The 57,671-nt window shown below is 65.5% G+C and carries 51 protein-coding genes and 1 tRNA gene (2 of these 52 running past the window's edge); 16 read left to right on the forward strand and 36 right to left on the reverse strand.

Going from position 1 to position 57,671, the window contains the following annotated elements; translation table 11 throughout:
• On the forward strand, positions 1–18 hold the final stretch of the coding sequence (locus tag JDV75_RS00820; RefSeq protein WP_198737365.1) for a maltotransferase domain-containing protein. Its footprint begins 2,016 nt before the window's first position; only the last 18 of its 2,034 coding nucleotides appear in the window; its start codon lies off the left edge, out of view; the stop codon is at positions 16–18.
• Between the two features lie 102 nt (positions 19–120).
• On the forward strand, positions 121–2,322 hold the full coding sequence (gene glgB, locus JDV75_RS00825; protein WP_198737366.1) for a 1,4-alpha-glucan branching protein GlgB: 2,202 nt from the start codon (positions 121–123) through the stop codon (positions 2,320–2,322).
• Between the two features lie 91 nt (positions 2,323–2,413).
• On the opposite strand, the gene JDV75_RS00830 is transcribed toward glgB, so the two are convergent.
• The gene (locus tag JDV75_RS00830) at positions 2,414–3,343 is read right to left on the reverse strand and encodes a tetratricopeptide repeat protein (RefSeq protein ID WP_198737367.1); all 930 of its coding nucleotides are present in this window, start codon (positions 3,341–3,343) and stop codon (positions 2,414–2,416) included.
• Positions 3,340–3,666, reverse strand: a complete 327-nt coding sequence (locus JDV75_RS00835; protein ID WP_198737368.1) for a thiamine-binding protein — start codon at positions 3,664–3,666, stop codon at positions 3,340–3,342. The genes JDV75_RS00830 and JDV75_RS00835 overlap by 4 nt, the downstream gene beginning before the upstream one ends.
• A 79-nt stretch (positions 3,667–3,745) precedes the next feature.
• On the opposite strand from JDV75_RS00835, the gene mce reads away from it, so the two are divergent.
• Positions 3,746–4,198 (forward strand): methylmalonyl-CoA epimerase, encoded by a 453-nt coding sequence (gene mce / locus JDV75_RS00840; RefSeq protein ID WP_198737369.1) that lies wholly within the window; start codon positions 3,746–3,748, stop codon positions 4,196–4,198.
• Here the strand turns inward: mce and JDV75_RS11845 are convergent.
• From JDV75_RS11845 to rho, 17 genes are all read right to left on the reverse strand, one after another.
• The gene (locus JDV75_RS11845; protein WP_232958044.1) at positions 4,195–4,506 is read right to left on the reverse strand and encodes a hypothetical protein; all 312 of its coding nucleotides are present in this window, start codon (positions 4,504–4,506) and stop codon (positions 4,195–4,197) included. The two genes, mce and JDV75_RS11845, sit on opposite strands and share 4 nt — an antisense overlap.
• Positions 4,506–5,201 (reverse strand): endonuclease NucS, encoded by a 696-nt coding sequence (nucS, locus tag JDV75_RS00845; protein WP_198737370.1) that lies wholly within the window; start codon positions 5,199–5,201, stop codon positions 4,506–4,508. The genes JDV75_RS11845 and nucS overlap by 1 nt, the downstream gene beginning before the upstream one ends.
• A gap of 51 nt (positions 5,202–5,252) precedes the next feature.
• Complete coding sequence (locus JDV75_RS00850; RefSeq protein WP_248096968.1) at positions 5,253–5,687, reverse strand: DUF2550 domain-containing protein; 435 nt, start codon at positions 5,685–5,687, stop codon at positions 5,253–5,255.
• A 308-nt stretch (positions 5,688–5,995) separates the two neighbouring features.
• On the reverse strand, positions 5,996–6,367 hold the full coding sequence (locus JDV75_RS00855) for a F0F1 ATP synthase subunit epsilon (protein WP_198737371.1): 372 nt from the start codon (positions 6,365–6,367) through the stop codon (positions 5,996–5,998).
• 13 nt (positions 6,368–6,380) lie between these two features.
• The gene (gene atpD / locus JDV75_RS00860) at positions 6,381–7,826 is read right to left on the reverse strand and encodes a F0F1 ATP synthase subunit beta (RefSeq protein WP_198735648.1); all 1,446 of its coding nucleotides are present in this window, start codon (positions 7,824–7,826) and stop codon (positions 6,381–6,383) included.
• Positions 7,827–7,829: 3 nt separating this feature from the next.
• Positions 7,830–8,810: a F0F1 ATP synthase subunit gamma gene (locus tag JDV75_RS00865; RefSeq protein ID WP_198737372.1), complete on the reverse strand. Its 981-nt coding sequence runs from the start codon at positions 8,808–8,810 to the stop codon at positions 7,830–7,832.
• A 52-nt stretch (positions 8,811–8,862) separates the two neighbouring features.
• The gene (gene atpA, locus JDV75_RS00870) at positions 8,863–10,506 is read right to left on the reverse strand and encodes a F0F1 ATP synthase subunit alpha (protein WP_198737650.1); all 1,644 of its coding nucleotides are present in this window, start codon (positions 10,504–10,506) and stop codon (positions 8,863–8,865) included.
• A gap of 69 nt (positions 10,507–10,575) precedes the next feature.
• A complete protein-coding gene (locus tag JDV75_RS00875; protein WP_198737373.1) occupies positions 10,576–11,394 on the reverse strand; it encodes a F0F1 ATP synthase subunit delta in 819 nt (272 codons plus the stop codon).
• A 5-nt stretch (positions 11,395–11,399) separates the two neighbouring features.
• Complete coding sequence (locus JDV75_RS00880; protein ID WP_198735645.1) at positions 11,400–11,978, reverse strand: F0F1 ATP synthase subunit B; 579 nt, start codon at positions 11,976–11,978, stop codon at positions 11,400–11,402.
• 49 nt (positions 11,979–12,027) lie between these two features.
• The gene (locus JDV75_RS00885; RefSeq protein ID WP_198737374.1) at positions 12,028–12,267 is read right to left on the reverse strand and encodes an ATP synthase F0 subunit C; all 240 of its coding nucleotides are present in this window, start codon (positions 12,265–12,267) and stop codon (positions 12,028–12,030) included.
• Positions 12,268–12,438: 171 nt separating this feature from the next.
• Positions 12,439–13,251 (reverse strand): F0F1 ATP synthase subunit A, encoded by an 813-nt coding sequence (gene atpB, locus JDV75_RS00890; protein ID WP_198737651.1) that lies wholly within the window; start codon positions 13,249–13,251, stop codon positions 12,439–12,441.
• Positions 13,252–13,750: 499 nt separating this feature from the next.
• Positions 13,751–14,182, reverse strand: coding sequence for a hypothetical protein (locus JDV75_RS00895; RefSeq protein WP_198737375.1), 432 nt, complete (start codon positions 14,180–14,182; stop codon positions 13,751–13,753).
• 10 nt (positions 14,183–14,192) lie between these two features.
• On the reverse strand, positions 14,193–15,368 hold the full coding sequence (locus tag JDV75_RS00900; RefSeq protein ID WP_198737376.1) for a glycosyltransferase family 4 protein: 1,176 nt from the start codon (positions 15,366–15,368) through the stop codon (positions 14,193–14,195).
• Between the two features lies 1 nt (position 15,369).
• A complete protein-coding gene (locus JDV75_RS00905) occupies positions 15,370–16,020 on the reverse strand; it encodes an L-threonylcarbamoyladenylate synthase (RefSeq protein ID WP_198737377.1) in 651 nt (216 codons plus the stop codon).
• A 33-nt stretch (positions 16,021–16,053) separates the two neighbouring features.
• Positions 16,054–16,896: a peptide chain release factor N(5)-glutamine methyltransferase gene (prmC, locus tag JDV75_RS00910; protein ID WP_336244265.1), complete on the reverse strand. Its 843-nt coding sequence runs from the start codon at positions 16,894–16,896 to the stop codon at positions 16,054–16,056.
• Positions 16,897–16,919: 23 nt separating this feature from the next.
• Positions 16,920–17,993 carry a peptide chain release factor 1 gene (gene prfA / locus JDV75_RS00915; protein WP_198737378.1) on the reverse strand — a complete coding sequence of 358 codons (1,074 nt, stop codon included), beginning with the start codon at positions 17,991–17,993 and terminating at the stop codon, positions 16,920–16,922.
• 1 nt (position 17,994) lies between these two features.
• Complete coding sequence (rho, locus tag JDV75_RS00920) at positions 17,995–20,016, reverse strand: transcription termination factor Rho (RefSeq protein WP_198737379.1); 2,022 nt, start codon at positions 20,014–20,016, stop codon at positions 17,995–17,997.
• 525 nt (positions 20,017–20,541) lie between these two features.
• On the opposite strand from rho, the gene JDV75_RS00925 reads away from it, so the two are divergent.
• The 3 genes from JDV75_RS00925 (at position 20,542) to JDV75_RS00935 (ending at position 24,033) form a co-directional block, all read left to right on the forward strand.
• Positions 20,542–22,257: a long-chain fatty-acid--CoA ligase gene (locus tag JDV75_RS00925; protein ID WP_198737380.1), complete on the forward strand. Its 1,716-nt coding sequence runs from the start codon at positions 20,542–20,544 to the stop codon at positions 22,255–22,257.
• A gap of 123 nt (positions 22,258–22,380) precedes the next feature.
• Positions 22,381–22,674, forward strand: a complete 294-nt coding sequence (locus tag JDV75_RS00930; protein WP_198737381.1) for a DUF2249 domain-containing protein — start codon at positions 22,381–22,383, stop codon at positions 22,672–22,674.
• 231 nt (positions 22,675–22,905) lie between these two features.
• Positions 22,906–24,033, forward strand: a complete 1,128-nt coding sequence (locus JDV75_RS00935) for an ABC transporter ATP-binding protein (protein WP_198737382.1) — start codon at positions 22,906–22,908, stop codon at positions 24,031–24,033.
• A gap of 81 nt (positions 24,034–24,114) precedes the next feature.
• Here the strand turns inward: JDV75_RS00935 and thrB are convergent, their stop codons facing one another.
• From thrB to JDV75_RS00950, 3 genes are read right to left on the reverse strand one after another with little or no spacing between them, the layout of a single operon-like run.
• On the reverse strand, positions 24,115–25,038 hold the full coding sequence (gene thrB, locus JDV75_RS00940; protein ID WP_198737383.1) for a homoserine kinase: 924 nt from the start codon (positions 25,036–25,038) through the stop codon (positions 24,115–24,117).
• Positions 25,039–25,043: 5 nt separating this feature from the next.
• The gene (thrC, locus tag JDV75_RS00945; protein ID WP_198737384.1) at positions 25,044–26,126 is read right to left on the reverse strand and encodes a threonine synthase; all 1,083 of its coding nucleotides are present in this window, start codon (positions 26,124–26,126) and stop codon (positions 25,044–25,046) included.
• 4 nt (positions 26,127–26,130) lie between these two features.
• Entirely contained in the window at positions 26,131–27,468 is a 1,338-nt protein-coding gene (locus JDV75_RS00950) for a homoserine dehydrogenase (protein WP_198737385.1), read from the reverse strand.
• 639 nt (positions 27,469–28,107) lie between these two features.
• Between JDV75_RS00950 and JDV75_RS00955 the strand changes: the two genes are divergently transcribed.
• Together JDV75_RS00955 and JDV75_RS00960 are read left to right on the forward strand one after the other, a co-directional pair.
• The gene (locus tag JDV75_RS00955; protein WP_198737386.1) at positions 28,108–28,422 is read left to right on the forward strand and encodes a hypothetical protein; all 315 of its coding nucleotides are present in this window, start codon (positions 28,108–28,110) and stop codon (positions 28,420–28,422) included.
• Positions 28,423–28,746: 324 nt separating this feature from the next.
• A complete protein-coding gene (locus JDV75_RS00960; protein WP_198737387.1) occupies positions 28,747–29,193 on the forward strand; it encodes a hypothetical protein in 447 nt (148 codons plus the stop codon).
• A gap of 361 nt (positions 29,194–29,554) precedes the next feature.
• On the opposite strand, the gene JDV75_RS00965 is transcribed toward JDV75_RS00960, so the two are convergent.
• The 3 genes from JDV75_RS00965 to argS all read right to left on the reverse strand — a co-directional run bounded on the left by JDV75_RS00965 (position 29,555) and on the right by argS (position 33,387).
• Complete coding sequence (locus tag JDV75_RS00965) at positions 29,555–30,082, reverse strand: DUF4190 domain-containing protein (protein ID WP_198737388.1); 528 nt, start codon at positions 30,080–30,082, stop codon at positions 29,555–29,557.
• Between the two features lie 173 nt (positions 30,083–30,255).
• A complete protein-coding gene (gene lysA / locus JDV75_RS00970; protein ID WP_198737389.1) occupies positions 30,256–31,734 on the reverse strand; it encodes a diaminopimelate decarboxylase in 1,479 nt (492 codons plus the stop codon).
• The gene (argS, locus tag JDV75_RS00975) at positions 31,735–33,387 is read right to left on the reverse strand and encodes an arginine--tRNA ligase (RefSeq protein WP_198737390.1); all 1,653 of its coding nucleotides are present in this window, start codon (positions 33,385–33,387) and stop codon (positions 31,735–31,737) included.
• A gap of 773 nt (positions 33,388–34,160) precedes the next feature.
• On the opposite strand from argS, the gene JDV75_RS00980 reads away from it, so the two are divergent.
• The 5 genes from JDV75_RS00980 (at position 34,161) to JDV75_RS01000 (ending at position 39,782) form a co-directional block, all read left to right on the forward strand.
• Complete coding sequence (locus JDV75_RS00980) at positions 34,161–35,849, forward strand: L-lactate permease (protein ID WP_198737391.1); 1,689 nt, start codon at positions 34,161–34,163, stop codon at positions 35,847–35,849.
• 470 nt (positions 35,850–36,319) lie between these two features.
• On the forward strand, positions 36,320–37,105 hold the full coding sequence (locus JDV75_RS00985) for a (Fe-S)-binding protein (protein WP_198737392.1): 786 nt from the start codon (positions 36,320–36,322) through the stop codon (positions 37,103–37,105).
• Positions 37,102–38,658: an LUD domain-containing protein gene (locus JDV75_RS00990; RefSeq protein ID WP_198737393.1), complete on the forward strand. Its 1,557-nt coding sequence runs from the start codon at positions 37,102–37,104 to the stop codon at positions 38,656–38,658. Before JDV75_RS00985 ends, JDV75_RS00990 begins: the two co-directional genes overlap by 4 nt.
• Positions 38,658–39,329 (forward strand): LutC/YkgG family protein, encoded by a 672-nt coding sequence (locus tag JDV75_RS00995; protein ID WP_198737394.1) that lies wholly within the window; start codon positions 38,658–38,660, stop codon positions 39,327–39,329. Before JDV75_RS00990 ends, JDV75_RS00995 begins: the two co-directional genes overlap by 1 nt.
• 377 nt (positions 39,330–39,706) lie before the next feature.
• A tRNA-Arg gene (locus JDV75_RS01000) sits at positions 39,707–39,782 on the forward strand.
• Positions 39,783–39,927: 145 nt separating this feature from the next.
• Here the strand turns inward: JDV75_RS01000 and JDV75_RS01005 are convergent.
• The 6 genes from JDV75_RS01005 to JDV75_RS01030 form a co-directional block, all read right to left on the reverse strand.
• Entirely contained in the window at positions 39,928–40,170 is a 243-nt protein-coding gene (locus JDV75_RS01005) for a PspC domain-containing protein (protein ID WP_198737395.1), read from the reverse strand.
• Positions 40,171–40,357: 187 nt separating this feature from the next.
• The gene (locus JDV75_RS01010; RefSeq protein WP_198737396.1) at positions 40,358–40,891 is read right to left on the reverse strand and encodes a MarR family winged helix-turn-helix transcriptional regulator; all 534 of its coding nucleotides are present in this window, start codon (positions 40,889–40,891) and stop codon (positions 40,358–40,360) included.
• Between the two features lie 213 nt (positions 40,892–41,104).
• Complete coding sequence (locus tag JDV75_RS01015) at positions 41,105–43,735, reverse strand: AAA family ATPase (RefSeq protein ID WP_198737397.1); 2,631 nt, start codon at positions 43,733–43,735, stop codon at positions 41,105–41,107.
• A 1-nt stretch (position 43,736) separates the two neighbouring features.
• The gene (locus tag JDV75_RS01020) at positions 43,737–44,912 is read right to left on the reverse strand and encodes a metallophosphoesterase family protein (RefSeq protein ID WP_198737398.1); all 1,176 of its coding nucleotides are present in this window, start codon (positions 44,910–44,912) and stop codon (positions 43,737–43,739) included.
• A complete protein-coding gene (locus JDV75_RS01025) occupies positions 44,909–45,751 on the reverse strand; it encodes an SWIM zinc finger family protein (RefSeq protein WP_198737399.1) in 843 nt (280 codons plus the stop codon). Before JDV75_RS01025 ends, JDV75_RS01020 begins: the two co-directional genes overlap by 4 nt.
• A complete protein-coding gene (locus JDV75_RS01030; protein WP_232958045.1) occupies positions 45,748–49,098 on the reverse strand; it encodes a DEAD/DEAH box helicase in 3,351 nt (1,116 codons plus the stop codon). Before JDV75_RS01030 ends, JDV75_RS01025 begins: the two co-directional genes overlap by 4 nt.
• 428 nt (positions 49,099–49,526) lie before the next feature.
• On the opposite strand from JDV75_RS01030, the gene putP reads away from it, so the two are divergent.
• From putP to JDV75_RS01045, 3 genes are all read left to right on the forward strand, one after another.
• Complete coding sequence (gene putP, locus JDV75_RS01035; protein ID WP_198737400.1) at positions 49,527–51,104, forward strand: sodium/proline symporter PutP; 1,578 nt, start codon at positions 49,527–49,529, stop codon at positions 51,102–51,104.
• Between the two features lie 114 nt (positions 51,105–51,218).
• Positions 51,219–51,920 (forward strand): HNH endonuclease family protein, encoded by a 702-nt coding sequence (locus tag JDV75_RS01040; protein WP_198737401.1) that lies wholly within the window; start codon positions 51,219–51,221, stop codon positions 51,918–51,920.
• Positions 51,921–52,012: 92 nt separating this feature from the next.
• Positions 52,013–52,513: a DUF2269 domain-containing protein gene (locus tag JDV75_RS01045; protein ID WP_198737654.1), complete on the forward strand. Its 501-nt coding sequence runs from the start codon at positions 52,013–52,015 to the stop codon at positions 52,511–52,513.
• A gap of 129 nt (positions 52,514–52,642) precedes the next feature.
• Here the strand turns inward: JDV75_RS01045 and JDV75_RS01050 are convergent, their stop codons facing one another.
• The 5 genes from JDV75_RS01050 to JDV75_RS01070 form a co-directional block, all read right to left on the reverse strand.
• Complete coding sequence (locus JDV75_RS01050; RefSeq protein ID WP_198737402.1) at positions 52,643–53,137, reverse strand: hypothetical protein; 495 nt, start codon at positions 53,135–53,137, stop codon at positions 52,643–52,645.
• Positions 53,138–53,395: 258 nt separating this feature from the next.
• Complete coding sequence (locus JDV75_RS01055; RefSeq protein ID WP_198737403.1) at positions 53,396–54,223, reverse strand: hypothetical protein; 828 nt, start codon at positions 54,221–54,223, stop codon at positions 53,396–53,398.
• Complete coding sequence (locus JDV75_RS01060; RefSeq protein ID WP_198737404.1) at positions 54,210–55,241, reverse strand: hypothetical protein; 1,032 nt, start codon at positions 55,239–55,241, stop codon at positions 54,210–54,212. Before JDV75_RS01060 ends, JDV75_RS01055 begins: the two co-directional genes overlap by 14 nt.
• Positions 55,242–55,297: 56 nt before the next feature.
• Entirely contained in the window at positions 55,298–55,636 is a 339-nt protein-coding gene (locus JDV75_RS01065; RefSeq protein ID WP_198737405.1) for a hypothetical protein, read from the reverse strand.
• A 272-nt stretch (positions 55,637–55,908) separates the two neighbouring features.
• Positions 55,909–57,671, reverse strand: partial view of a DEAD/DEAH box helicase gene (locus tag JDV75_RS01070; RefSeq protein WP_198737406.1) — the 3' portion only. 583 nt of this gene lie beyond the right edge of the window; the window shows 1,763 of its 2,346 coding nt (coding positions 584–2,346); its start codon lies off the right edge, out of view; it ends in the stop codon at positions 55,909–55,911.

Genomic DNA, 57,671 nt, shown 5'->3' on the forward strand with positions numbered 1-57,671 from the left:
GACCGCTACCGGGCCTAGTATCCCGCCCCGGGGTCCGCGTACCCTGCAGCAGCAGCCGCCGCCCCGGGCGTCGACACGTCAGCCCCGCGCCACAGTCAACCCACCTTTAAGGACACCGCCATGAACTCCCCGAACGTTCCCGAACGACTCCTCATCGCCGACGGCGACTGGCAGCTGCTCTCGACCTGCCGCCACCACGACCCCCACGGCGTTTACGGCTGGCACCACACCGAGTCCGGCTCCGTGGTCCGGACCCGCCAGATCGGAGCTGAACGGGTCCAGCTGCACGTGGAGGGGCGCGAACCCGTCGACATGCAGCCCATCGGCGACGACGTCTACGTCGCCGCCCTCCCGGACACCAACTCGGTCGCCTACGAGCTGATCATCACCTGGTCGGGCGGTGCCACGGTGACCCGTGCCGACGGCTACTGTTTCCTCCCGACACTCGGGGAGACCGACATCCACCTGATCAACGAGGGACGTCACGAACGTCTCTGGGAGGTGCTCGGCGCCCGGGTCCGCCGCTATGACACCGTTCTCGGCACCGTCATCGGCACCTCCTTCGCGGTGTGGGCACCCAACGCGGCGGGCGTCGCCGTCATCGGCGACTTCAACGGCTGGAACCCGTCCCAGACGCCGATGCGCGCCCTCGGATCCTCCGGCGTGTGGGAGGTGTTCGTTCCCGGCGTGTACGCCGGCGAGGTGTACAAGTTCGCGATCCACACGCACGACGGCACCCGCCTCGACAAGGCGGATCCGATGGCACGGCTGACCGAGGCACCGCCCGCCACGGGTTCCATCGTGGCCGAATCGGACTATCGGTGGCGCGACTCGGGGTGGCTCGAGCAGCGCGACTCGACCGACTGGGACGCGTCCCCCATGAGCATCTACGAGGTGCACCTCGGTTCCTGGAAGTACGGCCTGAGCTACGCAGAACTTGCGGATGAACTGGTCGACTACGTCGTCGACATGGGCTACACGCACGTCGAGTTCATGCCGGTCGCAGAGCATCCCTTCGGAGGCTCCTGGGGCTACCAGGTCACCGGCTACTACGCACCCTCCTCAAGGTGGGGTACCGCGGACGAGTTCCGGGCACTGGTCGACGCCTTCCACGCCCGCGGCATCGGTGTCCTCGTCGACTGGGTTCCGGCGCACTTCCCCAAGGATGAGTGGGCTCTCGCCCGGTTCGACGGCTCAGCTCTCTACGAGCACCCTGACTGGCGGCGCGGCGAGCAGCTCGACTGGGGCACCTGCGTCTTCGACTTCGGCCGCCCGGAGGTCCGCAACTTCCTGGTGGCCAATGCACTCTACTGGCTGGAGGAATTCCACATCGACGGCCTGCGGGTCGACGCCGTCGCCTCGATGCTGTACCTCGACTACTCCCGCAAGGAGGGCGAGTGGCTGCCGAACATCCACGGTGGCCGCGAGCACCTGGAGGCGGTGCAGTTCCTCCAGGAGATGAACGCTACCGTGCACAGGCACCACCCGGGTGCACTGACCATCGCCGAGGAGTCCACGTCCTGGCCGGGTGTGACCGCACCGACCACCGAGGGCGGACTCGGGTTCTCCATGAAATGGAACATGGGGTGGATGAACGACACCCTGCGCTACTTCGGTGAGGACCCGATCAACCGCAGCTGGCACCACAACGAGATCACGTTCTCCCTGGTGTACGCGTTCTCCGAGAAGTTCATCCTGCCGATCAGCCACGACGAGGTCGTCCACGGCAAGGGCTCTCTGTGGGAGCGGATGCCCGGTGATTCCTGGAACAAGGCCGCCGGTGCGCGGACGCTACTCGCCTACATGTGGGCGCACCCGGGCAAGCAGCTGCTGTTCCAGGGCCTCGAGTGGGCGCAGACCTCCGAGTGGTCGGAGAGCCGCTCCCTCGACTGGGGCAACCTCTTCGGCTGGGAGGGCGAGTACCACACCGGCGTCCGCGACCTGGTGCGGGACATGAACCACCGCTACGTCGATGAACCGGCCCTCTACACCCGGGACTTCACCGGCGACGGGTTCGACTGGGTGAAGGCCGACGACGCGGAGAACAACATCCTCGCGTTCCTCCGCCACGGCGCCGGCGGCGAGGAACTGCTCTGCGTCAGCAACCTCGGCGGCACCAGTCAGCTGTCCTACACCTTCGGGCTGCCGGTCGGCGGTGACTGGGAGCTCGTGCTCAACACCGACTCGGCGGACTACGCCGGTGCCGGCAACGACCTCAGCGCGGTCGTCCACGCCGACGACTACGGCTGGGACGGCAAGCCACACTCGGTGACTCTGCATGTGCCGGCGATGTCGACCCAGTGGTACCGCCTCCGCGGCTGATCAACCGGCTCCACCACATGACCCGGTGCCCCGTGCAGTCCCCTGATGACAGGGGTCGCACGGGGCACCGGGTCATTGACTGATCGATCGTTCAGAACAGGGCACTGGCCATCCGGCCCCGGGCCGCGATGACCCGGGGATCATCGGTGGCGAACAGCGCGAAGAGTTCCAGCAGCCGCTCCTTGACCGCGGCTTTGCGGTCGCCCGTGTTCGAGGCGAGCAAGGTGATGAGCCGATCGAAGGCGGGTTCCGGATCGCCCGCGGCGATGGTCGCGTCCGCGGCCGCGAAGGCCTTGTCGATGTCGGAGGGGTCCGCGTCGGCCTCAGCGACGGCGTCCACCGCGGGATCCGCCCCGGACAGGCGCTTGAGCAGACGGGCGTTGTCGCGCGCCAGTTTCGCGTCCGTGTTCGCGGGTTCCTTCGCCAGGATGTCGTCGTAGACGGCGATGGCCGCGTCGAAATCACCCTGTGCCATGGCGTCCTCCGCCGGAGCGAAGCGCGGGTCCCCCGGATCCTCATCGTCGGCGGATTCCCCGGTGCCGCTCTGCTGCGGGAGCCCCTGGAGCTTCCCGGCACAGGCCCCGACCACGGCGGCGGTCCACTCCTGCAGTGCGGACTGCGGCTGGCCGCCCTGGAAATCCGCGAGCGGGCGCCCACCGGCGATGGCGATGACGGTCGGCAGCGCCGTCGCACCGAAGATCTGTGCCAGTTCAGGCGCGGCCTGTGCGTCGATGTACCCGAACAGCCAGTCGTGGCCGGCGGCCGCCGCGAGATCCGTCAGGTCGGTGCGCAGCTGCCGGGAGGATTCGACCTCATCCGAGCCGATGAGCAGGACGACCGGGACCTGCATCGATCGCTCGATGACCTCGATCTCGATGTTCGACCGGGTGACGGTGAAGGAGGTGGGTACCCCTCCCCCGGTGTCCCCTCCCCGGGACTGCGCCTGGGAGCGGGCCTCCGCCCGGGCCTTGATCTCGCCCAGATCCACGGCTCCGGCGGTGAAACGTTCGGGAGTGGTCATAGTCCGTTCTCCTTTTGCTCGGCTGCGGCCAGGCGCCGGTTCACGGCGTCGACCTTGGCGGTCAGCTGACCAGTGTAGCCCGGTCGGATGTCGGCCTTGAGAACCAGCCCGACCCGCGGAGAGACAGCGACGACGGCCTCGGTGGCGCGCTTGACCACGTCCATGACCTCGTCCCATTCACCCTCGATGAGGGTGAACATGGCGTTGGTCTCGTTGGGCAGGCCGGAGGCGCGGACGACCCGGACGGCTTCGGCGACGGCGTCGGCCATCTCCGCCTTACTGCCGGGCGTTTCGGTGGGGGCAACTGAGAATGCGACGATCATGGATCCAGGCTACCGAAGTGCTCCCGGTATCCGTCCGAACAAGGCCCGGGCGGCCCGTGACGGGAGTAAAATCGCGGGCATGAACAATCCCATCGATATTCCCCATGAGTACGTCACCTGCCTCGATCACGTCGGCATCGCGGTCCCTGACCTGGATGCGGCTCTCGAGTTCTACCGGAGCGCCTTCGGCTGGGTGAACCTCCACCAGGAGACGAACGAGGAGCAGGGGGTCGTCGAGGCTATGGTCGGTCCCGCAGACCACGCACCGACCGCCGGTGTCATCCAGCTCCTCGCACCGCTGAATGAGTCCTCCACCATCGCGAAGTTCCTGGAGAAGAAGGGGCCGGGACTGCAGCAGATGTGCCTGCGCACCAGCAACATGGACGCGCTGTGTGAGCACCTCCGCGGCAGCGGCGTCCGGCTCCTCTACCCGGAGCCGAAGCGCGGTACCGGTGGCGCGAGGATCAACTTCGTCCACCCGAAGGATGCCGGTGGTGTCCTCCTCGAGCTCACCGAGCCCGCGGCCGACTAACGGCGCTCCCAGCAGTGCCGGTGCCAGTGCCGCCGGTCATCGGCGCCGCGCCCGAAATTCCGCGGCCACGCGACAATGTGTGCGACTCCCGGCGGTATGTTCTGGTTGCACCCGGGACAGACGTAGAATTTGCTCGCCCTGCTCGATCCGATCCTCCGCACGAGATGCGGCGCCCCACCGGTGTACGACGGCCCGGGCATCTCCTGGGTGCCGTAATAGACCGCACCGTCCCTCGGCAGTGACCTGGGTGCCTGCGGGTTGGAGCGCCCCGCTCGGTGCCCTCGCCTCGAATGGTTGCGCCGGGGCATCAGAAGAGCCGTAGCTCAGCCGACTCGGTGCCACGCAGTGCCTGGTAGTCGAGAACCACGCACCGGATGCCGCGGTCCTCGGCGAGGGTACGGGCCTGTGGTTTGATCTGTTGCGCGGCGAAAACTCCGCGAACCGGTGCGAGGAGCTCGTCCCTGTTGAGCAAGTCCAGGTACCGGGTCAACTGCTCGACACCGTCGATCTCGCCGCGACGCTTGATCTCCACCGCCACAGCCTCGCCGGCGGCGTCCCGGCAGAGGATGTCGACGGGTCCGATGGCCGTGGGGTACTCACGGCGGACGAGGGTGTACCCGTCACCGAGGGTTGTGATCTGTTCGGCGAGAAGCTCCTGGAGGTGGGCCTCCACGCCGTCCTTGATCAGGCCGGGGTCCTGTCCCAGCTCGTGGGTGACGTCGGAGTGGATCTCCTCGATGGTGATCCGGAGCTGTTCCCCCTTGGAGTTCTCCACGATCCAGAGCGTGCGCCCGGCGTCGTCCTCGTCGACATCGACCGCCACGGATTCCTCGCGAAGGGTGCAGGGTGGGGTCATCCAGTTCAACGGCTTATAGGCGCGGTCATCGGCGTGGACCGACACCGAGCCGTCGGCCTTGACGAGGAGCAGTCTGTCGGCGGACGGGAGGTGTGCCTCCAGCCGTCCTATGTAGTCGACGGCACAACGGGCTATGACGAGTCGCATTCCACGTAGTTTAGCGTGCCCGGTCCGACCGACGGACGCGACCCGCACCGGTCACCGGTCGAGCGGTCGAAACCGACGCTCCTGTCGGGCGCTGGGCGCGGATTCTATCCAGGACGTCAGCGCCGTCTCACCGTGCCCGTCGAGGGCCAGTTCGTAGCGTCCACCATCCACCGTCAGCTCGACGATGCGTACGCTGGCGGGCATGAAGGCTCTCTCACCTGCGGCCGGGTCACGGCGCCCGGTGACCTCCGCCCCGGTACGGGGGAAACGGATGTCCGCTGCGGGGGAGACGGAACGGAGCTTGTAGAACTCCAGCCCGGAGCCCGAGTAGCGGAGTGCGCCGTGACGCCATCCGTGGACACCGCTCGCCGGGAGTTTCCGGAGAAGAATCCCGGCCCCGGTCGCACGCACCCGCAGAAAACGCCATCCCACGAGTACCATCAGGACACACAGTGACGTGGACAGCCCGTACCAGAAAAACTCCACCGATCACTCCCTCATCATTCAAGGTGCGGCGGCACATCCCCGGAATACCAGCGACGCTGACACCTGGTGCACCGCTTTTCTGTGATCCTACCCCTGGCACGTCTGATCAACGAACTTTTCCCCACGGGGGTCCCCACCGCAAGAAAACAGCTGTTCACCGGGGATAAAACCACACTCCGGGCGGGGCCGCGGAGACCGGGTGGGTGATACGGCCACAAACACCTGGACGAAAAATGGCCTGTTCCGGGGAACCGTTTTCTGGTTCCCCGGAACAGGCCATCGTTGATTGACGGCAGCGCGAAGACCGGCTAGCCCTCCTGACTCCGTCGGACGGCCCGCAGACCGGCTTCAGCGCGTGCCCTGGAGTCGTGGTCGTCCTCGTTGAGGGCGATCTCCGCGGCGGCGGTGTCGACCTCGGACGCCCATTCGGCGTAGTCCGCGAGGATGGTGACCTTGTCCTTGGACACGGAGATGAACCCACCCTGGACGGCCGCGACGAGACGATCGCCCTCGGCCGGGCGGATGGTCACGACACCGTTCTCGATCAGTTGACCGAGCATCGGCTCGTGACCGGCGAGTACGCCGATCTCACCCTCGGTGGTCTGGGCCGTGACGATCGTGGCGTTGCCGGACCACAGTTTCCGTTCCACGGCGACCAGTTCAGCGGCGATTTCAGCCATGAGACCCGCCCTTCTACTTTTCGTTCATCTTCTGGTACGCGGCCTCGACGTCGTCCAGTCCACCCAGGCCGTTGAATGCCTGCTCCGGGTAGTGGTCGAAGTCGCCCCGGCAGATGCGTTCGAAGGCCACGATGGTGTCCTCCAGCGGCACGTAGGAGCCGGGGATGCCGGTGAACTTCTCCGCGACGAAGAAGTTCTGGCCGAGGAAGCGCTCCAAGCGACGGGCACGCTGGACGGTGATCTTGTCCTCCTCGGACAGCTCGTCCATACCGAGGATGGCGATGATGTCCTGGAGTTCCTTGTTCTTCTGCAGGATGTTGATCACACGCTGCGCGACGTTGTAGTGCCGCTCACCCACGATGCCGGGCTCGAGGATCCGCGACGTTGAGGTCAGCGGGTTCACGGCCGGGTAGATGCCCTTCGAGGCGATCGAGCGGTCAAGCTCGGTGGTTGCGTCGAGGTGGGCGAAGGTGGTCGCCGGAGCCGGGTCGGTGTAGTCGTCGGCGGGCACGTAGACGGCCTGCAGAGACGTGATCGAGCGTCCCTTCGTCGAGGTGATGCGCTCCTGGAGCACACCCATCTCGTCAGCCAGGGTGGGCTGGTAACCCACGGCGGAGGGCATACGACCCAGCAGGGTCGAGACCTCGGAGCCGGCCTGGGTGAAACGGAAGATGTTGTCGATGAACAGCAGCACGTCCTGGTGCTGGACGTCGCGGAAGTACTCCGCCATCGTCAGACCGGACAGCGCGACGCGCATACGGACTCCCGGCGGCTCGTCCATCTGGCCGAACACCAGCGCGGTGTCCTGGAGAACCCCCATTTCCTCCATCTCGAGGAAGAGGTCGGTGCCCTCACGGGTACGCTCACCGACGCCCGCGAACACGGACGTACCGGAGAACTCACGCGCGATACGGGTGATCATCTCCTGGATGAGAACGGTCTTGCCGACGCCGGCGCCGCCGAACAGGCCGATCTTTCCGCCCTTGACGTACGGGGTCAGCAGGTCGATGACCTTGATGCCGGTCTCGAGGATCTCGGTCTTGCCCTCGAGCTGGTCGAAGGGCGGCGGGTCACGGTGGATGCCCCACTGCTCGCCGTCACGGCCGAGGCCGGGCTCGTCGAGGCAGTCGCCGAGGGCGTTGAAGACGTGGCCCTTGACGACGTCACCGACGGGAACGGAGATCGGGCGGCCGAGGTCGGTGACCTCCTGGCCGCGGACGAGTCCGTCGGTCGGCGCCATCGAGATGGTACGCAGGAGGTTGTCACCCAGGTACTGGGCGACCTCGAGCGTGATGGTCTTGGCGACTGCCTCGAGCTTGATCTCGACAGTCAGTGCGTTGTACAGGGCCGGAAGCTCGCCGCGCGGGAATTCCACGTCGACGACCGGACCGATGACGCGCACGACACGGCCGGCGGTGGACGCCTGCTGTGTGTTCTGCTCTTGGAGAGCTGTAGTCATAATCTAGTCACTTTCTCCGCTTTCGGCGAGCGCTCCCGCGCCACCGACGATCTCTGTGATTTCCTGGGTGATCTGTGCCTGACGGGCCTGGTTGGCCACGCGCGAGAGGTCCTTGACCAGCTCGTTGGCGTTGTCGGTCGCAGACTTCATGGCGGTACGTCGGGACGCGGACTCGCTGGCCGCGGCTTCGAGGAGCATGGCGTAGAGGCCGCGTGAGACGTACTGCGGAAGCAGTGCGTCGAGCAGTTCCTCTGCGCTGGGTTCGAAGTCGTAGTCCGCCTCGATCTCATTGGAGGACGAGGCGAGCATGTCTTCCCCGGTGTCGATGTGATCGAGCTCGATGATCGGCTCGATCGGGAGGAGCTGGTGCGCCCGCGCGTTCTGGGTCAGCATGGACTCGAACTCGGTGTACACGACGTGCAGCTGGTCGAAGCCCTGGATGGGCTCACCCTCCGCCGTCGACAGCCCCTCACGCCACTTCGCGGTACCGGAGGAACCTGCGACGAAACCGTCGATCAGGTGCCTGCGCATACCGTGGGTCTCCTTGTATCCCGGATCCTGCGAGAATCCGGTCCACGCTCCGGCGATGTCCTCGCCACGGAAACGGTAGTAGCTCAGGCCCTTGTTGCCGGAGACGTACAGGACAACTTCGTAGCCCTTGTCCTCCAGCATGCCACGGAGCTCCGCGGCCTTCTTGAAGACGTTGTAGTTGTAGCCGCCGCACATGCCACGGTCACTGGTCACCACGAGAATAGCGGCCCGACGTCCGTTCTCGCGCTCACGGAGCATCGCGTGGTCGAGTTCGGTGGCGGACGCGAGGCGTTCGATCACACTGTGGATCTCCTCGGCGTACGGCATCGAAGCCTCGACCCGCTGCTGGGCCTTCGTGATTCGCGAGGTGGCGATGAGCTCCTGGGCCTTGGTGATCTTCTTGGTCGAGTTCACCGACTTGATGCGGGAACGGAGTTCACGAAGATTGGCCATGGTCTATCGCCTCCCTTCTTTTCCTTGGACGGTCATGGTGCGTGTCACGACCCTACTTCTTGGCTGACTTGCGGGAGACGGTGATCTTGTTCTTCTTCAGATCGCCCTCTGCCAACGCCTCGACCTCGGGTTCGTTGATGACCGGGGTACCGTCCGTGGTCTGGAAGGTGCGCTTGAAGTCCTCGGTCGCGGAGACCAGGGTCTCCTTGGACTCGTCGGAGAACGCTGCTCCGCCGGCGATCTGGTCGTAGACCTCGCTGGCGTTGCCGTGCAGGTACTCGTGGAGCTCAGTCTCGAAGCGGCGGACGTCCTCGACGGGAACGTTGTCGAGGTGGCCCTCGCCTGCGAGCCAGATGGAGACCATCTGGTCCTCGACGGCCATCGGGTTGTTCTCGGACTGCTTGAGCAGCTCGACGAGACGCTGACCGCGTTCCAGCTGGCGCTTGGACGCCGGATCCAGGTCGGACGCGAAGGCCGCGAAGGCCTCCAGGTCACGGTAGGAGGCGAGGTCCAGACGCAGCGAACCGGACACCTTCTTCATGCCCTTGGTCTGTGCGGCGCCACCGACACGGGAAACGGAGACACCGACGTTGATGGCCGGGCGGACACCCTGGTTGAACAGGTCCGACTCGAGGAACACCTGACCGTCGGTGATGGAGATGACGTTGGTCGGGATGAAGGCCGAGACGTCGTTGGCCTTGGTCTCGATGATCGGCAGTGCCGTCATCGAGCCTGCGCCCATGTCGTCGGACAGCTTCGCGGCACGCTCCAGCAGACGGGAGTGCAGGTAGAAGACGTCACCCGGGTAGGCCTCGCGGCCCGGCGGGCGGCGCAGCAGCAGGGAGATGGCACGGTATGCCTCGGCCTGCTTCGTCAGGTCGTCGTAGATGACCAGGACGTGCTTGTTGTTGTACATCCAGTGCTGCCCCAGGGCGGCACCGGCGAAGGGAGCGAGCCACTTGAAGCCCGCGGAGTCGGAGGCCGGAGCGGCGACGATCGTCGTGTACTCCAGAGCGCCGTGCTCCTCGAGGGTCTTCCGGATTCCGGCGATCGTGGAACCCTTCTGGCCGATGGCGACGTAGATGCAGCGAACCTGCTTCTTCTCGTCGCCGGACTCCCAGTTCGCCTTCTGGTTGAGGATGGTGTCCAGGCAGACCGCGGTCTTGCCGGTCTTACGGTCGCCGATGATCAGCTGACGCTGACCGCGACCGATCGGGGTCATCGCGTCGATGGCCTTGATACCGGTCTGGAGGGGCTCCTCGACGGGCTGACGCTGCAGCACCGAGGGCGCCTGAAGCTCGAGGACGCGGTCCTCTTCAGCTTCGATGGCACCCATGCCGTCGATGGGCTCACCCAGGGGGTTGATCACGCGGCCGAGGAACTTGTCACCGACCGGGATGGACAGCACTTCTCCCGTCCGCTTAACTTCGTCGCCCTCTTTGAGACTCTCGTAGTTGCCCAGGACCACCACACCGACGCGGTCGGTGTCGAGGTTCTGCGCGACGCCGATGACGCCGCCCGGGAACTCGAGCAGCTCATTCGTCATCACTGACGGAAGGCCCGAAACCTGGGCGATACCGTCAGCCGCCGAAATGACCACGCCGACCTCCTCACGGGAGGCCTCCGGGGAGTAGCTCGAGGTGTAATTCTCAATCGCGCTACGGATCTCGTCGGAGGAGATCGTCAGCTCCGCCATGTTCTTCCTGCTCTCGGTTGTTTCTTCCAGCATTATTTGTCTAGTTCTCCTGGTCGTAGTCGGCGCCGGTCACGGCAGTTTCGACCGCAGGCGTTCGAGCTTGCCCGAAGTGGAACCGTCGATGACTTCCGAACCGACGCGGACGACCACACCACCGAGGAGGCTGGGGTCAACCTCAGAGTGGATGGACATCTCACGACCGTAGATCGTGCCCAGCTTGTCCTTCAGGCCCTGCTCCTGCTCCGCAGTGAGCTGGGTCGCGGCGACCACGTGGGCGACCGTCCGGTTCTGCATGTCGGCGGCCAGCGCACTCAACGCCGCGATGTCCTGGACGGGACCGTGGTCGCGTCGCGTGATCGCCTGGAGTGCCAGCGCCTCGGTCACCGGGGTGACCTTGCCGTACAGGACACTCGCCAGCAGTCCACGCTTCGCGTCGGCTGTCGCCGTACGGTCATCGAGGAGCTGGGTGAGCCGGGGCTGGTCGGTCAGGATGCGGGAGAGCCGGAAAAGCTCGTCCTCGACCTGTTCCAGCTGCCCCTGACTACGCGCCGACTCCAACAGTGCGCGGCGGCCGAGTTCGATCAGTCCCTCACGCATCTCACGGGGGGTCGACCAGGTCAGTTCAACCGCATCCACGAGGACCCTGAGAGTGGTGTCGGAGATCTTGCCGCCGAACACCTCCCGCACTAGGCCCACGCGCTGCTCGGCGGGGTTGGATACCTCCGCTGCAGCGACACGCAGGGCGCGGTCGCCGTCGAGGATCTCGACGACGTCGAAAAGCTCGGTTCCGGTCTGTGCGGCGGTGGCCACGGCGTTGCCCTGGCCGGACAGGATGGTGTCCAGATTGCGCGTCGCCTTCGCCAATGCCTCGCGGCTCGCTGCGTGCATGTCGCTCACTTTCCTGCCGGGGCCACGGTGTCGAGATCGGAGAGGAACGTGTCGATCGTCCCGGAGCGCTTGACGTTGTCGCCGAGCTGCTCGCCGAGCAGACGCTCGGCCAGGTTGATCGAGTTCTGTCCCATCTCGCGGCGCAGTTCGGTGATGACCTGCTCACGCTGAGCCATCAGCTGCTTCTCACCGGACTCGATGATTCGGTTGCTTTCTTCGGTGGCCTGGGTCTTCATGTCTTCGATGATCTGCTTGCCCTTGGTGCGCGCGTCCTCGCGGATCTGCGCGGCCTCAGCACGGGCCTCAGCGAGCTGGGCGTTGTACTTCTCGAGGGCGGCCTTGGCTTCCGCCTGCGCGGCCTCGGCGCGCTGGATTCCGCCCTTGATGCGGTCCTCACGCTCGACGAGCACTTCGCGGGCCTTCGGAAGAACGAACTTCCAGAAGCCGATCAGGATGACAATGAAGCACAGCGCCGACCAGACCATGTCGTAGGTGAACGGGAACAGCGGCGAAATCTGGCCGCTCAGCGGCAGATTTCCGTGCTCCGCGCCACCTTCGGCAAGGTGGTAAAGGTGGTTAGTCATAGGTCCTCACAGCTTTCGTTGTCGGCGTGGTTCTTCGCTGTTCAGTGGATCAGAACAAGAAGCCGGCGACGAGGCCGATGAGGGCGAGGGCCTCCACGAAGGCGATACCCAGGAACATGGTGGTACGCAGCTGTCCGGCCATCTCGGGCTGGCGGGCCATGCCCTCGAGGGTCTTACCGACCAGGATGCCGATGCCGATGCCGGGGCCGATCGCGGCGAGGCCGTAGCCGATGGCGCCAAAACCGGAGAAGGAGGTGGCGGCTTCCTGCGCGAGGATGATCTCGTTCATTGGTGTGTCGTTCCCTTTCTTGAGCCGGGAAGGTTCAGTTTCTTCCGGGCGAGGTGGTGATGATGGGGTATTCAGTTGACCGTTTTTTCGCCCCGGCCTGGGCCGGTGCCGGTCCGTCGTACCGGATACCCGGAACCACGGACCACCCGCCGCCCGAGGGCGGCGGGGTTGTCAGTGTTCGTCCGCGTGCAACGACAGTTCGATGTAGACGGCACAGAGGAGCGCGAAGATGTACGCCTGCAGGAAGATGACCAGCAGCTCGAACAAGGTGAACGCGACTCCGGCAAGGAGGGTCACACCACTCAGGACGGTCCAGCCATTCAGCTGCCAGAAGAAGAAGTTCGTGGCGGAGAACAACAGAACCAGAATGAGGTGACCAGCGAGCATGTTGGCCATGAGACGCAGTGTCAGCGTGGCCGGCCGCATGACGAACGTCGAGAAGAACTCGATCGGGATCGTCAGCAGGTGGAGTGCCGGCGGAAGATTAGGAACCACCGTCGAGCACTTCACGTACTTGAAGAAGCCGTAACGCTTCACACCGGCGTAGATGAACGCGATGTAGCCGACGATCGCCAGCGTCAGCGGCATACCGATTCGAGCATTCGGGGAAATGTTCAGGCCCGGCACCACGGACGGCAGGTTCATCGCGAAGACGGTGAAGAAGATGGCCGTCAGCAACGGCAGAAAGCGACGACCCTCCTGCTTGCCGAGGATCTCCTCGGCGATGTGGAGCCGGACGAAATCAAGGCCCATCTCCCCGACGCTCTGCAGCCGGGACGGAATCAGCTTGGGATTCCGCATGGCTACCGCGAAGAAGATGACGAGAAGAACCGCCATAAGCAGGCGGACGAACATCAGACGGTCGAGTGCGAATGCGCCGTTGAGGAAGTCGTGGAACCAGAGGTTCACGACATTCCCGTGCTCATCCACGTACCCCGGGAAAATTTCTTGGTCCAGGTCGGGCTTGTGGAACTCACCCTTCATGGACAGTGTCATAACGCTCAGCGTTCTCTCCCGTGTTCGGGCCGCACCCGACGTTTCTGCTTCTGGGTGCGGTGCGATGGACGTCTGAAAAATACCTGGACCGACCGCGGACTCCGTCGCACATCATCGCGGTGATCACTGGGGCCCCGTCAGTCGACGCGTCACCCGGAGAGTGGCGCGACAGTGCGGACGATTGCATGTCAGCACAGCGGCTCCGTGGACCCGCGATCAGACTATCAGGTGCCGGGTACGTTTACCGAAGAATGCCCCGGGGGTGGCTGATGCCCCCCGGAAACACGGGTACGGCACACCGGTTCAGCGGCGAAAACATTCACCTGTAAGCTCTGTCACACGCATGGTTCGGGGCGTTACCGGGGGTGATTTCACGAACCTTCCGGTGTGAGATCCGGGCTCGTCCACCATGTTTCCCGAACCTCCCGGAACTTGTGCTACCAGCGGGTAGCCCGGCGAATACCGGGCGCATCGGGGGCTCGCCGTGTCACGACACGTACGTAGTGCGGCTCCGGACGATCCCCCAGGTCTCCGACCCGGTCACCGCCACGATCGCGACGACCACGGTCGCGAACAGCGCCCTCCTGGAGTAAAAATCGAGGTCCCTGAGGACGAAGAGCACGACGAGGAGGACCACCAGCTTCAGCAGCCAGCTGCCGAGCACGACGGCCGCGGTCGTCGACGGCGACTGCCCGCTCGTCACCAGCACGCTCAGCACCGTCATGAGCAGGAAGCCACCCCCGACGCCCGCCCCGACGAGAACACCCCACAATCCGGGCATCCCATCGACACTTGTCCACAGTGCCCCGAGCAGGAGCGTGGTCAACACGAGGGCGGCCGCCCCCAGGCGTGCGGCCCGGATCAGCGGGACACGGTGGTCGTCGTACTGCGATTCGGGGGTCTGCTTCGTTTCACTCACGAGTTGGATACTACGTGACCGGGAGAGACCCCGGTGACGCGTTCTCCCGGTCACGGGAACGCTTGTCGAGCACGGGCGCGATCGTCGCGATGAACGCGAGAACGAGCGCCAGGAAGAAGCCGAAGAGCGCATCGTAGACCGGGAGCACGGTGAACGCGACGGCACCGAACGCGACGGCGAAGGTCCAGAGGTAGATGGCCAGGGCGACCTGGCGTGGTGTGTGTCCGTGGCGCATGAGCTGGTGGTGCAGATGGTTCTTGTCGGGCACCGCCATCGACTGTCCGGTCAGCAGGCGCCGCACCACGGTGATGAAGAGCTCCGCGAGGGGAACACAGACGCAGCCCGCGGCGACGATCACCGGTGCCATGACAGCGAACACGTCGGCGACGCCGTACAGCGAGAGATTGATCTTGCCGGAAGCCGATGTGGAGGCGGCGGCCAGCAGCAGTCCAATCAGCATGCTCCCGGTGTCCCCCATGAAGATCCGCGCGGGCGCGAAGTTGTGCGGAAGGAATCCCAGGCACACGCCGACGAGCCCGGCGCCGATGATCGCGGGCGGATACGCCGAGACGGCTCCGCCCTGATCGTGGAGGATCGTCAGGGCAAAAGTGAGGATCGCGCCGCCGGTGATCATCCCCACCCCCGCCGCGAGGCCGTCGCTGCCGTCGACGAAGTTGAGTGCATTGATCAACGACACGGTGACGAAAGCGGTGAGCACCGTGGAGAGAACCTGATCGAGGACCACGGTCGTCCCTCCGCCGAACGGGAGGTAGATCAACGTCCACGTCAGCCCCATCAGACTCATCACAACAGCCCCGAGTGTCTGTCCGATGAGCTTCGTCAGTGCATCGAGTTCCAGGAAGTCGTCGAGGATACCGACCATCACGATGACGAAACCGGCACACACCACCGCCCCCATCTCCGGCGTTATCGGCTGGAAACCCCGGTTCAGTGCCGGCAGCTGCTGCGCCACGAACACTGCGACAAGAAAGCCCGTGAACATGGCGACCCCGCCCATCTGCGGCGTCGGATGCTTGTGGACGTCCCGCTCCCGCACCGGATCGACCTTGCCCGCCCGGACGAGAACGTGCCGGATGATCCCGGTCGTCAGGTAGGTCACGGCGCAGGCGACCAGGAGAACCAGTCCGAGTTCACGCAGGGGAACCCCGGCACCTCCGGCCCCCATTTCAGGACAACGTCTCCGGTGCGATGCCCAGGGCCTCCGCTATCCGGCCGGCGGGTACCGCCCCCTCGCGGAGCAACCGGGGCCGGGCACCGGAAAGATCGACGATGCTCGAGGGCATGGCGGTGGGGCAGGTTCCGCCGTCGAGATAGACCGAGGCCGTGGTCCCGAGTTGTTGCCGGGCATCCTCCACGGTCGTCGCGGGCGGTTGGCCGGAGATGTTCGCACTCGACACCGCCATCGGTCCGGTCTCCCGGAGGAGCTCTATCGCCACCGGGTGCAGCGGCATGCGCAGCATCACCGTCCCTCTGGTGTCCCCGAGGTTCCACGGCAGGCTCGGGGCCTGGGCGACGACGATGGAGAGACCTCCCGGCCAGAACGCCTCGATCAGCGTTCGGGCGGCGGGTTGGTTGTCGCGGACGAGGCCGTGAACGGTGTCCCAGCTCCCGACCAGCACGGGTACCGGCATGTCCGGTCCCCGGTGCTTCGCCCGGAGGAGATCCGCGACAGCCCGGTTGTCGAAGGCGTCACACCCGATGCCGTAGAGGGTGTCCGTCGGCAGGACGACGAGTCCACCGCCTTTGACCGAGCTCACGGCCGCGGAGAGGCCATTGATGCGGTCCTCGGGGTTCAGGCAGTTGTAGATCCGGCTCACTGGTCTGTTCTCTCTTTCCGGGTGGAACCTCGTTCAGCTTGGTCCGAGTCTACTCGCCGTGGTGAAGCGTTCCCGACCCGCCAGGTCCCGGTGGGTCCGGATGTCCGCGAAGCCACCGTGGTCGGCGAAGGCCATCCGCACGGCGTCGCCCGTGGTGTCATCGTGCTCGATGCCGCACAGTCCGCCGTCTTTCAGCAGGACGTGGACGTTCTCCAGCATGGGGAGGATGACCGACATTCCGTCCGCGCCCCCGAACACGGCGTGGTGCGGATCGTGCCGGACCTCCGGTGGTACATCGTCGGATCCGCGCTCCGGGACGTAGGGCGGGTTGGACAGCACGAGATCGACGCTCCGGTGGAGTTCGCGCAGAATCCCCCGCTGCGTGGCGTCGACCTCCACGAGCCGGACGGCCGGTGCGTGGGCGGTGATGTTCCGCCGGGTCCACTCCGCCGCGGACGGATCGAGTTCGACGGCGGTGACGGTCGCATCTCTCCTGACCACGGCGATGGACAGGGCGAGAGTGCCGGACCCTGTGCAGAGATCCACGACGACGGGAGCGGTGCGGTCGGCGATCGCGGCGATCCCCCACTCGGCGAGCAGCTCGGTTTCGGGCCGGGGGATGAACACGCCGGGCCCGACCTCGAGATCGAGCGCCCCGACCGGCGCCGTGCCTGTGATGTACTGGAGCGGCTCCCGCCGGGCCCGACGGGCGACGAGTTCCCCGAAGCCCTCCGGAGCCACCTCATCACCCCGGAGGAAGAGGTCCATGCGGCCGCAGCCGAGCAGGTGGGCCGCGATGAGCTGGGCGTCGACGAGTGGCGTGTCCACGCCCGCGGCAGCGAGAACCGCCGCAGCGTCGCGCACTGCGGCGGTCACCGTTTTTCGCACCCGGATGACCCCTATTCGGCTTCCAGTCGGGCGTTGCGTTCCGCGGTCTGGAGCGCCGTGAACAGATCCTCGAGACCACCATTCAGGACAGAATCAAGGTTGTTGGACTTGTATCCGATCCGGTGGTCGCTGACCCGGTTCTCCGGCCAGTTGTAGGTGCGGATCCGCTCCGAGCGGTCCATGGTGCGAATCTGCGCCGCACGCCCCTCCGCTGCCTCCGCGTCGGCCGCCTCCTCGATCTGCTGCTGCAGCCGGGCGGCGAGAACCTGCATGGCGCGGGCCTTGTTCTGGATCTGGGAGCGTTCCTTCTGGCACGTCACCACGATGCCGGTGGGCAGGTGGGTGATGCGGACGGCGGAGTCCGTGGTGTTCACACCCTGCCCGCCCTTGCCCGAGGAGCGGTAGACGTCCACCCGGAGATCCTTGTCGTCGATCTCGACGGCCTCGATCTCGTCGGGTTCGGGATAGACGAGGACACCCGCCGCGGAGGTCTGGATCCGGCCCTGGGACTCGGTGACGGGGACACGTTGCACCCGGTGGACACCGCCCTCGAACTTGAAAACGCTCCACGCGCCATCCGCGGACGGCTGCTTCGACTTTATGGACAAGGTCATGTCCTTGACTCCGCCAAGGTCCGATTCACTGAGGCCGAGCACCTCGGTGACGAAGCCGTGCTTCTCGGCGTAGCGCTGGTACATCCGGGCGAGCTCACCGGCGAACAACGCCGCCTCCTCGCCACCGGCACCGGACTTGATCTCCATGACGATGTCATCGGCGTCGTGGGGGTCACGCGGGGCGAGAAGATCCGCGAGCTTCTCCTCCAGTTCAACCTGACGCTCCGCGAGCCGGTCCGCCTCCGCAGCGAACTCGGCGTCCTCGTGCGCCATCTCCCGCGCGGCCTCCAGATCACCCTTCACGGCGGACAGCTCATCGTGCACGCGGATGATGGGCTGCAGCTGCGAGTAGCGCTTGCCGACCCTCCGGGCGGCCGCCGGATCATTGTGGAGTTCGGGATCCGCGAGTTGCGCCTCGAGCCCCTGGTACTCGGACAGGATGTCGTCGACGGCGGAAACCTGATTCGACATCTTAGGAGTACTCCTCCTCGCCGTCGGACGCCATCGGGGCCGACGAGGCGATCTGCATCATGAACTCCGCGTTGGACTTCGTCTTCTTCAGCTGCTTGATCAGCAGATCGATGGCCTGCTGATTGTCCAGGGCGGACAGGATCCGACGCAGCTTGTGCATCAGTCGAGCCTCCTCGGGAGCGAGCAGCAGCTCGTCCTTCCGGGTACCGGAGGGATTGACGTCGACCGCCGGGAACACCCGACGCTCGGAGATCTTGCGGTCCAGCTTGAGTTCGGCGTTGCCGGTGCCCTTGAACTCCTCGAAGATCACCGTGTCGCCGGCGGATCCGGTCTCGACCATCGCGGTCGCGATGATCGTCAGTGAACCCCCCTGCTCGATGTTCCGGGCTGCACCGAGGAAACGCTTCGGCGGGTAGAGCGCGTTGGAGTCCACACCACCGGAGAGGATGCGGCCCGAAGCCGGGGAGCTGTTGTTGTAGGCACGCCCCAGTCGGGTGATCGAGTCGAGCAGGACGACGACGTCCTTGCCTTCCTCGACGAGGCGCTTCGCCCGTTCGATCGCCAGCTCCGCGACGGCGGTGTGCTCGCTCGGCGGACGGTCGAAGGTGGAGGCGATGACCTCGCCCTTCACCGAACGCTGCATGTCGGTGACTTCCTCGGGACGCTCGTCGACGAGGACGATCATGCAGTGGCATTCGGGGTTGTTCGTCGCGATCGCGTTCGCGATGTTCTGCATGATCGTCGTCTTACCGGCCTTGGGCGGAGAGACGATCAGCGCACGCTGTCCCTTGCCGATCGGCATGATCAGGTCGATCAGTCGCGTGGTCAGGATCTTCGGATCCGTCTCGAGACGCAGACGCTTGTTCGGGTAGAGCGGGGTGAGCTTGTAGAAGTCGGGGCGCTTGCGTGCCTCCTCGGGGCTCATCTGGTTCACGGTGTCGACCCGGACGAGCGAGTTGTACTTCTGCCGGTTCCGACCTCCACCACTGTGCTGGTTGGCGGGTTGGCCGTCGGCACGCATCTTCACCTGGCCGGTGATGGCGTCACCCGGGCGGAGGCCGAAACGCCGGACCATCTGCTGGGGAACGAAGACGTCCGCCGGCCCCGCGTGGTAGCCCGTGGTACGGACGAAGGCGAGGTTGTTGTCGACGATGTCGAGGATGCCGCCGACGGGTGAGAACACGTCGTCGTCCCTGGAATCGTCGTTGCCGTGGTTGTTGCCGTGGTTGTCGTTGTTGCCGCGGTTGCGGTCCCGACGGTTACGGCGGTTGCGGCGGTTGCCCCGTCCGCCCCCGTCATTGTCGTCACGGTTGCGGTCCCGACGGTTGTTGTTGCGGCTGTTTCCGTTGCCACTGCCGTTCCCGTTGTCCGGGTCCCGGTCATCGTTGTTGTTCCGGCGGTTGCCACGATTGTTGCCGTTGTCCGGGTCACGGTCGTCATTGTTGCGGCGGTTTCCACGGTTGTTGCCGTTGTCTCCGTCGTTTTGCTGGCCGCCGCCATTGTCGTCGTGGCCACCCTTCCGCTGCTGCTGACGGGTGCGGTTGCGGCGCGCCCGTCGGGCCGCGGCGCGGGACTCGTAGTGCCCGTCGTCGTCATCGTCATCGTTGCCTCGGGAAGCGTCCTCCCCCTCGTCACCGCGCCCGCGGCCGCGGTCGCCATCCCGGTCGTCGTTGCGGGAACGGTTGCGCCTGCTGTCATCCCGGTTCTGTTCACCGGAATCCGGTGCGTTGCCCGCGTGCCCCTCGGATTCCGGTGCGGATTCCTCGGGAGTGATCGTGGGGGTGGTCACTCGGCGCCGACGGCGTGTGCCACCGGTCGCTTCAGAATTCTGCTCCACCTGCTCGGCCGCAGGAGCGCCTGCGGGGGCCTGCTTCTGCTGGCCGCCAGCACCGCGGATGGCCTCGATGAGGTCGCCCTTCCGCTTGCCGGAAATACCCCGGATGCCGAGTTTCTGTGCCATCTGGCGCAGCTCAGTGAGCTTGAACGCGGCAAGATCCTTGTTGGCGTTGTCCGTTTCGGTCACGAAAGTCCTTTCAATCGCTGTACCGGCACAGTTGGCGTCGCGCACAACCGGGCAGAAGTTGCTGCCGGCAGCTTTTCACGGAAAATGTCAGTCCTGGCAGAACCGACGAACTCCGGGCCACCGCATGAGGGATGCCCGCGGATACGCCGGGAACGGATGAAGCTCTGCTTAGGACATGTCTGGGTGCTTCGTTCGGGATTGCCCTGCGGACACACCGCCTGGCCCCGTCATGGAAGCCGTGTTACCAAGTCCGGATTTGAGAATCCCGGACCCTCGAGTGTGCGGCCCTGGGAGGGAGTGCGAGAAACCGTCTTGACCGACGACCCTGCTCTGCATCTCGCCCCTGGCGGTCACACTGTCTTAACCTGTCGGTTCAATCAACCACTTTAGCGTATCCGGAACGCTTACGCCCACACCGGCCTGCACCGTCCTCCGGTGCCGGCGGCCCGGCCCCGGGTGTGGCACGCCCGCCCGGGCACACCGCGGGATCCCCGCACCGCGGGGCTCACGGTTAAGGTGGTGAACATGCTGAGCACGATGCACGACATTCCGATGTCGCTGACCAGGATACTTCGGTACGGCTCGACCGTTCACGGGTCCTCGACGGTCACGAGCTGGGACGACGGCGAACCCACCGCACTGACGTTCAGTGAGATCGGTTCCAGGGCCGCCGCCCTCGCCAACGCCCTCAGGGACGAACTCGACATCGATTCGGATCAGCGCATCGGCACATTAATGTACAACTGTGCCGAGCATCTTGAGACTCTCTTCGCGGTCAGCTGCATGGGGGCGGTGTTCAACCCCCTGAACAAGCAGCTAATGGACGACCAGATCGCCCACATCATCAACCACGCCGACGACCGGGTGATCATCGCGGACCCCAGGCTCCTCCCCGAACTGGGTCGGGTACTGGAGCACTGCCCGAGAGTGACGGATGTCGTCGTCACGGGATTGCGGGACATCGACTCACTCTCCCCGCACCTGCCCGGGCACATCCGGATCCATTCCTACGAATCTCTCATCGACGGACGATCCACGGTCTACGACTGGCCGGTGCTCGATGAACACACGGCGGCCGCGATCTGTTATTCGACCGGAACGACCGGCGCCCCGAAGGGGGTGGTCTACTCGCACCGGTCCATCTACCTGCACTCCATGAGCCTCCGGACCACGGACAGCTTCGCCGTCAGCCACGGCGTCCCCTTCCTCTGCTGCGTGCCGATCTACCACGTCCTGTCCTGGGGCGTTCCGATCTCCGCGTTCATGTCCGGGGCCCCGATGATCCTCCCGGGGCCGGACCTGTCCGCCCCCTCTCTCGCGAAGATCATCGCGACCACCCACCCCCGGGCGGCGTCCGGGGTACCCACCCTGTGGATCTCCCTCATGGTGCACTACCTGTCCAACCCGCCGGAGAGGATGAGTCTCCAGGAGATCTTCGCCGGTGGATCTCCGGTCCCGCCGGTCCTGATCAAGATGTGGGAGGAACGCTACGGCGTCGACGTCATCCACATCTGGGGTATGACGGAGACCTCCCCGATCGGCACTGTCGCCCGTCCACCGATGGGGGCGTCCGGCCAGACCCGCTGGACCTACCGGATCAGCCAGGGCCGGTTTCCGGCGTCCATCGAGTACCGGGTCGTAAACGAAGGCCGCGAGGTCACCGGAACCGACCGGAACCAGGGCGAGATCCAGGTTCGCGGAAACTGGGTCACCGCTTCCTACTACCACTCCCCCGAGGAGGACCAGGGGGGACTGGCGCGGAATTTCCGGGGCTCGGAGGTCGGGGATGCGGCCGACAAGTTCACGGATGACGGATGGCTGCGCACCGGCGATGTCGGTTCGGTCACGCGGGACGGCTTCCTCACCGTCGAGGACCGGGCGCGCGATGTGATCAGGTCCGGTGGCGAGTGGATCTACTCCGTACAGCTGGAGAACATGGTCATGGAGGCCGAGGAGGTCGTCGAGGCCGCGGTCATCGGCTATCCGGACGACAAGTGGGGCGAGCGACCACTCGCGGTCACCGTCCTGCATGAGGGCGTCGCCCCGGACCGTGGCACCGCCGAACGCCTCCGGGACAACCTGCGCGAGAAACTGCCCGCCTGGATGCTGCCCGAGTACTGGACCTTCGTCGACCAGATCGACCGCACCAGCGTGGACAAGTTCGACAAGAAGGACCTGCGGAAGCACCTGGCCGACGGAGACTTCGAGGTCATCCGGCTCAAGGGTCCCGGGGAGCGCTGACGGGGTCGGACCGACCGGGTCCGACGGAGCGCCCGCCGCCCTGTCCCGGGTGACCGGTGACAACCGGGTGAGTCCGGGCTAACATCGTGGAACAACGTCTGCAGCTCCGTCGAAAGGACCCCGATGAATCCCAGGGAAGAACTGCCGCTGACCGAAACGACGGGTTCCTGCGGTTGCGGTGAGCACGACGTGCCGGTCCCCGAGCTGGACGCAGCCGCGATCCCGCACGCCATCCGCCACGGAGCGATCCACGGGGCTCTGGGAGTGCTCCCCGTCGGAGGGGCGCTCGTACTAGTCGCCCCACACAATCCCGTGCCGCTGCTCAACGAGATCGCGGCCCGGGCGGAATCCTTCGACATGAGGTTCCTGGAACAGGGGCCGAACGAGTGGCGCATCAGATTCACCAGGATGGCCTGAGCCCGCACCAGGCCCGGACAGATTCCCCGGAACCGCCCCCTTGAGGGGCCGCACTGTGGCATCATGAGGTGATCTGCACGACAATGTGCGGTCGGTGTCATCCCCGTTCACAGATGAACGCACCGTGCGTGTTCGGCAGCGATGCCGGATCACGGTGCGGTACCACCGTGACGGGGACGGTACTCCACTCGGATCGTCCGGCACGTACCTGCCGGTGGAGGGATTTCAATCATGGCTACAGTGACCTTCGACAAGGCCAGCCGAATCTACCCGGGGGCCGATCATCCGGCCGTCGATGAACTTGATCTGCACATCGAGAACGGCGAGTTCCTCGTTCTCGTCGGGCCGTCCGGCTGCGGGAAATCCACCTCGCTCCGGATGCTCGCCGGTCTCGAGGACGTGAACTCGGGCCGTATCCTCATCGGCGACCGCGACGTCACCTCGGTGCTGCCGAAGGACCGGGACATCGCGATGGTCTTCCAGAACTACGCGCTCTACCCGCACATGACAGTCCGGGAGAACATGGGATTCGCCCTCAAGATCTCCAAGACACCGAAGGACGAGATCGCCCGTCGCGTGGATGAGGCCGCGGCGATCCTCGGACTCGAACCCTTCCTGGACCGGAAGCCCAAGGCGCTCTCCGGCGGCCAGCGTCAGCGCGTGGCCATGGGCCGCGCCATCGTCCGCAAGCCCCAGGTGTTCCTCATGGACGAGCCCCTGTCCAACCTCGACGCGAAGCTCCGCGTGCAGACCCGTACCCAGATCGCCTCGTTGCAGCGCAATCTCGGAGTCACCACGGTATACGTGACGCACGATCAGACGGAGGCCCTGACCATGGGCGACCGAATCGCCGTCCTCAAGGACGGAGTGCTCCAGCAGTGCGGCACGCCGCAGGACATGTACGACCGGCCGGTCAACAAGTTCGTGGCCGGATTCATCGGATCACCCGCGATGAACCTCGGGACGTTCCACGTCGACGGCGACGAGGCCCGACTCGGTTCCGCTGCGGTGCGGCTCCCGAGGGACACCGTCGCCGCCCTCACCGAAGCGGACGGCGGACGCATCACGATCGGTTTCCGCCCGGAGAGCCTCGAGGTCGTCAGCGAACAGGTGGGCACCACCATCCCGGTCGTCGTCGACCTCGTAGAGGAACTCGGCTCCGACGCCTACATCTACGGTCACCTCGCAGGTGCCGCAGATTCGGCGATCGGCTCGGGCCCGGACGACTCCGCCGATTCCCCCATCATCGTGCGGGTTTCTCCGCGTACCGCGCCGAAGCGCGGTGAGACGATCCACGTCCGGATCCGGGAGAACCAGCAGCACTGCTTCAGTGCGGCCACCGGCGAGCGGATCGCCTGACACCCCGGCCCCACGTACCGGGGAACGACGAAACGGGGTGGCCGGGTGCTCGATCGCTCCCGGTCACCCCGTTTTCGCCGTCTAGTCGACAGTGACCTCAACCGGCCCGGCGACCTCGAGTTCGTGGACGGCCAGGCCGTCGGCCCGTGCCTGATCGAGAATCTGCGGATCGACCGGTTCGGTCGACAGCACCATGACTGTGGGGCCCGCACCGGAAAGGTACGCGGGCCAGCCACGGTTGCGCAACCGGTTCACCCACTCGGCGGTCACGGGGAGGACGTCCGCCCGATACGGCTGGTGCAGACGGTCCCGGGTGCCCTCCCAGAGCAGCTCGGGATGGTGCTGGATCGCGACGGTCATCACGGCGCACCGGGAGACGTTGAATCGTGCGTCCATGTGGGTCACGTCGCTGGGGAGCACCCGGCGGACGGCCTGCGTCGAGGCGCGGAAGTCCGGGACCAGGGCGGTCGCCCGGATCCGAGCGTCCGCGGGGATCTGGACCGCGCGGTACTGCGGTTTCGTCGTACCGTCCACGGGAACCTCGGTCCAGCCGACGATGGCACTGCCGAGAACACTGGCCGCGGCGTTGTCGGGGTGCCCCTCGAAATCGCTGGCGAGCTGCACGACGGCGGCGTCGTCGAGCACGAAGCCGGCCAAACCGTTGGCCGCGGCAACACCGGCGACGGCGGCGGAGGCGGAGGAACCGAGTCCACGGGACTGCGGAATGGAGTTCCGGCAGGTGACCTTCAGTCCGGGTGCGGTGACGCCGGCGGCATTCAGTCCCGCCCGCACGGCACGGACCACCAGGTGCCGCTCGTCGAGGGGGACCTCCCCCGCGCCCTGGCCCTCGACGGTGACCTCGAGCCCGCATTCGGTGACCTCCACGTCGACGTGATCGTAGAGGCTGACCGCGAGCCCCAGGGTGTCGAAACCCGGGCCCAGGTTCGCTGAAGAAGCCGGCACGGTGACGTGCGCGGTTCTGCCGACGGGAAGTGCGGTGCTCACCGGGATCACGCCTTCAGACCGAGCGCCTCGACCACGGCGGCGGGGTCAACGTCGATCGGGGTCGGTTCCGGCATCTGCAGCAGTGCCGTCGTCGGGTCCTTGAGACCGTTGCCGGTGACGGTGCAGACGACGGTCTGGCCCGGCTCGAGCCAGCCTTCCTCGTGCGCCGCGAGAACACCGGCGACGGAGGAGGCGGACGCGGGTTCGACGAACACGCCCTCCTTTCCGGCGATGAGTCGGTAGGCCTCGAGGATCTTCTCGTCGGTGGCGGCCCGGAACACGCCCTCGGACTCGTCGCGGGCGGCGACGGCCGAGTGCCAGGACGCGGGGTTGCCGATCCGGATGGCGGTCGCGATGGTCTCCGGGTTGGTGACGGGTTCACCGTTGACGAGCGGCGCCGCGCCGGCGGCCTGGACTCCGAGCATCCGGGGGCTGCGGGTGGTCACGCCGTCGTTGAAGTACTCGGTGTAGCCCTTCCAGTAGGCGGTGATGTTGCCGGCGTTTCCGACGGGCAGCGCGTGGATGTGTGGTGCGTCTCCGAGGACGTCGGCGATCTCGAAGGCGGCGGTCTTCTGCCCCTCGATACGCATGGGGTTCACGGAGTTCACCAGGGCGATCTCCGGGTACTCGGTGGTGGTCTTCTGGACGAGCTCGAGGCAGTCGTCGAAGTTGCCGCGCACCTGGATGATCTCCGCGCCGTGCATGACAGCCTGGGCGAGCTTGCCCTGGGCGATCTTGCCCTCGGGGATCAGGACGGAGCACTTGATCCCCGCGCGGGTCGCGTAGGCGGCCGCCGATGCGGAGGTGTTGCCGGTGGAGGCGCACATGAGCACCTTCTTGCCGTTGGCGACGGCGTCGGTCACCGCGACGGTCATGCCACGGTCCTTGAAGGAGCCGGTCGGGTTGAGCCCCTCGACCTTGAGGTAGACGTCGCAGCCGGTGATCTCGGAGATGTGGTGGGCCTTCAGCAGCGGGGTGCCCCCCTCCTGGAGGGTGACGGCCTTCCATCCCGGGGCCACCGGCATGCGGTCGCGGTACGCCTCGATCAGTCCGGGCCAGCCGCGGTGGACGGGTTTGTGGGAGCTCATTGGATCATTCACCTTCCAGTCTAAGGACACTGTTGACGGTTTTAACTGCGTCGAGCTTCTTGAGCGTCTCGACTGTTTCGGACAGATCCGCTTCGCGTGCGGAGTGGGTCATGACGACGAGTCGCGCGGCGTCACCGCTCTCCTCCTGACGGACCGTGCGGAGCGATATCCCCGCATCGGAGAACACACGGGACACATCGGCGAGGACGCCGACGCGATCCTCCACCTCCATGTCGACGTGGTACCGGGTGGTAACCTCACCGAACTGCGCGACGGGAAGGTTCGCGTAGGTGGACTCTCCCGGTGCCCGACCGCCGTGGACCTTGTTACGGGCGGCGCCGACCAGATCACCGAGCACGGCTGATGCGGTCGGGGATCCACCTGCACCGTTGCCGTAGAACATGAGCCGACCCGCTGCCTCCGCTTCGACGAACACGGCATTGAAGCTCTTGGTCACACTGGCCAGCGGGTGATCCCGCGGGACGAGCGTCGGATGGACCCTGGCCGAGACCTTCGTGACACCGTCGTCGCCGGTGATGCGCTCGCAGATCGCCAGCAGCTTGATCGTGTACCCGGCGGAACGGGCGGCCTCGATGTCACGGGCGGTGATGGAGGAGATGCCCTCACAGTGGACATCTTCGTAGGTCACACGCGTGTGGAACGCCAGCGAAGCGAGGATCGCAGCCTTGGATGCCGCATCATGGCCCTCGACATCGGCGGTCGGATCAGCTTCCGCATAGCCGAGCCGGGTGGCCTCGGCGAGCATGTCGTCGTAGGACGCACCCGTCGCATCCATCGCGTCGAGGATGAAGTTCGTGGTCCCGTTGACGATGCCCGCAACCGATTCGACGCGATCACCGGCGAGCGAACGCCGCAGCGGCCCGACGACGGGGATCGCGGCTGCCACCGCAGCCTCGAAGTAGAGGTCCACTTTCGCTGCGTCTGCCGCCTCCGCGAGTTCGGCGGAGTGGGCGGCCACAAGGGCTTTGTTCGCTGTGACGACCGACTTCCCCGCTCTGAGTGCGGCGAGCACGAGTTCACGGGGGTAGTCGATTCCGCCGATGACCTCGACGACGATGTCGACATCATCACGCCGGATCAGCCCCATGGCGTCCGTGGTGAGCAGATCCTCGTCAACGGAACCGCGGTGCTTGGCGACATCGCCGACCGCTACGCCCTTGATCTCGAGTGGGCCACCGACCCTGTGGGTGAACTCATCCGAGTTCTCCCGGAGAAGGCGGAATACCTCACTGCCGACGGTTCCGTGGCCGAGGAGAGCCACGCCCACCGGGCTGCCCTCCCCCTTGCCTGGGTTGTAGGTTGGCTGGTCATTGACGGTCATGGTGCTCCATGTGGGATCTCGTGAGTGTGTTCTGCCGTATTCTCCCGGCGCAGCATGTTCGACTTCACCGGGGGACAACGCACCCGAAAACAACTCTCGGGTGTCTGGCCGTACCAAGCCATCATAGACAGACTGTTCCGGATGCTTCACCGGCGGACCTCCCATCCGTCGATCCCCCTGTTCCCATTGCCCGGAAACGAAATACCTCCGACAAAACAACCGGTGAGGCCACCGCCCCGGCCGGACCCACCGGAGAAACGTGAAGTGATTCGACACATTCCGCCGACTTCGACCCACAGACACCGCTCCGACATCTAGACCATCGGTTTCCATGGTTAAAGTAGATTGACACCATCTCCGGAAAGATTATCTTTTAACAGAAGGCCCATTCACCTGCGAAAACTCTAAATGGGAAGTACCCCATCAGTAACAGTTCGGATAATTTGGTGAGAGCTCCTATTTTCAACGGAACAACACGCTAACATTAACTTCACCCGTCCGAACATTCCCGAGGGTCGCCCACTCCTGATTCAACAAATCGGGAGAATTACATGGATGCTCCGCCGAATGTTTCCCTCGGGTCCACGCCTGTCCAGACAGGACATGCTGACCACCATCCCTGAACTGAGGAGTATCTCAATGAATTCCAACCGCCTCCGCCGTGGCATCATCGCCACCGCAACGTCCGTCGCCCTCATCGCCGGCGGCACCTCGGTAGCAGCCGCCGCCGACAACACCAGCTCCGACACGAGCACCATCGGCGCTCTCCAGAGTGCAGCCACCAACCCGCAGGCCACCGGATCAGCTCTTCAGGGATCGGCCCTGGGCGCCGGAGTTCTGGGATCCGTCATCCACCTGGCCATCTGGGGTGCCATCGTCGCCGGCATCTACAACTTCGCCGTCTCCCAGCACGTGATCCAGGGTCAGCCGATCACCATTCCGCTCCCCCGCTAGAAGTTGAGCGCCGTAGTGCGCTCTCCGCAGCCGGATGGTGGACGTTTCAGCTCCACCATCCGGTTTTCTGTGGATCAGACCCGGCGTGGGACCGCATACGACACATTTTCTCGACCGCACTGACCTGCACGTTCAACGAATTCCGAAGATTATCTCTGTTTTTCCCCCCGTTTACGTAATGCTCAGCCGTACGTACCGATAGTGTCTCTGTACGCAGCGCAACCGATTCTCTCGGTCGCACCGTAGGCAATCAGCTTTCTCAATCTTTCGCGTTCAGCCCGACCGACAGGTCGATCTACCGCCCCCATACAGGAGACACTCTTCATGATGAACCGCCGCTTCACATCCGCCGCAATCGCGGCCGCAGCTTCCTTCGCCCTGCTCGCCGGGACCGGCTCCGCCGTCGCCAATGAGGGCGACGCCACCGTCCACGCCAACACCAACAGCAGCGGTTCCTCCGTGAAGGCCGGCGCCGAGGTCGACACCGACAAGGACAAGGGCTCCTCCACCGAGGACGTCACCGCCAAGATCAAGGACACCCTCGGCTCCTCCAAGGCCAACGACGACGCCGACAAGAAGGACGGCTCTTCCGTCGACGACGTCACCGCCAAGATCAAGAACCTCCTCGGCTCCTCCGCCGAGAAGGAAGCCGGCTCCAACGCCAACGGTGGCTTCAAGCTGGTTCTCGGCCTCGGCGCTCTCGCCCTCGTCTTCAGCTTCGCCTACAACTGGGCCGTTCAGAATCACCTGATCGCCCCCCTGTTCCGCTAGGAACCGACCGCCGTCCCGTTTCGGGGCCGGCAACACCGCCCCACGGCCCGTTTACGTGCCGTGGGGCGGTTCTTCATTTTCCCGGACAGTAGTGACGGGAAATCCGGACGAAAGGGTTACCGCGTCCAGGTACTCGAACGGGCAGTGTCCGGATCACAGTGTCGGGCCGCAGAGCCCGGTCCGGCCACCCCATCCACGGCCGAAGGACCCGGTTCCGACCGCCCGGGACTGCTGGCTTTCCGCAGTGTGAACACCGAAACCCCGGACGGATACTTGGTTCAGGTACACGTCCGGGGTTTCGTTTCAAATGCACTTCCGGAACAAGCCAATCCGGCGAGTTCCGGGCGGGAGACCTCGTCTCCTAGTTGTTGATCTCGGAGCTCTTCTCCTCGTTGTCGATCTCGGAGCTCTTCTCCTCGTAGATTTCGGTGCCGACCCTGTCGAGGCACTCGTCACGCTCTTCGGCGGTCGGGAGCTGGTTGCACTCGTTGATCTTCTGGATGTTCTCCTCACCGACGAAGTCCTCGGCGACTTTGAGCACGAACACGCTGAGAACGACGCTCAGCACGATCGCCACGACGGAGAGGATGACGGCGGCGATGGACATCCCCTTGCCGTTCTTGGGGAGATTGATCTTACCGGCCTTGACGATGCCGATGATGCCGAGCACGATACCCGCGAGCGCCAGGAGCCAGTTGAGCAGCGGAACCCAGCAGAGCACGATGGCGAAGATGGAGACCCCCAGCGCCCACGGTGCGATGGCGTTCTTCGCGGGGGCGGGGGAGGCGCCGGGGTATCCACCGTAGATGGCCCCCTGATAGGCGCCACCGTCCTGAGGGTAGCCGCCACCGGGCGGGATGTTGTTTCCGGGATCATTCGGTGTCGTCATGGAGAAAGCTCTTTTCTGTCTGTTCCGTGGGCTGTTGCGAGTTCCGGCGCGGCATCCGCCGCGCCGGTCACCACCGGGACACGGCGCTAGGTCTAGCCCCGCCCCACCGATACGGCTGTGGTGCCCGGCCAGTTTACGTAACCCGACCCCCACGGACAACACCCGTCACCGTCTCAGAAGGATCCGTCCTCGAGGGAGAGAAAATCGTCCAGGGTCTCCCGTCGCAGCATGAGCCGTGACCGTCCCGAACGGACCGTGACCACAGCCGGGCGCGTGAACATGTTGTACCGGGAGCTCATCGCGTAGCAGTACGCACCAGTTCCGGCGATCGCGAGCAGATCGCCGGCGGCGATGTCATCCGGGTAGGTGACGTCACTCAGCAGGATGTCACCTGATTCGCAGTGGGAACCGACGACCCTGGTCGAGATTCCCTCACCGTCGACGAAGCGGTTCACCACGCGTCCCTCGTACTCCGCCTGGTAGAGGGCCGGGCGGATGTTGTCGCTCATTCCACCGTCGACGGACAGGTAGCGGCGCGTGGAGTCCTGGGCGGTGTGGACGTCCTTGACGGTACCGACGGTGTACACCGTGACCGTCGATGGTCCGGCGATCGCCCGACCGGGCTCCACGAGCAGTTCCGGCGTGGCGAGGCCCAGGGACTCCGCGTGCGCGTGGACCTCCCGGATGAGATTCGCGGCGACACCCGAAACGTCAAGGGGCTCCTGACCATCCGTGTATGCGATACCGTATCCGCCACCGAGGTCGAGAATTGAGACAGCGGCGGAGGCCGTCTCCCGGTCGAGGTCACGCTTCAGCTGCCCCATCAGACCGAGCAGGCGTTCGGCGGCGAGGGAGAATCCGTGGGCGTCAAAGACCTGGGAACCGACGTGGCAGTGCAATCCGACCAATTTCAGGTTCGCGGCGTCGACGGCCGCGAGGCATGCCGCGTGTGCGGACCCCGAGGCCAGTGAGAAGCCGAATTTCTGATCCTCGTGGCTGGTGGCGATGAATTCGTGGGTGTGTGCCTCGATGCCGGGTTTGACCCGCACGAGCACCTCCTGGTCCACCCCCTCCTCCACCGCGATGGCGGAGAGCCTGCCGATCTCCTCGGCGCAGTCGAGGACGACATGCCCGACACCGGCGGTGACGCTCGCGCGGAGAAGTTCGTCCGACTTGTTGTTGCCGTGCACGGTGATGCGGGACGCCGGGAAGTCCGCCGCGAGAGCGACCTGCAGCTCTCCCAGGGAGGCGACGTCGAGGGAGAGCCCCTCCTCGTCGATCCACCGGGCGATCGTTCGGGTGAGGAACGCTTTGGAGGCGTAGTGGACGTTGCGTCCCCCACCGAAAGCATCGGCCATGTCGCGGCACCGGGACCGGAAGTCATCCTCGTCCACGACGAATACGGGTGTCCCGTAGGTTTCGGCGATCTCCGGTAGGGGGACCCCCGCGATGGTCACGACCCCGTCATCCTGACGCCGGGCGTTCCGGGGCCAGACATGTGCCGGGAGCCCGTTGAAGGCTTCGGCGACATCTGGATTGACGCGCGGGGACGTATCGGTCAGGGCTGCGCGCTTCTCGACGGAGTCGAATGCGCCGTCGGCTATTCCGGCGATCGCCCGACGCTCGAGCGACGGTTCCTTTCGGTGGCTCATCTACATCCGCTCCGGCGCTGTGACGCCGACGAGGCGCAGGGCGTTGGCGAGGGTCTGGCGGGTTGCCGCCGCGAGTGCGAGTCGTGCGCGGTGGACCGGTTCGGTCTGTTCTCCACCGCGGGGCAGGATCTGGCACGTGTCGTAGAAACGGTGGAAGGTCCCCGCGAGCTGTTCCGCGTACCGGGCTATCCGGTGCGGTTCCCGGAGTTCCGCCGCGGCGGTCACCACCGCGGGGAATTCGCCGAGGGTGCGGATGAGGTCGCCTTCCCTGGGCTGGGTGAGCAGCGAGAGGTCCGCGCCAGCATGGTCGACCCCGATCTCGGCGGCTTTCCTGGCGATCGAGCAGAGGCGGGCGTGTCCGTACTGGACGTAGTAGACGGGGTTGTCACTGGACTGGGAGGACCAGAGATCCATGTCGATGTCGAGGGTGGAGTCGACGGAGGAACGAATCAGAGCGTAGCGGGCCGCGTCGACGCCGATGGCCTCGACGAGATCGTCGAGGGTGATGACGGTGCCCGCACGCTTGGACATCTTCTTCACTTCACCGTCCTTGACCAGGCTGACCATCTGACCGATCATCACCTCGACGCTGTCCGGATCGTAACCCAGCGCTGCCGCGGATGCCTTGAGCCGGGCGATGTACCCGTGATGGTCCGCACCCAGCATGTAGATGCACAGGTCGTGGCCGCGTTCGATCTTGTCCACGACGTAGGCGATGTCGCCCGCGATGTAGGCGGCGTCACCGTCGGACTTGATGACGACGCGGTCCTTGTCGTCACCGAACGCGGAGGACCTCAGCCACCAGGCGCCATCGGACTCGTAGAGGTTGCCGTTCTCCTTGAGCATGTCGATGGCCCGTGCCACCGCCCCGGATTCGAACAGGGAGTTCTCGTGGAAGAACACATCGAAGTCGGTGCCGAACTCGTGGAGGGAACTCTTGATGTGGGCGAACATCATGTCCACCCCGCGGGACCGGAAGGTCTCCTGTACCGTCGCGGGGTCCTGCTCGAGAACATCCGGGACATCCGCTTTCACGGCGTCGGCGATCTCACCGATGTAAGCACCGCCGTATCCGTCCTCGGGGGTCGGCTCCCCCTTCGCCGCTGCGACGAGCGACCGGGCGAACCTGTCGATCTGGGTGCCGTGATCGTTGAAGTAGTACTCACGGGTGACGGTCGCGCCGCAGGCCGTGAGGATTCGACCCAGTGAATCGCCGACCGCGGCCCAGCGGGTTCCACCGAGGTGGATCGGACCCGTGGGGTTGGCGGAGACGAATTCGAGATTGATGCGGCGCCCGGCGACGATGTCGCCGTTTCCGTAGGCTTCCCCGGCCTCGAGGATCTCCTCTACGATCTTGCCCTGCGCGTCCGCGGCCAGCCGGATGTTGATGAAGCCGGGGCCGGCCACGGTGGCTTCCGCGATGGCGTCGCATTCAGCGAGAGCGGCGACGAGCCAGGTAGCGAACTCGGGTGGATTGGTCCCCACCTTCTTCGCCGTCTGCATGGCGACGTTCGTGGCGTAATCACCGTGCTCGGGATTGCGGGGTCGTTCGACGGTGGCCTGCTCCGGGAGGAGTGAGGAGTCGAGGCCACGGTCGTCCAGCACGCCGATGGCGGTGGTCTTGATGAGGGAGGCGAGGTCTGTTGGAGTCACGGTCAGTCATGCTATCAGCCCACCTGACACGATCCGCGGGGTCTTGGGACAATCCGGTGACCGAACCCCGTCGGCCACCGCGAGACCCCCGCGGACCGGGAATCCCCGGAGACCGGGCCCCCGCCCGGCGAACCCGACTGGCGGTCGGAGATTCCGGAGGACCAACGCCATCCGTACTGAAGGGACCGCCCGCCCGGATACCCCTCAAAGGGGGTTAATGCATCTCCATTCGGATCCATTCCACCAGACAGGTTCAGTATTCGAACATGACAACCACCCCCGCAGTCACCCTACAGTGAGAATCAGGCCAGGACCGCACACCGGGCCGAATCCCGCCCGGACACCTCACACAGGGAGCTCGGCATCCTTCGCCCATTGACCCCAGACGACAGCCACGCCCGGGTGGATGAAACCTCTCCGCAGAGCCAGCCAGGAACGAGAACGACCGCTCCACCCACTGACACTACTCACCCCCGGGGGTGGGTAGTGTCACAGATCCTCCTTAAGACAAAGCTAAAACTGACTACGGGTAAAACCAGTCACCTCAGTGCACGGATACCGCGGATGACGCCCACACCAACCCCCTTCACAGACATTCCACCCGGCACTGACTTCCGAATCACATCATCTTTCTGCACGATTCCCCAAAATCGGCCCGAATACCCCCTTAGGATTCATAGAGACTCACCGTGGCTTGTGTCTGCACCACAGACTTGATCGATTCGGCACAGTCCGATCCGCCACGGACACACCACGAATCACAAGGAGGTCCCATGAGGGATTTCACAATTCTCACCAATGCGGTGGGCGGAAGCCTGGGACTCTCGGCTGCCGTCGCCACCATCCCGCTCCTGACATTCTTCGCGATGCTGATCTTCGTCAAGGCAAGGGCGCACACCGCCGCACTCGTCGCACTGCTGGCATCCCTGATCGTCGCGGTCGTGGGCTTCAAGATGCCTGCCATCCTGGCGGTGGCCTCGGCTTTCCGTGGTGGTGTGTTCGGACTCTTCCCGATCGTTTGGGTCATCGTCATGGCTCTCTGGTTCTACGAGGTGACGGTCGTGTCAGGCCGCTTCGAGGATCTGCGCAGAACATTCGACCGCCTGGGAGCGGGGGACATCCGCATCCAGGCGATCCTGATCGCCTTCTGTTTCGGTGGTCTCCTCGAGGCGCTGGCCGGATTCGGTGCCCCCGTGGCGATCACCGCCACGATGATCCTCGCGCTCGGCGTGAAGCCCCTGAAGGCCGCTGTCGTCGTCCTCCTCGCGAACACCGCCCCGGTCGCATTCGGTGCCGTGGCCATTCCGATCACCACCGCCGGCGCCGTCGCTGGGAGGACCACGGAGCAGACGGAGAACATCGCCGCGATCGTCGGCCACCAAGCTCCCTTCCTGGCGTTCTTCGTCCCGATCATCCTCCTGTTCATCCTGGACGGGATCAAGGGAATACGCGACGCATGGGTCCCCGCCGTCGTCATCGGTTTCTCCTTCGGAATCGCCCAGTGGGCCACCTCGAACTTCTTCGCCTACCAGCTCACCGACGTCGTCGCCTGCATCTTCTCCCTCGGTGTCGCCGTCGCATTCCTGCGCTTCTGGTCCCCGCGCGGCGTGCCTGCCATGCGTAAGCGACTCGGGGTCGGCGAGATCAAGGCCACCGAGGAACTGCCCGCCCGCCGCATCTGGATGGCGCTCATGCCCTACGCCGTCGTCACGGTGATCTTCGGAATCGCCAACCTCGGGAAGACGATTCCCGATGCGTTGAACGCCGCATCCGTCACATTCGACTGGCCCCTGTTGTCCGACCGACTGCTCACCGCGGAGGGTACCCCGGTGAAGTCCGCTTACACCTTCGCCTGGCTGTCGAACCCGGGCACACTGCTGTTGATCTCCGGGCTCGTGGTCACGCTGCTCTACTCGATCTTCAACGAGGGCGGCAGGTACCGCATCACCTTCGCCGGCGCGTTCTCCGCGATGGCGCACTGCATGGTGAAGATGCGGTGGGCAGCACTCACCATCGCCGCGGTCCTGGCACTCGCGTACGTGATGAACTTCTCCGGGCAGACCGTCGCGATCGGCCAGTTCGTCGCCTCCCTCGGCGCCGTCTACGGCTTCCTCGCACCGACACTGGGATGGGTCGGCACCGCCGTCACCGGCTCCGACACCTCCGCGAATGCCTTGTTCGGAAAGATGCAGGTCACAGCGGCGGAAGGTGCAGGCTACAACCCCGACCTGATGCTCGCGGCAAATACCACGGGCGGAGTCGTCGGAAAGATGATCTCCCCGCAGTCGCTGGCCATCGCCGCAACCGCGGTGTCCATCGACGGCAACGAGGCCGACAGCCCCAAGGAATCCGACATCTTCAAGGCGGTCGTGCCCTGGTCCATCATCATGCTCTTCGCCGTCTGCTGCCTGGTGTTCCTGCAGACGAACGTCCTGAGCTTCCTCGTCGCGACTGTCGGATAGCCACCCCCGACAGCCACATCCCGATGCCCCGCTACGCCACTCCCCTCCCACGGGACCGTGCGTATCGGGGCAGCGGTGTCTTTACGCATAAAAGTACCCGAAATTGGTTCGATCCGGTTTCCTCTGATCCCTTCGGACAAATAGTCGGCTAAATGGATTCGGAGATACAGGTCGGCAGGAATATCCGTTTTGCTGCGAATATGGACAATGCCAAACGGCGAAACAGCGGAATCACAGCAGAAACGGGTGCGTGCAAATGCCCGAAATAATGGTTGCGACCTGCGAAGTTATCGGCGGAGGGCGCTCCAACCGCGTAACGCGGTGGAACCGCGGGGCACACCGGTTTCAGCCGACCCGAAACCACCGGAAGGAGTATCGTGGAAACTATCAGTCCTGCCGCCACATTCACCCACGACGGTTTAGGCAAGGCTTCACTTAATTAAACAGCCCAACAACAGCGAGGAGCACCCATGCGTGTCGCTCTCTTCTCAACCTGCATCGGGGACGCGATGTTCCCGGACGCGGTCAAGGCCACCGCTGTGGTCATCTCACGCCTCGGGCACGAGGTCGTATTCCCCCCGGAGCAGACCTGCTGCGGCCAGATGCACGTCAACACCGGCTACCAGCGTGAAGCGGTTCCACAGATCGAGAACTACGTCGACGCCTTCTCCGACCCGTCCATCGACTGCGTCGTCGCCCCCTCAGGTTCCTGCACGGGCGCCGTCCGGGAGCAGCACGTGCACGTCGCCAAGCGATACGGCAAGAAGGGGTTGGCGGACGCCGCCCAGAAGACCGCCGACAAGACCTACGATCTCTCGGAATTCCTCATCGACGTCGCCGGAGTCGATCAACTCGGGGCATTCTTCCCCCACCGGGTCACCTACCACTCGACCTGCCACTCGCTCCGCTTCCTCAAGGTCGGTGACCGTCCGCTCCGGCTGCTCCGCAACGTCGAGGGAATCGACCTCGTCGAATTGCCCCACGCGGACGAATGCTGCGGCTTCGGCGGCACATTCTCCGTGAAGAACGCCCACACCTCGGCGGCGATGGTCGCCGACAAGGTACGCAACATCCGCGACACCCGGGCAGAGTACGTCACCGCCGGCGACGCCTCCTGCCTGATGAACATCGGTGGGTCACTCTCCCGGCAGCAGTCGGGAGTGCGGGCCCTCCACATGGCGGAGATTCTCGCGTCCACGAAGCAGCATCCGTGGCAGCCCGACTCCGCGATCTACTCGAAGGAGGCCATGCTGTGACCACGCTCCTCGGAACCCCGAAGATGCCGCCCCGCGCCCCGAAGGGAGTCGGACACCTCCGCGGCACCCAGAGCTTCACCAAGGCTGCGGAGACCGAACTCGACAACGCCACCCAGCGCCGCAACCTGCACAAGGCGACCCACACCATCCGCGACAAGCGGATGCAGGTCATCACCGAGATCGACGACTGGGAGCGACTCCGAGAAGCGGGCTCGCACATCAAACGCGATGTCATGGCACGCATGCCGGAACTGCTCGAACAGTTCGAACAGACGGTGACCGCCCGCGGCGGACACGTGCACTGGGCACGGGACGCCAACGAGGCCGGTGCCATCGTCACCGAGCTGGTCAAGCAGACCGGCGAAACCAACGTCGTCAAGATCAAGTCCATGGCGACCATGGAGATCGGCCTGAACGACCAGCTCCGCGAAGCGGGGATCTCCGCACGGGAGACCGACCTCGCCGAGCTGATCGTGCAGCTCGGACACGACACCCCGAGCCACATCCTCGTTCCGGCGATCCACCGGAACCGCGCCGAGATCAGAGACATCTTCGTCCGGGAGATGCCCACCACCGACGAGACCCTGTCCACGGAACCCGCCGAACTAGCCGAGGCGTCGCGACTTTTCCTCCGGGAACAGTTCATGCGCGCCAAGGTCGCCATCTCCGGGGCGAACTTCGGTGTCGCGGAGACCGGCACCGTCGCCATCGTCGAGTCCGAGGGCAACGGCCGGATGTGCCTCACACTGCCCGAGACCCTCATCAGCGTCATGGGCATCGAGAAGCTCCTGCCGACCTTCCGTGACTTCGAGGTGTTCCTGCAGCTGCTCCCCCGGTCCTCCACCGGCGAGCGGATGAACCCCTACACCTCGCTGTGGTCGGGCGTCACCGAAGGTGATGGACCGCAGAACTATCACATCGTGCTCATCGACAACGGTCGGACCGCCGCACTGGCCAACGAGATCGGCCGCGAGGCCCTCAAGTGCATCCGCTGCTCGGCCTGCCTCAACGTCTGTCCCGTCTACGAGCGCGCCGGCGGTCACGCCTACGGCTCGACGTACCCGGGCCCGATCGGCGCGATCCTGACCCCGCAGCTGACCGGTATCGACTCCTCCGACGACCCGAATGCCTCCCTGCCCTACGCCTCCTCACTGTGCGGCGCCTGCTACGAGGCCTGCCCGGTGAAGATCGACATCCCCTCCGCGCTGCTGGAGCTGCGGCACCAGAAGATCGAGGGGCACAAGCCGAAGATCGAGGGCGTCATCATGGGTGCCATGGGACTCGCCTTCGGAAACCGACACATCTGGAACGCCGCGACCCACCTGGTGTTCCTCGGCCGGATCCTCGGCGGCTTCGACGGACGGATCACCCACCTGCCGAGCTTCCTCGCCGGCTGGACCGACGTCCGCGACACATGCGTACCACCCAAGAAGTCGTTCCGTCAGTGGTTCGACACCGATGAGGCCCGGGAGCTACTCGCCGAAGCGCGGCGCACCGGCATACCCGGCTCCGAGCACGCCGCCTCCGGCGACGAGAACGGGGAGGAGAACTGATGTCCACCGATACCCGCAGCGCGTTGGATCGCTCGACGAATGCGGCCGCGAAAAAGGAGATCCTGAAGCGGATCAGGAACGCCCACAAACTCGCGAACACCGCCCCCGGCCCGGTGGAGGTCCCCCGCGAGTACAACTTCGAACCCGACATGGACTGGCCCGAGATCAAGGAGATCCTGATCGACCGGCTCCTCGATTACAAGGCCATCGTCGAGGAGAGCATACCGGACAAGGTCGGCGACACGATCACCTCGATCCTCAGGGATCGGGGCGCGCACACGGTCCGCTACGCCGAAGGCCTCGACGCCGAACTGTTCTCGGGTTTCGACGGTGACGCCGGGCCCGACGACTGGGACACCGACCCCCGGCTTCTCAACGAGGTCGACGTGGTCGTCACCGACAGCAGGGTCACCTCGGCGCAGACCGGCACGATCTGCCTGGAAACCGGCCCCGAATGCGGACGCCGTGCCCTGACCCTCGTCCCGGACTGCCACATCTGCATCGTGCGCCGCGACAGCGTCGTCTACGGAATCCCCGCGATGATCGAGCGCCTGGATCGCCGCCAGCCGATCACGATGATCTCCGGCCCGTCCGCGACCTCGGACATCGAACTCAGTCGCGTTGAGGGGGTTCACGGCCCCCGCACGCTGATCGTCGTGATCGTCGACTGAGCGTTCGACCGGAACTGCGACGGTCTGATACCGGGTGCCCCGACGGGGTACCCGGTATCTGTCACTCTCCGCAGGCATCACCCCGGCCCGTCAACGGCCCACGTCCGTTCCGTGCCCCGGCGCACCGCGATCGCCCCCACTCCCGGAGAGACCGTCGAACCTGATCCCGTGGCGGACACCGGGGTGTCCGCTCGTCCCACGGGTCGCGAGCGACAACTTCCGTACAGGGTGTGCCGTACCCGTGGTAACCCCGCTGCGGCGCAGACACCGGTGGATGGGGGAGCAATTGGTGACCGACCCCCTCCTGGTGCTAAAGTTATCCACGTTGCGCAGTCACCGAGACCGGTTCACCGGCCCGCCGAGGACCGCGTTGACACGCCTCCGTAGCTCAGGGGATAGAGCATTGGTTTCCGGTACCAAAGGTCGCACGTTCGATTCGTGTCGGGGGCACCACCGAAGTAAAGGAGCTTCACCGCGCTGGCGGTGAAGCTCCTTTTTACTGTTTGCCCGGCGTCGGTTCGGCCGACCTCCCGGTCGGTTCGGAGTCGGGGCCGGGAGATCGCCTCCCGTGGACCCGCCGTCCGGGGGCCGCCCGGATTCAGGCGTCCGGACCGGGCATGATGAACCACATAACGAAGTAGAACAGCATCTGGGGGCCGGGGAGCAGGAACGACGCCACGAACAGGATGCGCAGCAGGGTGCTGTTCATACCGTAGGTCTCCCCTACTCCGCCGAGGACTCCGGCAACCAGTTTGTCGGTCCCACTGCGACGCAGTCTCCGTTGGAGGAGTGGAGTATCGGCCTCGTTGTGTCGGTCGTTGGCAGGGTTCTCGTATTCCATGGGTCACGCCTTTCTCTCCTGCAGGGGACGGGTTGGTCGGTTATCTCCCCTACACACCCAATTCTCCGGGCTTCGGGCGTGACCGGCATCAGGGATATCCCCGATCTTCCCCCGATCTTCGCCCCGGACAGCTCCCCGGTCCGCCCGGGGGATTTCAGGTGCCCGGCGGGCGTCCGGAAGACTCCGGCTACGCGGGTTCGTCGTCTGCGGCGGGAAAAGCGTGCTTCTCGGGGTCGACCCCCTTCGCACCCGGAACATCATCGACCGCGAGCATGGTCTCGAGCAGCCGGGTCAGGTGGGGGATGTCGGCGGGGTCCAGGCCGTCGAAGATGAGCCGCCGGACCGATTCGACGTGCTCGGGTACCGCGGCGACGAGCCGTTCGGTCCCCTCCGGGGTGATCTCCACGAGCACTCCCCGAGCGTCGCCCGGGCACCGCGTCTTGGTCACGAGGCCGCGCCGCTGCATCCGGGTGATCTGGTGGGACGCACGTGACCGGTCCCAGTCGAGGTCGACGCAGAGATCCCGGAGCCGCATCTGGTGCCCGGGGTTCTCGGAGAGACTGACGAGGACCGCAAACTCTGACGTCGACAGACCGTGATCGGCGACCAGTGTCTCCTCGATGCACCTGCTCACCTTGCGCACGGTGGCGAGGAGCAGCCGCCAGAACGCTTGCTCCTCATGCGAGAGCCAGCGTGGGGCCGATTGGGGATCCCTTTTCATACGATCACTGTATCGGGCGTCATGCCAGGTTCGAAATCCCGGAAAGGAACGGCCCGGCCGCTGCGACACCTCCACCCGGTGGGGCTACACGCTGGTACACACCCGACGCCGGATACGGGAGAGGCGACCCGACCACCCCCATTCAACCCCGTCAAGAAACTCAAGGTACATAACCCTACACCCCGTACGGTGCCGTCGGAGCCCGGGGGACGGTCATCCCCGCAGCTGCGACATGGTCAGGTGTCTGCGCCCCGGGACGTGGTCGTACCGGGCCGGCACGCAGGTGAGGACGAACACCTGCCCCTCCTTTCCGGCGTCCGCGAGGACCGCCGCCATGCGGCGGAGGCGCCCGCTGTCCGTGCTCCCCAGCGCATCGTCGATGAAGACGGGAACCCCGTCATCCTGTCCGACGAGTTCGGCGATGGACAGCCGGACGAGAATCCCGATCTGTTCCCGTGCACCTCCCGACAGAGAGTCGACGTCGACGGTCGACTGTCCGAGGGTACGGTCCGCGACCGCGAGGTCCTCCGTCAACCCGAAACTCACGTCGGGGCCGAACACGGTCGCCGCCATCGTCGTGAGTCGTCGGGCGAACGGCTCCGCGTACCGGCGGCGCGCCTCGGCCCGGTGACGGAGAAGCACCTCCCGCAGTCTCCCGGCGGCATCCGCGCGACGGAGGGTCGATGAAAGTGTCTCGCGGGCCCGGCGTTCAGCCGACGTGGCCTTCTCCAGGCGCTCTTCGGCGCCCGTTGCCTGCTCGATCCGCCCCCTGTTCTCAGCGACCGCGCGTTCCGCCTGCCGGATCGTCTCATCGATCGACCGCACCTGCGCTTCAGCACCCCGGAGCAGTTTCTCGACGAGCCCGGGATTCACCGCCTGCAGCTCCGACTCCGCGGCCTCGAGCTCGCCGGCGGCCGCATCCCTCACCTCCGTCTGTTTCGCGATGAGCTCCTCCAGATCCTCTTCAGTCGGTTCCGGTGTGCCCGGAGTCGCTCCACCGAGGGCCTCCTCCGCCCGGGTGAGCCCGGCGCGGGAGGACTCGATCCTCGCGTCGTGGACGGCCAGGGCCCCCTTCGCCCGTCGTTCCGATTGAGCGGACAACCGGGTCCTGAGCAGTGCGACGCGGTTCTCCACCTCCAGCCTGGAGGCCTTCGCCTCCTCGAGGGCGTCCTCCGCTTCCCCGGGATCGGGCTGCTCTGTCCCGGTCCGGTCCCCGGGATCGCCGAGTGCGGCCAACTCGTGTCTCATCTCGTGCTCATCCCTCCCCGCGAGAGTGGCCTGTCGCTCCCTCCGGAGGGTCTCAAGCTCCCGCTGCCTCGTCTGATGCTCCGCGAGCCTTTTCCTGGCCGTGTCGACATTCGGACATTCCAGGGCCAGGAGGATCTCCGCGAGTGATTGTTCCGCCGCGCTGACGTCCGCGTTTGCTCCCTCGATCCCTGCGCCCGGAGTGATGACCGCTGTCACCCCCGATGCCGTGAACGTCATCGTCTCGGTCACATCGTAGGAACGCCCGTCACCGTCCAGGGTGACGGTGACGCCGTCAACGGTGACGGGGGTCGGTTCCTCCGCCGTCAGGGAGATCTCAGCGGAGGCCGAGTCCCTTCTGCTGCGGGCGAGCCTGAGCTCGAGTTCCGCGTTCTCCGCGGCGGTGACCTCCTCCTCGGTGACCACGTTCTCCGCCAACTGCGCCCGAAGCTCCGACATGCGCCCGTCGAAGACCTCCAGTTCCCGGAGGACACCCTCCAGTTCCGTCCGGCGTAGAGCGGCGCGCACCTCCCGGTGCCGGCGCTCACCGGCGCCCACCACCGCCGTGGCTTCCTCGAGTTCCTCCTCGGCGCTCCGGAGTTCCGCCCGCAGCCCGTCGATCCGGTCCTGCTCCCGTGCTGCGGCCTCCGCGAGTTCGGTGCGCGCATCGGTGAGGGCGGCGAGCTCCTCCTTCATGGTGGACACCTGGGACCTGAGTTCCCTCCGGCGACGCAGGTTGGCCAGCGACGCCTCGAGGGTCGCCGAGGCCGCGGTGAGGGAGTTCTCCGCCGCCTTCACCCGGGCCTCCGCCCGTTCCGCCCGCTCCGCGGCTTCGCGGAGTTCCGCGCGTTCCTTCACGGCGTCGGGACGACGCCCCCTGGCCGCCGCCTCCTCCTCCGACCGACGCCGGACCTCCTCCACGTAGCGGGCCAGCCTGTCGACGTCCCCGGTGGCGTCCTCGAGCTCCTCGGCGGCGGCGTCCGCGGCGTTCCGCGCGGCCTTGAGTTCCCCCGTCTCCGTCCCACGGGTGGTGGTGTAGTAGCGCTCGTACTCCTGCTCCACCCGACGCAGTAGTTGTTCCCCCTCCCCCGCCGTGTCGGCGTCGGATCCCGATTCGCCGGAGCCGCCGAGTGCCCTGGCGAGCGACGGAACACCGGCTGTCGAGACTGCGGCATCCAGTTCACCCTGCCTGACGAAGAGCACGTCCATGAGGGCGGTGTCGAGGTGCTCGTCGAGGATCGCGCTCAGCCGGTCCTCGGCCTCCCGTCCGGTCAGATTCTCCGGCCGGGGTTTCCGCACGGTGAGCACGGCGGACTTCTGGCGGAGATAGGTCTTGGTGACCGTGAATGAGTAGGGCCCGACCGTCGCGGTGAGTTCGATGCGGGGCGCGACGTCCTCCCCGACGGGCTGCAGGGACCGGATCTCCCTGCGGTTGCTGGAATGCGGGACGGTGAGCACCGTTCGCACGGACTCGAGAATGGTCGACTTCCCCTGCTCGTTGTCACCGCTGATGACGATGAGTCCGGTCTCTGGAAGATCGCCGAGCTCCAGGTGACCGATCCCGCGGACGTTGTCGAGGATGATCGAGTGGATACGCATGTCAGTTCCCCTTCTCGGCGAATCGGTGGAACAGCCGGAGCGCGTCTCTGGCGACGGGGTCGGCTGGCCTGGTGTCGGTGCCGAGAGCGGCATCGAGCAGCTCGTTCCACGCGCCGGCGGCGTAGCCGGATAGCTGGAGCTCCCGGAGTTCCGCGTCCCCCGGCAGTACCGACAGATCCATCAGCCTGGGACGTTCCCGGAGGGAGGCGAACCGGGGCTGCAGGCGGGTGAGTTCCGTTTCGAGCCGGTGCCACGTGTTCAGGTCTACAGACCCCCGCAACGCGTATTTGACCACGGTCCGGGCCTTCTCCGGGTAGTTCTCGAGCCGGGCGATGAAGGCATCGACATCCTCGTCGGAGTTGATCTCCGCGCCAATCGCCTCGAAGGTCCAGGTACCGGTATCCACCTGCTCGACCGTGACGGCCGCCGGGGATTCGGGTTCGTCGTCATCGACGGTCACGGTGACCACGAGCGCGGTCCCCGAGTTGTCCTCCCCGCCCCCGACGGAGTCGAGATCGTGGTAGTCGGTGACCTCCGGGGCGCCGGAGAACCAGATTCTCCCTGTCCCACCGACGGGTTGGGCCGAGTGGGTGTCCCCGAGGGCGACGTAATCGACCACCCGTCGGGACACCGCGTCCTCCAGGGTCCTGAGGTCCAGCAGCCCCGGAGCCCGCTCCCCTCCCCGGTGCAGCACCTGCCCGTGCGCGGCCAGGATGCGTATCCCGGGTGTGGGGTCCAGGTCGTCGAGTGCCCGTGCGGCGAGATCTTCGCTCGCGTATCGGGCGGTGAGCGGCGCGCCGACGAGTTCGACTCCGGGCGCGACCTCGACCGGTGTGTCGTCGGCCAGGACACTCACACCGGGGATCGTGCACGCCCCGTAGAACGGGTTCGTCGCGGTCAACGGATCGTGGTTGCCGGGCAGGAGCCACACCGGTGTCCGCAGCGACGCCAGAGCCTCGAGCGCACGCCCGGTGGTGTGTTCCGCGAGGCTGTTGTGCTCGAAGACGTCTCCGGCGACGAGCATGAACGAGCATCTGTGGCTGACCGCCAGGGCGTCCAGGGTCCTGATGGCGTCGATGCGTGCCTGATCGAAACGCGCCTGTGCCTCGGGGGGAAGGAACCAGCGTTCCATCCCGAGCTGCCAGTCGGAGGTGTGGAGAAAGGTGATCGTCGTCATGTACTGCTCCGGGTTCCGCGGGTGAGGTGGTGGTAGAGCTCGGTGATGTCGGTGACCCCGGCACGGGCCTCGATCCTGGTGTAGGAGACCGTGAACAGCGCGTCCGCGAGCTTGTCGGGGTCGGTGGCGTCGACGAGCGGAGCCACCGCCGGGTCAGGGAGCGGCGGCAACTGCCCGCCCTCCCAGAACTCCTCCGAACTCACCGTCGCGGTTTCTCCGCGCTCGGCCACCGCCCCGCTCATGCTCCGCTGCACGGACACCGGGTCGACGCCGCGCAGAGCGTAGAGGAGGTGCGGGCCGGCATCGAGCTTCTCCGATGCGATACGGGCGACCGCGACGGAGTGCTTGCACACCGGGGTCGGGTCCGGACAGGTGCAGTGGAGGCGCAGCTCCCCGGCGTCCGCGCAGAGCAGCACGTCGAGTACCTCGTCGGGGATGCTGCCGCGGCGGACGGCGTCTATGCCGCGGGGGTCACCGGCAAGGACCTTTATCGCCTTCTGCAGGTCCTCGGCCCCCCTGTACCCGAGCCCCACGGTGACGGTGAACGGTTCGTTCTGGCTTCCGGCGACCGTGCCGGTGATGCGGTCACGGTCGACCACCACCGAGAGCACGTTCCCGTTGTCGGCGTAGGCGCGGCCGCGCTTCCGTCGCCCCTCCTCGGCCAGCTCGGCGACCCCCTCACCGAGTCTCCGCGCGACGGGACTCACGGGGGCAGTCTTCTTCCGCGCGGTTCCGGGGCGGGGAGTCTCCGTGACCCGGGTGGTGCGTCCGAAATTGGCGTAGATGACGTTGTCGGCCGCCGTCACGTGTCCTCTGCGGGGCTTGTCGGTTCGGCTCATCGTTCCGTCTCCTCCTTCAGCGTGACCGGGCCGGTCGGTGGATCGGCGGCCCGGGAACCCCTCGCGCCGACCCGGTCCCGGTAGCTGAACAGTTCCGCCAGCTCATCGTCGGACAGTTCGGTGATCCATCCCTCTCCTCCGCTGATGACCGTGCCGGCGAGACGTCGTTTGCCCTCGAGGACCTCCTGGATCGACTCCTCGATCGTGCCCTCGGTGACCATCATGTAGACGCGGACGTCCTTCAGCTGCCCGATCCGGTAGGCCCGGTCGGTCGCCTGATTCTCGACGGCGGGATTCCACCACCGGTCCATGTGCACCACGACGTTGGCGGCGGTGAGGTTGAGCCCCGTCCCACCCGCCTTGAGCGAGACGATCATCACCGGTGGCCCGTCGGGAGACTGGAAATCGGCGACCATCCGGTCCCGTCTGGTCCGCGACAGTCCACCGTGGAGGAACGGGATCTCCCGGTCGAGGCGGGACGACAGATAGGGGGCGAGGATGGTTCCGAAGGCCCGGTACTGGGTGAATACGATGGTCCTCTCCCCCGCCGCGGTCGTCTCGTCGAGCAGATCCATGAGTGCCGCGACCTTGCCGGACCTGTGTCTCCCCCGGAGTGAGACCGGTGAGCCGTCCCCCAGATAGTGGGCGGGGTGGTTGCAGATCTGCTTGGTCCTGGTGATCGCCGCGAGGACGAGACCCCGGCGTGCGGTGGCTTCGGTACCGGCCAGCTTCTCCTTCACGTTGTTGACGTAGCTCTGGTACAGCGCCGCCTGCTCGGCGGTCATGGGCACACGGAGGATGGTCTCGTTCTTCTCCGGGAGATCATCGATGACAGCCGGGTCGGTTTTGACCCGACGCAGGATGAATGGGGCGGTGAACGTCCTGAGTCGTTCGGACATCTCCTCGTCGCCGTACTTCTCGATGGCGTTCGCGTAGTGGTTTCGGAAGAAGTTCGCGCTGCCGAGCACGCCGGGGTTGCAGTAGTCCATGATCGAACGCAGTTCGGACAGCCGGTTCTCCACCGGAGTTCCGGTCAGCGCGACGCGGTGCCGCGAGGGGATCGCCCGGACCGCCCTGGACGCGCCCGTTGCGGAGTTCTTGATGTGCTGGGCCTCATCCAACACCACCCGCCACCAGCCGATACCGCTGAGCACCACCCGGTCGCGGGTCGCGGTTCCGTAGCTGGTGATGACGATATCGGCACCTTCCACCGCTGCGCTGAACGCATCTCCCTTCAACCGCGAGCCACCGTGGTGGATGATGACCCTCAGGGACGGGACGAAACGCCGGGCCTCCGCGGCCCAGTTGGCCAGTACCGCGTTCGGGGCGACGATGAGGGTGGGACCGAACTCTCCGCCACGCCCGTGCTCCGTCTCGGCCTTCTCCACGGCGGTGAGGGTCAGCAGCTGGAGGGTCTTCCCCAGTCCCATGTCATCGGCGAGGACCGCACCGAGCCCGGCCCGCGACATCCAGTGGAGCCAATCCACACCCCGCCGCTGGTACGGGCGGAGCTCCGCGTGGACGGTGTCCGGCACCGCGACACGGACGGGCGCGGGTTGTTCAGGTACGGTGGACTCCGGGTCACCGTCTCCGGTGCCTGCGGTATCCCCCATGAGCCGGGCGTGCCACCCGGTCGCGGTGAACTCCACGGGTGTGTCGTCCTCGGTGGAGTTCTCCAGGGCGAGTTTCCGTAGTTCCGCCGCGGAGAGCACACCCGAGGTGCCGGTTTCCTCGGAGTAGGCCCGCTCGGCTTCCGCCAGTGCCTTCTCGAGCTCCGGGATGTCCCCGGTCCCGGACATCTTCGCGGTGGCCAGCGCCTCACGGCGGCGTTCGACCTCCTCGCGCAGGTGTCCCTCGCCGGCCCGGACCAGTTGACTGACGTACTTCGCCACCCGCGCGACACTCCTGCCGTCGGCGACGACCCAGTTTCCGCGGAGCTTGATCAATCCGTCGCGGGAGTTGACCAGCTCGGCCATCTCCTCTGGCTCGAGAACCGTGTCGCCCAGACTCAGGCGCCAGTCGTACTCGACGATCTGGTCGAGGCCGAACCGCCTGTGCGTGCTTCCCACCACCCCCGGATCCTGGGGAGAGGAGGTGGAGACCTTCAGCCCGACCTCCTGGCGGGACCACGAGGCGGGCAGCATGACGAGGAACCCCTCCTTCCGCAGTGCCTCAGCGTCCTTCTCGATGAAGGTGAGGATCTGGGCACCCGTGAGTGCGACGTCCCAGTCTCCGTCGTCTTCCCCGGCGGCGTCGCCCCGGAGCGTGATCCCGAACCGGGAATCATCGAGGAGTCCACTGATCCGGACGGCCCGCTGGTGCCGGGCACTCAGTTTCTGCCAGATCTCGACGGGCCAGATCCCCCGCCGGAACGGTTCCGGTGTCCCGCCGTCCTTGCGCACGCGGACCCCGACACGCCAGAGTTCACCGACCGGTTCGTCCCCGGCGGGTGGGCGGTCCGTGGTGTCGGCGAGACCGCGGAGAGCGGTGACGGTCCGCCTGGCCGCCGGCTCCCGCGACAATTCGATGACCCGATCCGCCCCCGCGGCCGACGGGGAGGTATCTCCCTGATCCCGGTCCGCGGTTGCGGGCTCCTCCACGACAAAGACCAGCTCCACCTGCTCACTGTCCAGGGAACCACGCCATTCCGTCAGCCCAGCGACCAGACGGGCGTTACCCCGATGAAAGGCCTCGCCGGCGAGCAGGGCACGGACGAAGGGGTGAGGTTCGCGGTCGGGGGTCGCGAGATCGACATCGGCGAGATACGCGAGGGCGATCCAGTGCGGGAGCACGCCCGCCACCTCTTCGGCTACCGCGGCCGAGGCGTTGACAGTCAGGATCCTCGGTGCGGCGGCGGCCATGGCGGTCAACCACATGGCCTCGTCGGTGCCCATGATCAACTGCCATTCGGGCCACCACTGGCCGTCATCCCAACGACACCGCAGTGACACCCGCCCGGCACGGACGAACCGCTCCAGACCCAGATACAACCGGATCAACCAGAGCAGGTCGGGGGCGACGGCCGCGCGCTGCAGCTGCGGTACCGCGGGCCCGGGTTGGTCGAGGGGCGCCAGCTGTGCCAGCAACTCGACCGCCTGAGCCGGAGTGAACGCCGCCGTGGGGACGGTGAGACTCACCCGACGCTGCTTCGGGGTCTGGAGGACGACGGGAATCCTGTGCCTGAACGGCCGGCCCGCGAGCGCCACCTCCAGTACCACGGGGAGCGTGCCGTTGGGCACGGAATCCGGCCCGACCACCCGATGCCCCTCCACCTGTTCGATCCACAGATGAAAGCCCGTCTCCCGACACCACAGCCCGTGGACCAGGTGGGTGGGCGTCGACGTCATGCTGTCTTTTCTACCACCGCCTCCGGACGGGTCACCCATGCGAGGTGAACGGATGTTCGACAACCGCTCATCCCGGACGCTCCCGCCGGTCGGGACGGCCCGGTTTTTCGACCACCCCCAAACCGGGCACCGACGCGGGGCGGCCGGACCCACCGTCGACACAAGCGGGGACCACGGTCGCAAAAAACGAGCTCACCTCGGGTTTCCACGATGCCGGAACGCCAATCGCCCACCAGATCCACGGCAATTGCTTTTGCCCGCCGACCCACTCCAGGTTGCCACCTCTAAGCTCGTGTGAAACCGTCGTTAAGGCTTGTCTCACGACCGGGGTGTCCCCCGAGCGGCACACGGACACCCCCACAACGAGACCTCACTGCACGAGACGGTAGCCATCGCACACACCGCCATCAAGCAAACTAGGAGGACAAATGGCCGAACAGACCTGGTTCGTCATAGCCATTGTCATATACATGCTCGTCATGCTCGCCATCGGCTTCTGGGGCTTCGGCCAGACCGATGAATACGACGACTACGTTCTGGCCGGACGTGGCCTGAACCCGTTCGTAGCCGCGCTCTCCGCAGGCGCCTCGGACATGTCCGGATGGCTTCTCATGGGCCTCCCGGGAGCTCTGTTCGTCACCGGCTTCTCGGAGTTGTGGATCGCCATCGGACTCCTCATAGGTTGCTGGGCCAACTGGTTCTGGGTCGCCCCACGCCTACGCAGCTACACGGAGGTCGCGAACAACTCGATCACGATCCCGTCCTTCGTCGAGAACCGGCTGCGCGACACCTCCCACACGCTGCGCATCATCTGCTCCGTCATCATCCTGGTGTTCTTCACCTTCTACGTCTCCGCGGGCATGGTCGCCGGTGGCAAGTACTTCCAGGCGACCTTCGACGGCGACTACAGCACCGGTCTCCTCGTCGTGGCCATCGTCACCGTCATCTACACCGTCATCGGCGGCTTCCTCGCCGTCTGCTACACCGACGCCGTGCAGGGCATGATCATGTTCGCCGCTCTCCTCATCGTCCCGGTGATGGCACTGTTCGTGATGAACGACCCCGGCTCGATCTTCACCTGGGCCACCACAAAGGAATACGGTCCCTGGACCGACGGGGAGGTCAACACCCACTACTTCTCGATGATCTCCGGCGTCTCCTTCGCCGCCATCGTCGGCAATCTCGCCTGGGGCTTCGGCTACTTCGGGCAGCCGCACATCATCGTCCGGTTCATGGCGCTCAGCTCCCCGAAGGAGGCCAAGGCCGGCCGTCGCATCGGCATCGGCTGGATGCTGCTCTGCGTCATCGGCGCGGCGGCTGTCGCCCTGATCGGCACCTCGTTCTTCGGTCAGGACCCGAACATCGCGATCACCGACCGTGACTCCTACGAGACGATCTTCCTCGACATGGCCCGCATCCTGTTCCACCCGCTGATCGCCGGCCTGGTGCTCACCGCCGTGCTGGCCGCCATCATGTCGACCATCTCCTCGCAGCTGCTGGTCACGTCCTCCGCTCTCATCGAGGATCTGCTGCGCCTGTTCCACAAGCGCCCGATGACCAACCAGAAGCTCGTGTACTACTCCCGGACCGCGGTCGTCGCTGTCGCCACGATCGCCGCGATCCTGGCGTGGAACCCGAACGCTTCGATCCTCGGTCTCGTCGGCTTCGCCTGGGCCGGCTTCGGCTCCGCATTCGGTCCCGTCGTGATCGCGTCGCTCTACTGGCGCCGCCTCAACACGCCCGGCGCCATCGCCGGCATGGCCACCGGTGCACTCGTCTCGTTCATCTGGGGCCAGTCCCCGCTCGGCGATGTCCTCTACGAGATGGTTCCCGGATTCTTCCTCGCGACCATCGTCATGATCGCCGTATCCCTGATGACCGCTCCCCCGGCCCGCGACGTCACCGAGGAGTTCGACGAGGCCGCACGCCTCTCGAAGCTCGCGGACGAGAACCCCGAGCTCGCCGTGGAAGAGGTCCAGGCCAAGGCCGCCAAGGGCGAGATCTAACCGGCCACCGTCCTCCTCTGAAGCACGCACGGTAGCCCGTCCCACCGTCACGGTGGGACGGGCTCACCGCTGCCCGACGGAACCAGACACCGTCCACAGCGGGTCGGAACCTCCATGACCGACACCGCAGCCGTACCACGACCTCCGAAGTGGATCGTCAACATTCTCATTTCGTCGACCCTGCTGCTCGGGGTGTACACCCTCGCCCCGACGACGGGCCGTATCCCACCGGGGCAGGCACCTCCACCGCCACTGTCGGAGACGCTTCCACTCATCGCCCGCGTCGAGAACAGGACCGAACACCCCGACTACCAGCGCAACAGCTTCGGTACCGGCTGGGATGCGGCGAACATCGGTACTTTGACATGCACGACACACGAGGTGATGCTGGCGTCCGAACTCCCGGACGCGATCGTCACCCCCGACTGCACCGTGCATGCCGGACCCGGACGCGATCCGTACTCCGGACGGATGATGACCACCGATCACCCGGATCCGGACCAGCGCATAGAGGTCGACCACATCTATCCGCTCGCCGCGGCATGGGACATGGGAGCCTCCGAATGGGACCGGGGAACACGGATCCGGTTCGCGAATGACCCCGGGAATCTCGTCGTCGTCACTGCCCGACAGAACCGGGCGAAGTCCGATTCCCTCCCGGCTATCTGGATGCCCAGCGATCGTTGGGCCCGCTGCTGGTACGTGCGCCGGTTGGCGGCGGTGGCGCGCGACTACCGGTTGCCCATCACGGTCGACGACGCGAAGACGATGCGACGACAGTGCCTCCTCGCGGGGCTGGCCGATGCGCTCCGTTGATTCAACCCCACGCTTTGCCCCGGTCACCGCTCGCCGGGTTATGGTGTTCGGTGACCTTCTTTTCCCCGATCTTCGAGAGGCCGATCCCCGACGTGGACAATCTCATCAGCATTCTGCATGTGCTGGCAGCAATCGTTTTCCTGGGCCCGGTGACCATCGCCGTCTCCATGTTCCAGGGCCGTGCCCGCGTCGCCCATGACGGTGACAAGCACGCGGTGGGTTCCGCGGCGACGCTGCACCGCATCACCAAAACCTACGGTTTCCTGTCACTTCTCGTTCCCCTGCTCGGTCTCGGGCTGTTCTTCACCGATACGGCGTTCCTGAAGGACGGCCGCTTCCACGCATCGATCCTCCTGTCCGTCATCGCCTGGGGAATCCTGTTTTTCCTGATCATCCCCCGTCAGAAGGTGCTGATGGCCGATCTCGGGATCGCCACGGACGATGATGATCCCGCCGCAGCGCTGAACGTCGGGACAACCGCGGACACCACGGCAACCGCCGTCGACTGGGCCACCATCACGAAGAAGCTCTCGATGTTCGGTGGCATCTTCTCCCTCCTGTGGTTCATCGTCGCTATCTTGATGATGATCTGAGTCCACGACCGCGCCCCAGGGGCACAGGAGCACACGAAAAGACCCGCCCACCCGGCTTTGCGCCGGGTCAGAGCGGGTTTTCCCATGTTCCAGCCCTAAGCTGATCCCGTTCCGGGACGGAAGCGGAGGTCAGCGGGCGGGCGGTGGAAGAATCCGGGAGGACAATCCCTGCAGGGCATCCGCGGACGGGGAGAAATCAACCAACGGCGTGGGGAGGACGTTGGCCTGTCGGGCGATGATGAGGGCGAGCACGAACAGCCACCCGAATCCGATGATGCCGGTGGTTCCCAGCGACGTACTCAGGCTGATGCTCTTACCGGACAGCGACTCGGTGCTGTTCAGGACATTGAAACCCGAGGAGAGCTGGGCTGCGGAACCTGCCGGTTTCGGCGGGGTGTAGTCCTCCGGAGGAACCACCCGCGCCAGCGGGGCGGCGGGGCGTTCTCCGTTTTCCACGACTGCGGCGTCCCGGTTCTCCCCGGTGGCCCCGACCGCTACGACAACGGGAACGGCACCGGTTTCCTCGGCAACGGAGACCGGTGCGAGGAGAACCGCAGACATGGACAGGGCAGTCGCGGCCGCGATACCCGATCGAGTAACTGAGCGACGGAACGAAATATGCATGGATGGTACTTTCCGGGGGTCGGGGCACCGGGCCGGGGTAGCCGGGTGCCGTACGAGAGCATGGATCTTCCGGGATGACACCTGAGGTGGGCCGGAGTACTGGGAGCTACTTTACGCGGCACTCGGGAAAGCTAGGCTCCTGGTGATCCTATCCACTTTCACCGCTCTTTCGTTAGCTGATCCGATTCCGTCATCGGAACGTACCAGCTGTCGGTTCCCGAGTACCGGGCTCGCTTGTGTGGGCCAACCACGCGGTGTCTAGTGCGGCAACTGCGGAATCTGCATCGGATGCGTGATGAAGTGGAAGATTGCCGCGATCAGGGCCAGCAGAGCGCCGATACCGAGAATGCTCAGGGGCAGCGACTTCGGGGATGCCACCGACCCGGGAGTTTCACTCTCGGTCGGCCCCGGATTCGGTGGTTTGGTCGGTTCCGGCGACTGAATCTCAGTCGGTTCCGGAGCTTCCGTCGGCTCCGGGGACTGCGTCTCAGTCAACTCCGGGGTTTCGGTCGTTTCTTCCTGCACAGGAGCGGTGTAATCCATATGGACCGGATCCATATCGGAATCCTGCTGACTGGTGGCTGAAGTCGGTGACATCCGTACGAGACCGACGAAGAACTTCTTTCCGACAGCGTCCTGTGGGCGGTCGACGATATAGAGCGATCCGTCAGAGAACTCCCTGATTCCCTCGGTGAAGGGGAAACGGGTGTTTTTCACGTGTCGACTGTAGCCGATCTGATCACTGACCCCGTCGAGTCCATCCGAGGCGGGTTCCACGATCGCGATCTCGCCGGAGCGTCCGGAGGCCACGACGGCGTCACCATCGGTGGGGAAGCCGACACCGGCATACTCATCGAATTTGTCCCCGACAACTCCCGCACAGAGGCGGGCGAAGGTCGTGTCGGCCTCGTTGTACCGGTAGAACGCAATCAGGAGTCGTGCCTGATCGCTCTGTGGCTCAGGACTTTCTGTCCAGGAGATGTTGTTCCAGATGGCGATCAGGTCACCACGCACAGAGACTCCCCTGACACTGTCGGATCCGAGGTGAATTCCGTGGATCTCATTCTGCAGGTCAACCATGTCCATGACCGGGGTCACGGTGCCATTGGCGGGATTGATGTGGACAGGTAGGCCGCCGCTGACACTCCTCATCCTCGTACGCATGGTTTCCGTCTCTCACGTGGATGAAGGTTCCGTCCGGAAGTGCCCTGAGACCGGTACGGTACCCCGAGTTGTACGCCTCCCCGTACAGGTACGCGGTGTAGTCGTCGTCCAGTTCCTTGCCGATCACATCGGAGGCCCGGGGCAGCTCCCGGTTCTTCAGGTCTCCTGTGCGGTCGACGGAGATGAATTCGCCGTGCTGGCGGCCGGCCGTGTACAGAACGCCGAGAACTCCGGAATCTTCCCCGAATGCGGCACCGGTGATTATGTTCCCCACGTCCCGGAATTCGCCGTCCACTGTGATGGTCGAGGTATCGGGAACGGTAGCGACGACCATGTCACCGGACAACCCGGAGCCGGTCACCGCGACCTTGTGGACAGAGTGGTCATCGGACCCGGCGTAGTAGAGACTGTCAGTCTGCCCGCCCCATGCGGCGTCAGAGCTGACACGACTGGGGATCTCCTCACTGAACAGACGTGTCTTGAGGTCCGCTGAGTATTCCTCTACATGACCGGTATCGTCGTGATTCGCGACGACGATCACGGCTCCGGAGCTGTGCTCGAAAACGCTGACCGCATTCTCCCCGGGGATATCCGTGATGGCGTCGCTGGTGGCACGGTAGGCGGGCCCCTCAACTCCCCCGTTGAATGTGCCCGGGTAGCTGAAGTTCAGGGGGCGAGATTGCCGCCCGGGGTGTGGAAGTTTGAGAATGCGGTGTTTCCCTCCCCCCGTCAGAGTTGCGGTGACGTGGTACCAGGTCACCACCCCGTCTTCGCTGTTGAAACGTCCGGCACCGAGGTTGAGGTCACCGACCAGCACTTCCTCCGGTCCGAACCAGCCACCGTTGCACTGCTTGGTGTGCCGGTTGATGTGCAGCTCGCCTTCCCCGGAAACCGGGTCGAATACGATGCGGGGTCCGCGAATGTCAGGTCGAGGTCGCACTGACCCCGCACGTAGCCGGTTCCGTCCTGCGGGCAATATTTCATGAAACTGGCTGTTCAGCGGTACTGCACCTGGATCCGCCCGTCGGCCAGCGTCGACGTAGATATGTAGAGCCACTGGACCGATCCGTTGAGGAAACGGGCTCCATCGAGAACGTGCTGCGGCTGGTGTCCGTCGACATAGTTGACGAATGAGGAGCCGATACCCCACGCGAGTGCGGGGTGGTCGTCCGGGTAGGACTGCTGCTTCCCCGGGGTGGGTTCAAGACCGATGGGTGAATTGACGTCCGCCGCGGCGACACTGACGCCGATGGCCGAGGCCAGTGGGCAGACAATGGTGAGTGCTGCGAGAACCGCCACCGCGGTGCGCGGCAGAGCTCTGGATCTTGAGCTCATCGTGTCCGGGTTTCCCTGTTGCCTCCGACGGAAAGGGCAATCCGTGGACGCGAAGACCCCCCAGGAAACCGCAGACCATCTCATGATTGTTTCAGGTTTTACCCACATTTAAACCAGCATGTTTTAGTCTAGGCCTCCCTTTTTACCGAGGGGAACACGGTGGCTGAACACACACGAACCCCCTGACCAGCTCAGATTGAGTGTGAGCACGATCAGGGGGTCAGCTACCCGACGTATCCTCGAGAGGACGGCGGGCGAAAAACCGGTGGGGCCTAGCTGCGCCATCCACCGCGGTCATTGTTGCGGTCAGCGCCGCGGAAACCACCGCGGCCACCACGATCATCACGGTCAGCGCCGCGGAAACCGCCACGTCCGCCACGATCATCACGGTCACCACCGCGTCCACCACGGAAACCACCGCGACCGCCACGATCATCACGGTCACCACTGCGGAATCCACCGCCACGACCACCACGATCATCACGGTCACCACCGCGGAATCCACCGCCACGACCACCACGATCATCACGGTCACCACCGCGGAATCCACCGCCCCCGGACTGACGCCCGATCGGGGCGTCCGGAGTGTGCTCGAGGTGGATGAGCTGACCGGAGATGCGGGTATCAGAGAGCTTGTCCCAGACCTCGCGGGGCAGGTCCTTGGGCAACTCGACGAGGGTGTGGTCGACATTGATGGTGATACGACCGACGTCCTGGGACGTCAGTCCACCTTCGTTGGCGAGAGCACCGACGATGGCCCCCGGGCGCACATGCTGACGCTTGCCGACCGCGACGCGGTAGACGGAGAGATTCTTGTCGCTCCGGTCGAAGCGGGCATTTCCGCCACGGTCGCCCCGGTCCGGACGGTCGCCACGATCGAAACGGCCCCCACGGTCGGGACGGTCACCGCGGTCACGATCGCGGTCGAAGCGCTCACGTTCCCGCTTGGGCTGCTCCTTGAGCAGGAACTCGTTGCCGGCCTGGGCCTGGGTGGCCAGTGCCGCGGCCACGTCCTCGAGCGGCACGTCGTGCTCCTCGGAGTAGGCCTTGACCAGATGCCGGAACAGATTGACCTGCTTGTCCTCGAGTGCGGTGGTGATGGAGTCCGCAAACTTCGCCTTGCGGGAGTCGTTGACCTCCTCCACACTGGGCAGTTCCATCTCATTGAGCGGAGCGTTGGTGGCACGCTCGATGGACTTCAGCATGCGGCGCTCACGGGGGGTGACGAACAGGATCGCCTCACCGGAACGGCCCGCACGGCCGGTGCGGCCGATGCGGTGGACGTAGCTCTCTGTGTCGTGCGGGATGTCGAAGTTGAGGACATGGCTGATGCGGTCGACGTCGAGGCCACGGGCGGCGACATCGGTCGCGACGAGGATGTCGAGACGGCCATCCTTGAGCTGGTCGACGGTACGCTCGCGCTGAGCCTGGGCGATGTCACCGTTGATGGCGGCGGCGGAGAATCCCCGGGCGCGCAGCTTCTCGGCGACCTCTTCGGTCTCGTGCTTGGTGCGCACGAACACGATCATGGCCTCGATCTCGGTAACCTCGAGAATGCGGGTCAGAGCGTCGATCTTGTTGCGGTGCGCGACCGAGAGGTAGCGCTGGGTGATGTTGGTGTTGGTACGGGTCTTCGACTTGACGGTGATTTCCGCCGGGTCGTTGAGGTACTGCTTCGAGATTCGCCGGATACCGTTGGGCATCGTCGCGGAGAACAGGGCCACCTGCTTCTCAGCGGGAGTGTCGGCGAGAATCGTCTCGACGTCCTCCTGGAAACCCATATTCAGCATCTCGTCGGCCTCGTCGAGCACGAGGTAACGCAGACCGGAGATGTCCAGCGAACCCTTCTGCAGGTGGTCGATGACGCGGCCCGGGGTACCGACGACAATCTGGGCACCGCGGCGCAGTCCGCCGAGCTGTACGCCGTAGGCCTGGCCGCCGTAGATCGGCAGGATGTTGATTCGGCCTCCGATGTGATCGGCGAATCCCTGGAATGCGTCGGCGACCTGGAGTGCGAGCTCACGGGTCGGCGCGA

Source organism: Corynebacterium meridianum (assembly GCF_016342265.1).
Classification (GTDB): domain Bacteria; phylum Actinomycetota; class Actinomycetes; order Mycobacteriales; family Mycobacteriaceae; genus Corynebacterium; species Corynebacterium meridianum.

What these genes read in the sequence shown, in the direction of transcription:
- glgB (WP_198737366.1), top strand. Translation starts at nt 121, where the DNA reads ATGAACTCCCCGAACGTTCCCGAACGACTCCTCATCGCCGACGGCGAC.
- JDV75_RS00830 (WP_198737367.1), bottom strand. Translation starts at nt 3,343, where the DNA reads ATGACCACTCCCGAACGTTTCACCGCCGGAGCCGTGGATCTGGGCGAG.
- JDV75_RS00835 (WP_198737368.1), bottom strand. Translation starts at nt 3,666, where the DNA reads ATGATCGTCGCATTCTCAGTTGCCCCCACCGAAACGCCCGGCAGTAAG.
- mce (WP_198737369.1), top strand. Translation starts at nt 3,746, where the DNA reads ATGAACAATCCCATCGATATTCCCCATGAGTACGTCACCTGCCTCGAT.
- JDV75_RS11845 (WP_232958044.1), bottom strand. Translation starts at nt 4,506, where the DNA reads ATGCCCCGGCGCAACCATTCGAGGCGAGGGCACCGAGCGGGGCGCTCC.
- nucS (WP_198737370.1), bottom strand. Translation starts at nt 5,201, where the DNA reads ATGCGACTCGTCATAGCCCGTTGTGCCGTCGACTACATAGGACGGCTG.
- JDV75_RS00855 (WP_198737371.1), bottom strand. Translation starts at nt 6,367, where the DNA reads ATGGCTGAAATCGCCGCTGAACTGGTCGCCGTGGAACGGAAACTGTGG.
- atpD (WP_198735648.1), bottom strand. Translation starts at nt 7,826, where the DNA reads ATGACTACAGCTCTCCAAGAGCAGAACACACAGCAGGCGTCCACCGCC.
- JDV75_RS00865 (WP_198737372.1), bottom strand. Translation starts at nt 8,810, where the DNA reads ATGGCCAATCTTCGTGAACTCCGTTCCCGCATCAAGTCGGTGAACTCG.
- atpA (WP_198737650.1), bottom strand. Translation starts at nt 10,506, where the DNA reads ATGGCGGAGCTGACGATCTCCTCCGACGAGATCCGTAGCGCGATTGAG.
- JDV75_RS00875 (WP_198737373.1), bottom strand. Translation starts at nt 11,394, where the DNA reads ATGCACGCAGCGAGCCGCGAGGCATTGGCGAAGGCGACGCGCAATCTG.
- JDV75_RS00880 (WP_198735645.1), bottom strand. Translation starts at nt 11,978, where the DNA reads ATGACTAACCACCTTTACCACCTTGCCGAAGGTGGCGCGGAGCACGGA.
- JDV75_RS00885 (WP_198737374.1), bottom strand. Translation starts at nt 12,267, where the DNA reads ATGAACGAGATCATCCTCGCGCAGGAAGCCGCCACCTCCTTCTCCGGT.
- atpB (WP_198737651.1), bottom strand. Translation starts at nt 13,251, where the DNA reads ATGAAGGGTGAGTTCCACAAGCCCGACCTGGACCAAGAAATTTTCCCG.
- JDV75_RS00900 (WP_198737376.1), bottom strand. Translation starts at nt 15,368, where the DNA reads ATGGGGGCCGGAGGTGCCGGGGTTCCCCTGCGTGAACTCGGACTGGTT.
- prfA (WP_198737378.1), bottom strand. Translation starts at nt 17,993, where the DNA reads ATGTCGAATCAGGTTTCCGCCGTCGACGACATCCTGTCCGAGTACCAG.
- JDV75_RS00925 (WP_198737380.1), top strand. Translation starts at nt 20,542, where the DNA reads ATGCTGAGCACGATGCACGACATTCCGATGTCGCTGACCAGGATACTT.
- JDV75_RS00930 (WP_198737381.1), top strand. Translation starts at nt 22,381, where the DNA reads ATGAATCCCAGGGAAGAACTGCCGCTGACCGAAACGACGGGTTCCTGC.
- JDV75_RS00935 (WP_198737382.1), top strand. Translation starts at nt 22,906, where the DNA reads ATGGCTACAGTGACCTTCGACAAGGCCAGCCGAATCTACCCGGGGGCC.
- thrC (WP_198737384.1), bottom strand. Translation starts at nt 26,126, where the DNA reads ATGAGCTCCCACAAACCCGTCCACCGCGGCTGGCCCGGACTGATCGAG.
- JDV75_RS00950 (WP_198737385.1), bottom strand. Translation starts at nt 27,468, where the DNA reads ATGACCGTCAATGACCAGCCAACCTACAACCCAGGCAAGGGGGAGGGC.
- JDV75_RS00955 (WP_198737386.1), top strand. Translation starts at nt 28,108, where the DNA reads ATGAATTCCAACCGCCTCCGCCGTGGCATCATCGCCACCGCAACGTCC.
- JDV75_RS00960 (WP_198737387.1), top strand. Translation starts at nt 28,747, where the DNA reads ATGATGAACCGCCGCTTCACATCCGCCGCAATCGCGGCCGCAGCTTCC.
- JDV75_RS00965 (WP_198737388.1), bottom strand. Translation starts at nt 30,082, where the DNA reads ATGACGACACCGAATGATCCCGGAAACAACATCCCGCCCGGTGGCGGC.
- lysA (WP_198737389.1), bottom strand. Translation starts at nt 31,734, where the DNA reads ATGAGCCACCGAAAGGAACCGTCGCTCGAGCGTCGGGCGATCGCCGGA.
- JDV75_RS00980 (WP_198737391.1), top strand. Translation starts at nt 34,161, where the DNA reads ATGAGGGATTTCACAATTCTCACCAATGCGGTGGGCGGAAGCCTGGGA.
- JDV75_RS00985 (WP_198737392.1), top strand. Translation starts at nt 36,320, where the DNA reads ATGCGTGTCGCTCTCTTCTCAACCTGCATCGGGGACGCGATGTTCCCG.
- JDV75_RS00995 (WP_198737394.1), top strand. Translation starts at nt 38,658, where the DNA reads ATGTCCACCGATACCCGCAGCGCGTTGGATCGCTCGACGAATGCGGCC.
- JDV75_RS01005 (WP_198737395.1), bottom strand. Translation starts at nt 40,170, where the DNA reads ATGGAATACGAGAACCCTGCCAACGACCGACACAACGAGGCCGATACT.
- JDV75_RS01010 (WP_198737396.1), bottom strand. Translation starts at nt 40,891, where the DNA reads ATGAAAAGGGATCCCCAATCGGCCCCACGCTGGCTCTCGCATGAGGAG.
- JDV75_RS01015 (WP_198737397.1), bottom strand. Translation starts at nt 43,735, where the DNA reads ATGCGTATCCACTCGATCATCCTCGACAACGTCCGCGGGATCGGTCAC.
- JDV75_RS01020 (WP_198737398.1), bottom strand. Translation starts at nt 44,912, where the DNA reads ATGACGACGATCACCTTTCTCCACACCTCCGACTGGCAGCTCGGGATG.
- JDV75_RS01025 (WP_198737399.1), bottom strand. Translation starts at nt 45,751, where the DNA reads ATGAGCCGAACCGACAAGCCCCGCAGAGGACACGTGACGGCGGCCGAC.
- JDV75_RS01030 (WP_232958045.1), bottom strand. Translation starts at nt 49,098, where the DNA reads ATGACGTCGACGCCCACCCACCTGGTCCACGGGCTGTGGTGTCGGGAG.
- putP (WP_198737400.1), top strand. Translation starts at nt 49,527, where the DNA reads ATGGCCGAACAGACCTGGTTCGTCATAGCCATTGTCATATACATGCTC.
- JDV75_RS01040 (WP_198737401.1), top strand. Translation starts at nt 51,219, where the DNA reads ATGACCGACACCGCAGCCGTACCACGACCTCCGAAGTGGATCGTCAAC.
- JDV75_RS01050 (WP_198737402.1), bottom strand. Translation starts at nt 53,137, where the DNA reads ATGCATATTTCGTTCCGTCGCTCAGTTACTCGATCGGGTATCGCGGCC.
- JDV75_RS01055 (WP_198737403.1), bottom strand. Translation starts at nt 54,223, where the DNA reads ATGGACATGGTTGACCTGCAGAATGAGATCCACGGAATTCACCTCGGA.
- JDV75_RS01065 (WP_198737405.1), bottom strand. Translation starts at nt 55,636, where the DNA reads ATGAGCTCAAGATCCAGAGCTCTGCCGCGCACCGCGGTGGCGGTTCTC.